The sequence below is a fragment of the Bacillus sp. BSL6 genome, assembly GCF_052928345.1.
On the sequence record NZ_JAVGCW010000001.1, the window covers coordinates 1,030,541 to 1,088,211 of the forward strand.

The 57,671-nt window shown below is 34.0% G+C and carries 50 protein-coding genes and 3 pseudogenes (2 of these 53 running past the window's edge); 42 read left to right on the forward strand and 11 right to left on the reverse strand.

The window, feature by feature from the left end; translation table 11 throughout:
* The 19 genes and pseudogenes from RCJ96_RS05655 to RCJ96_RS05745 form a co-directional block, all read left to right on the forward strand.
* Window positions 1–343 (forward strand): annotated as a pseudogene (locus tag RCJ96_RS05655) (topoisomerase I) (it extends 281 nt beyond the left edge of the window).
* A gap of 268 nt (window positions 344–611) precedes the next feature.
* Window positions 612–1,034 (forward strand): annotated as a pseudogene (locus RCJ96_RS05660) (recombinase RecA); the annotation flags it as partial.
* Between the two features lie 485 nt (window positions 1,035–1,519).
* Complete coding sequence (gene rny / locus RCJ96_RS05665) at window positions 1,520–3,082, forward strand: ribonuclease Y (protein ID WP_000099774.1); 1,563 nt, start codon at window positions 1,520–1,522, stop codon at window positions 3,080–3,082.
* A gap of 164 nt (window positions 3,083–3,246) precedes the next feature.
* Window positions 3,247–4,041, forward strand: coding sequence for a TIGR00282 family metallophosphoesterase (locus RCJ96_RS05670; protein WP_001221095.1), 795 nt, complete (start codon window positions 3,247–3,249; stop codon window positions 4,039–4,041).
* 148 nt (window positions 4,042–4,189) lie between these two features.
* Window positions 4,190–4,450: a stage V sporulation protein SpoVS gene (spoVS, locus tag RCJ96_RS05675; protein ID WP_000404341.1), complete on the forward strand. Its 261-nt coding sequence runs from the start codon at window positions 4,190–4,192 to the stop codon at window positions 4,448–4,450.
* A gap of 58 nt (window positions 4,451–4,508) precedes the next feature.
* The gene (locus RCJ96_RS05680) at window positions 4,509–5,432 is read left to right on the forward strand and encodes a dipeptidase (RefSeq protein ID WP_416503898.1); all 924 of its coding nucleotides are present in this window, start codon (window positions 4,509–4,511) and stop codon (window positions 5,430–5,432) included.
* A 227-nt stretch (window positions 5,433–5,659) separates the two neighbouring features.
* The gene (locus tag RCJ96_RS05685; RefSeq protein ID WP_074606234.1) at window positions 5,660–7,417 is read left to right on the forward strand and encodes a 2-oxoacid:acceptor oxidoreductase subunit alpha; all 1,758 of its coding nucleotides are present in this window, start codon (window positions 5,660–5,662) and stop codon (window positions 7,415–7,417) included.
* Entirely contained in the window at window positions 7,404–8,270 is an 867-nt protein-coding gene (locus RCJ96_RS05690; RefSeq protein ID WP_000190154.1) for a 2-oxoacid:ferredoxin oxidoreductase subunit beta, read from the forward strand. The genes RCJ96_RS05685 and RCJ96_RS05690 overlap by 14 nt, the downstream gene beginning before the upstream one ends.
* Before the next feature lie 429 nt (window positions 8,271–8,699).
* Window positions 8,700–10,229: a tRNA (N6-isopentenyl adenosine(37)-C2)-methylthiotransferase MiaB gene (miaB, locus tag RCJ96_RS05695; protein ID WP_242304488.1), complete on the forward strand. Its 1,530-nt coding sequence runs from the start codon at window positions 8,700–8,702 to the stop codon at window positions 10,227–10,229.
* Between the two features lie 3 nt (window positions 10,230–10,232).
* The gene (locus RCJ96_RS05700) at window positions 10,233–10,664 is read left to right on the forward strand and encodes a RicAFT regulatory complex protein RicA family protein (protein ID WP_446699727.1); all 432 of its coding nucleotides are present in this window, start codon (window positions 10,233–10,235) and stop codon (window positions 10,662–10,664) included.
* A 125-nt stretch (window positions 10,665–10,789) separates the two neighbouring features.
* Window positions 10,790–11,332 carry an outer spore coat protein CotE gene (gene cotE / locus RCJ96_RS05705; RefSeq protein WP_001288798.1) on the forward strand — a complete coding sequence of 181 codons (543 nt, stop codon included), beginning with the start codon at window positions 10,790–10,792 and terminating at the stop codon, window positions 11,330–11,332.
* A 181-nt stretch (window positions 11,333–11,513) separates the two neighbouring features.
* The gene (gene mutS / locus RCJ96_RS05710) at window positions 11,514–14,192 is read left to right on the forward strand and encodes a DNA mismatch repair protein MutS (protein ID WP_416503897.1); all 2,679 of its coding nucleotides are present in this window, start codon (window positions 11,514–11,516) and stop codon (window positions 14,190–14,192) included.
* 8 nt (window positions 14,193–14,200) lie between these two features.
* Complete coding sequence (gene mutL, locus RCJ96_RS05715; RefSeq protein ID WP_416503896.1) at window positions 14,201–16,144, forward strand: DNA mismatch repair endonuclease MutL; 1,944 nt, start codon at window positions 14,201–14,203, stop codon at window positions 16,142–16,144.
* 238 nt (window positions 16,145–16,382) lie between these two features.
* Window positions 16,383–17,087 carry a lantibiotic protection ABC transporter ATP-binding protein gene (locus RCJ96_RS05720; protein WP_001002802.1) on the forward strand — a complete coding sequence of 235 codons (705 nt, stop codon included), beginning with the start codon at window positions 16,383–16,385 and terminating at the stop codon, window positions 17,085–17,087.
* Window positions 17,088–17,090: 3 nt separating this feature from the next.
* Complete coding sequence (locus RCJ96_RS05725; RefSeq protein WP_416503895.1) at window positions 17,091–17,843, forward strand: lantibiotic immunity ABC transporter MutE/EpiE family permease subunit; 753 nt, start codon at window positions 17,091–17,093, stop codon at window positions 17,841–17,843.
* A 1-nt stretch (window position 17,844) separates the two neighbouring features.
* Complete coding sequence (locus RCJ96_RS05730; protein ID WP_416503894.1) at window positions 17,845–18,603, forward strand: lantibiotic immunity ABC transporter MutG family permease subunit; 759 nt, start codon at window positions 17,845–17,847, stop codon at window positions 18,601–18,603.
* Window positions 18,604–18,644: 41 nt separating this feature from the next.
* Complete coding sequence (locus tag RCJ96_RS05735; protein ID WP_000101079.1) at window positions 18,645–19,307, forward strand: response regulator transcription factor; 663 nt, start codon at window positions 18,645–18,647, stop codon at window positions 19,305–19,307.
* Window positions 19,295–20,656, forward strand: coding sequence for a HAMP domain-containing sensor histidine kinase (locus RCJ96_RS05740; protein ID WP_242304483.1), 1,362 nt, complete (start codon window positions 19,295–19,297; stop codon window positions 20,654–20,656). Before RCJ96_RS05735 ends, RCJ96_RS05740 begins: the two co-directional genes overlap by 13 nt.
* A gap of 214 nt (window positions 20,657–20,870) precedes the next feature.
* A complete protein-coding gene (locus tag RCJ96_RS05745) occupies window positions 20,871–21,857 on the forward strand; it encodes a choloylglycine hydrolase family protein (RefSeq protein WP_061131611.1) in 987 nt (328 codons plus the stop codon).
* 516 nt (window positions 21,858–22,373) lie between these two features.
* Here the strand turns inward: RCJ96_RS05745 and RCJ96_RS05750 are convergent.
* Window positions 22,374–22,559, reverse strand: coding sequence for a hypothetical protein (locus tag RCJ96_RS05750; protein ID WP_000461128.1), 186 nt, complete (start codon window positions 22,557–22,559; stop codon window positions 22,374–22,376).
* A gap of 529 nt (window positions 22,560–23,088) precedes the next feature.
* Between RCJ96_RS05750 and RCJ96_RS05755 the strand changes: the two genes are divergently transcribed.
* Complete coding sequence (locus RCJ96_RS05755; RefSeq protein ID WP_416503893.1) at window positions 23,089–25,884, forward strand: dynamin family protein; 2,796 nt, start codon at window positions 23,089–23,091, stop codon at window positions 25,882–25,884.
* 85 nt (window positions 25,885–25,969) lie between these two features.
* Here RCJ96_RS05755 and RCJ96_RS05760 read toward each other — a convergent pair whose 3' ends face one another.
* The 3 genes from RCJ96_RS05760 to RCJ96_RS05770 form a co-directional block, all read right to left on the reverse strand.
* The gene (locus RCJ96_RS05760) at window positions 25,970–27,889 is read right to left on the reverse strand and encodes an LTA synthase family protein (RefSeq protein WP_416503892.1); all 1,920 of its coding nucleotides are present in this window, start codon (window positions 27,887–27,889) and stop codon (window positions 25,970–25,972) included.
* A gap of 468 nt (window positions 27,890–28,357) precedes the next feature.
* A complete protein-coding gene (locus RCJ96_RS05765; protein WP_242304478.1) occupies window positions 28,358–29,695 on the reverse strand; it encodes an NAD(P)/FAD-dependent oxidoreductase in 1,338 nt (445 codons plus the stop codon).
* 265 nt (window positions 29,696–29,960) lie between these two features.
* A complete protein-coding gene (locus tag RCJ96_RS05770) occupies window positions 29,961–30,758 on the reverse strand; it encodes a cell wall hydrolase (RefSeq protein WP_416503891.1) in 798 nt (265 codons plus the stop codon).
* A 294-nt stretch (window positions 30,759–31,052) separates the two neighbouring features.
* Between RCJ96_RS05770 and RCJ96_RS05775 the strand changes: the two genes are divergently transcribed.
* From RCJ96_RS05775 to RCJ96_RS05805, 7 genes and pseudogenes are all read left to right on the forward strand, one after another.
* The gene (locus RCJ96_RS05775; protein ID WP_242304476.1) at window positions 31,053–32,894 is read left to right on the forward strand and encodes a S8 family peptidase; all 1,842 of its coding nucleotides are present in this window, start codon (window positions 31,053–31,055) and stop codon (window positions 32,892–32,894) included.
* A gap of 176 nt (window positions 32,895–33,070) precedes the next feature.
* Window positions 33,071–34,060, forward strand: coding sequence for a phosphatidylinositol diacylglycerol-lyase (gene plcA, locus RCJ96_RS05780; protein WP_242304474.1), 990 nt, complete (start codon window positions 33,071–33,073; stop codon window positions 34,058–34,060).
* 47 nt (window positions 34,061–34,107) lie between these two features.
* Window positions 34,108–34,203 (forward strand): annotated as a pseudogene (locus RCJ96_RS05785) (GntR family transcriptional regulator); the annotation flags it as partial.
* Between the two features lie 213 nt (window positions 34,204–34,416).
* Window positions 34,417–34,608: a hypothetical protein gene (locus RCJ96_RS05790; protein WP_000006450.1), complete on the forward strand. Its 192-nt coding sequence runs from the start codon at window positions 34,417–34,419 to the stop codon at window positions 34,606–34,608.
* Between the two features lie 186 nt (window positions 34,609–34,794).
* Window positions 34,795–36,228: a MocR-like pyridoxine biosynthesis transcription factor PdxR gene (gene pdxR / locus RCJ96_RS05795; RefSeq protein WP_242304472.1), complete on the forward strand. Its 1,434-nt coding sequence runs from the start codon at window positions 34,795–34,797 to the stop codon at window positions 36,226–36,228.
* A gap of 33 nt (window positions 36,229–36,261) precedes the next feature.
* The gene (locus RCJ96_RS05800; RefSeq protein ID WP_074608251.1) at window positions 36,262–36,516 is read left to right on the forward strand and encodes a CidA/LrgA family protein; all 255 of its coding nucleotides are present in this window, start codon (window positions 36,262–36,264) and stop codon (window positions 36,514–36,516) included.
* A gap of 21 nt (window positions 36,517–36,537) precedes the next feature.
* A complete protein-coding gene (locus tag RCJ96_RS05805; RefSeq protein ID WP_313897176.1) occupies window positions 36,538–36,963 on the forward strand; it encodes a YfmQ family protein in 426 nt (141 codons plus the stop codon).
* 22 nt (window positions 36,964–36,985) lie between these two features.
* Here RCJ96_RS05805 and RCJ96_RS05810 read toward each other — a convergent pair whose 3' ends face one another.
* From RCJ96_RS05810 to RCJ96_RS05820, 3 genes are all read right to left on the reverse strand, one after another.
* Entirely contained in the window at window positions 36,986–37,387 is a 402-nt protein-coding gene (locus RCJ96_RS05810) for a CBO0543 family protein (protein WP_242304527.1), read from the reverse strand.
* Complete coding sequence (locus RCJ96_RS05815; protein WP_074608247.1) at window positions 37,362–38,528, reverse strand: DUF2515 domain-containing protein; 1,167 nt, start codon at window positions 38,526–38,528, stop codon at window positions 37,362–37,364. The genes RCJ96_RS05810 and RCJ96_RS05815 overlap by 26 nt, the downstream gene beginning before the upstream one ends.
* Before the next feature lie 146 nt (window positions 38,529–38,674).
* Window positions 38,675–41,401, reverse strand: coding sequence for a putative bifunctional diguanylate cyclase/phosphodiesterase (locus RCJ96_RS05820; RefSeq protein WP_416503890.1), 2,727 nt, complete (start codon window positions 41,399–41,401; stop codon window positions 38,675–38,677).
* A 427-nt stretch (window positions 41,402–41,828) separates the two neighbouring features.
* On the opposite strand from RCJ96_RS05820, the gene RCJ96_RS05825 reads away from it, so the two are divergent.
* From RCJ96_RS05825 to RCJ96_RS05840, 4 genes are all read left to right on the forward strand, one after another.
* Window positions 41,829–42,218 carry a VOC family protein gene (locus RCJ96_RS05825; RefSeq protein ID WP_074608244.1) on the forward strand — a complete coding sequence of 130 codons (390 nt, stop codon included), beginning with the start codon at window positions 41,829–41,831 and terminating at the stop codon, window positions 42,216–42,218.
* Window positions 42,219–42,438: 220 nt separating this feature from the next.
* A complete protein-coding gene (locus RCJ96_RS05830) occupies window positions 42,439–43,245 on the forward strand; it encodes an alpha/beta fold hydrolase (RefSeq protein WP_074608243.1) in 807 nt (268 codons plus the stop codon).
* Between the two features lie 39 nt (window positions 43,246–43,284).
* On the forward strand, window positions 43,285–43,860 hold the full coding sequence (locus tag RCJ96_RS05835; RefSeq protein WP_074608241.1) for a histidine phosphatase family protein: 576 nt from the start codon (window positions 43,285–43,287) through the stop codon (window positions 43,858–43,860).
* 324 nt (window positions 43,861–44,184) lie between these two features.
* Window positions 44,185–44,502 carry a hypothetical protein gene (locus RCJ96_RS05840; protein WP_074608239.1) on the forward strand — a complete coding sequence of 106 codons (318 nt, stop codon included), beginning with the start codon at window positions 44,185–44,187 and terminating at the stop codon, window positions 44,500–44,502.
* Between the two features lie 91 nt (window positions 44,503–44,593).
* Here the strand turns inward: RCJ96_RS05840 and RCJ96_RS05845 are convergent, their stop codons facing one another.
* Window positions 44,594–45,232, reverse strand: coding sequence for a YczE/YyaS/YitT family protein (locus RCJ96_RS05845; RefSeq protein ID WP_001241263.1), 639 nt, complete (start codon window positions 45,230–45,232; stop codon window positions 44,594–44,596).
* 195 nt (window positions 45,233–45,427) lie between these two features.
* Here RCJ96_RS05845 and pepT point away from each other — a divergent pair, with 195 nt between their 5' ends.
* Window positions 45,428–46,660, forward strand: coding sequence for a peptidase T (gene pepT, locus RCJ96_RS05850; RefSeq protein WP_074608238.1), 1,233 nt, complete (start codon window positions 45,428–45,430; stop codon window positions 46,658–46,660).
* 37 nt (window positions 46,661–46,697) lie between these two features.
* On the opposite strand, the gene alkA is transcribed toward pepT, so the two are convergent.
* From alkA to adaA, 3 genes are read right to left on the reverse strand one after another with little or no spacing between them, the layout of a single operon-like run.
* Window positions 46,698–47,609, reverse strand: a complete 912-nt coding sequence (gene alkA, locus RCJ96_RS05855) for a DNA-3-methyladenine glycosidase II (RefSeq protein ID WP_074608236.1) — start codon at window positions 47,607–47,609, stop codon at window positions 46,698–46,700.
* A complete protein-coding gene (locus RCJ96_RS05860) occupies window positions 47,606–48,136 on the reverse strand; it encodes a methylated-DNA--[protein]-cysteine S-methyltransferase (protein ID WP_074608235.1) in 531 nt (176 codons plus the stop codon). Before RCJ96_RS05860 ends, alkA begins: the two co-directional genes overlap by 4 nt.
* Window positions 48,117–48,713 carry a bifunctional transcriptional activator/DNA repair enzyme AdaA gene (adaA, locus tag RCJ96_RS05865; RefSeq protein WP_074608233.1) on the reverse strand — a complete coding sequence of 199 codons (597 nt, stop codon included), beginning with the start codon at window positions 48,711–48,713 and terminating at the stop codon, window positions 48,117–48,119. The genes RCJ96_RS05860 and adaA overlap by 20 nt, the downstream gene beginning before the upstream one ends.
* Window positions 48,714–48,867: 154 nt before the next feature.
* On the opposite strand from adaA, the gene RCJ96_RS05870 reads away from it, so the two are divergent.
* From RCJ96_RS05870 to RCJ96_RS05915, 10 genes are all read left to right on the forward strand, one after another.
* Window positions 48,868–49,626 (forward strand): exodeoxyribonuclease III, encoded by a 759-nt coding sequence (locus RCJ96_RS05870; protein WP_074608231.1) that lies wholly within the window; start codon window positions 48,868–48,870, stop codon window positions 49,624–49,626.
* Window positions 49,627–49,925: 299 nt separating this feature from the next.
* Complete coding sequence (locus RCJ96_RS05875) at window positions 49,926–50,891, forward strand: iron-hydroxamate ABC transporter substrate-binding protein (RefSeq protein WP_001035495.1); 966 nt, start codon at window positions 49,926–49,928, stop codon at window positions 50,889–50,891.
* A 27-nt stretch (window positions 50,892–50,918) separates the two neighbouring features.
* Window positions 50,919–51,926, forward strand: a complete 1,008-nt coding sequence (locus RCJ96_RS05880) for a FecCD family ABC transporter permease (RefSeq protein ID WP_001173060.1) — start codon at window positions 50,919–50,921, stop codon at window positions 51,924–51,926.
* The gene (locus tag RCJ96_RS05885) at window positions 51,919–52,941 is read left to right on the forward strand and encodes a FecCD family ABC transporter permease (protein ID WP_416503889.1); all 1,023 of its coding nucleotides are present in this window, start codon (window positions 51,919–51,921) and stop codon (window positions 52,939–52,941) included. The genes RCJ96_RS05880 and RCJ96_RS05885 overlap by 8 nt, the downstream gene beginning before the upstream one ends.
* Window positions 52,942–52,955: 14 nt before the next feature.
* Window positions 52,956–53,777, forward strand: a complete 822-nt coding sequence (locus RCJ96_RS05890) for an ABC transporter ATP-binding protein (RefSeq protein ID WP_446699728.1) — start codon at window positions 52,956–52,958, stop codon at window positions 53,775–53,777.
* Between the two features lie 18 nt (window positions 53,778–53,795).
* A complete protein-coding gene (locus RCJ96_RS05895) occupies window positions 53,796–54,623 on the forward strand; it encodes an alpha/beta hydrolase (protein ID WP_074608226.1) in 828 nt (275 codons plus the stop codon).
* Window positions 54,624–54,954: 331 nt separating this feature from the next.
* Window positions 54,955–55,182, forward strand: coding sequence for a hypothetical protein (locus RCJ96_RS05900; RefSeq protein WP_000849103.1), 228 nt, complete (start codon window positions 54,955–54,957; stop codon window positions 55,180–55,182).
* A gap of 291 nt (window positions 55,183–55,473) precedes the next feature.
* Window positions 55,474–55,776 (forward strand): metal-sensing transcriptional repressor, encoded by a 303-nt coding sequence (locus RCJ96_RS05905; protein ID WP_000349636.1) that lies wholly within the window; start codon window positions 55,474–55,476, stop codon window positions 55,774–55,776.
* Window positions 55,777–55,964: 188 nt separating this feature from the next.
* Window positions 55,965–56,171 carry a copper chaperone CopZ gene (gene copZ / locus RCJ96_RS05910; protein ID WP_000436973.1) on the forward strand — a complete coding sequence of 69 codons (207 nt, stop codon included), beginning with the start codon at window positions 55,965–55,967 and terminating at the stop codon, window positions 56,169–56,171.
* Between the two features lie 95 nt (window positions 56,172–56,266).
* A protein-coding gene (locus tag RCJ96_RS05915; protein WP_074608224.1) for a heavy metal translocating P-type ATPase crosses the window boundary here: on the forward strand, window positions 56,267–57,671 show its 5' portion. 1,013 nt of this gene lie beyond the right edge of the window; only the first 1,405 of its 2,418 coding nucleotides appear in the window; the start codon lies at window positions 56,267–56,269; its stop codon lies off the right edge, out of view.

The window sequence follows — 57,671 nt, forward strand, 5'->3', positions numbered from 1 at the left end:
TAAAAGGAGAAAAGAGCTTAATGTAAAGGTCAGAAAGAAAAATTATGATACTTTACTGGAACAATAAATTGAAGAGATATTGTTAAGTTTAGATTTGGCGTTCATTAAGCAAAAAAGAATCGATAAGTGGTCTATTGATTTCTACTTAGGTAGAAAATATTGTTTAGATGTCCATGGGAAATGGGCACACTCACTCTCGAAAATAAAAGAACGAGATAAAAGAAAGCTTTTATTTATGGAAGAGCGCTGTTATAAATATCTTGTTATACACGAAGAAGAGCTAGTAAATAAAGAAAAAGTCTTGCAAAAGATTAAGGAGTTTACCATGGGTTTCCCTTGCTAGTGATAGCATGTTAAAAAACCTTGTGAACCTTATTGCCTAAGGGTGTAACTATTCATATAGTTGCTAACGGTGAAGCCCACCATTATTTAGGGTAATACCGTGCCAAGCTCCATAGTGATATGGGGAAGGTGTAGAGACTACCGAAAAGGACTTTTAGTTAACTGAGTAGGGTACGGCAGATGATAGGCTACTGCTGGAAGTGCAAGGCTCTCTGTAAAGAGATGAAGAGATAGTCCGGACTATAGAGATGGAAAATCTATAGATAGTGCCAGAAACAACTCCAGGTGGTCGTGCGTTGAAATTCTATTCAACTGTTCGTCTTGAAGTACGTCGTGCGGAGCAATTAAAACAAGGTAACGACATTGTTGGTAATAAAACAAAAGTAAAAGTAGTTAAAAATAAAGTGGCACCACCATTCCGTGTTGCGGAAGTTGATATTATGTACGGAGAAGGTATTTCAAGAGAAGGTGAAATCTTAGATATGGCTTCTGAACTTGATATCGTTCAAAAGAGCGGTGCTTGGTACTCTTATAATGAAGAACGCTTAGGGCAAGGTCGTGAAAATTCGAAGCAGTTCTTAAAAGAAAATACGGATTTAAGAGAAGAAATTGCCTTCTTTATTCGTGAGCATCACGGAATTAGCGAAGATTCAGGTGCTGAAGATATGGAAGATCCAAGTCTTCTTGATTAAAGTGGGATAAAAGACACGGCTTCGTGTCTTTTATTTTTGTATCATTATGAAAGCGTTGTATATCGTTGGAGATAAAATATTTAATCCATCTAAAACATTATGTGTACAGAGGGATATATGCGTGTTTTACATGAATAAACTAGAATTTACTAAGGTTTTCCAGGATAATATACTCTCTGCTTTTTAAATTCCTATATAAATTAGAGTTGAAGGTAAAGAAAGTAAAAGTAGACAACGCTTGACAATGAAAATTGCGATAGATACAATGAGAATGTATATTTTTTCTTATATACGAAACACTCTTCTCAAGAAGAGAAGTAATATTCGGAGTAAGACTTAAATCTTGCCGAAATAATAATATGACATTTTAATTGTGAAATGAAGAAAGTCCCTTAAAAAAGCGGGACGACGGTCTTTGCTGTATATTGGTATTCAATGTACATGCCGACAGTCTTTTTTCATTCATAGCAAGGGGAGGTGAAATCATGAGTAGTACAGTTTGGATACTCATCTCCATTTTGCTTGCAACAGTCGGTGCAGTTGTTGGCTTTTTTGTTCGAAAGTCTATTGCTGAAGCGAAGATTAATGGTGCAGCCAATGAAGCGAAACGTATTCTAGACGAAGCGAATCGTGAGGCTGAAGCACTTAAGAAAGAAGCGCTTTTAGAAGCAAAGGATGAAATTCATACACTTCGTACAGAAGCTGAATTAGAAATTCGTGACCGTAGAAGCGAATTACAAAAACAAGAAAATCGTTTAATGCAAAAAGAAGAGAACCTTGATCGTAAAGACGAAACGCTCGATAAACGCGAGCAACAGTTAGAAAAGAAAGAGGATTCTCTTGTAGCGAGACAACAACAGATTGAAGAGTTGGAAAGCAAAGTGGGAGAGTTAGTTCAAAAGCAACAAACAGAATTAGAGCGCATTTCCAATCTGACACGCGAACAAGCGAAAGCAATTATTCTTGGTAAAGTAGAAAGTGAAGTTTCTCATGAAATTGCCGTAATGGTAAAAGAAAGTGAAGTTCGTGCGAAAGAAGAAGCGGATAAGAAAGCGAAAGAGATTTTATCTCTTGCAATGCAGAGATGTGCAGCTGATCATGTTGCTGAAACAACCGTTTCGGTTGTAAATCTTCCAAATGACGAAATGAAGGGACGTATTATCGGACGTGAAGGTCGAAATATTCGTACGTTAGAAACGTTAACAGGTATTGACCTAATTATCGATGATACACCAGAAGCGGTTATCCTTTCTGGATTCGACCCAATTCGTCGTGAAACAGCTCGTATCGCTCTTGATAAACTGGTACAGGACGGACGTATTCACCCAGCGCGTATTGAAGAGATGGTCGAAAAATCAAGACGTGAAGTGGACGAGTATATTCGTGAAGTCGGAGAGCAAACAACGTTTGAAGTGGGTGTTCACGGTTTACATCCAGATTTAATTAAGATTTTAGGTCGTTTAAAATACCGTACAAGTTACGGGCAAAACGTCTTAAAACATTCTATGGAAGTTGCATATTTAACTGGACTTATGGCAGCAGAGCTTGGTGAGGATGAAAAACTAGCAAGACGTGCTGGTCTATTACATGATATCGGTAAAGCGATTGACCATGAAGTAGAAGGTAGCCACGTTGAAATTGGTGTTGAACTCGCAACGAAATATAAAGAGCATCCTGTAGTTATAAACAGTATTGCATCTCACCACGGAGACACAGAACCAACTTCTATCATTGCAGTTTTAGTTGCAGCAGCAGATGCATTATCAGCTGCAAGACCTGGAGCTCGTAGTGAAACACTTGAGAACTATATTCGTCGTCTTGAAAAGTTAGAAGAGATTTCAGAGTCTTATGAAGGCGTAGAAAAATCTTTCGCAATTCAAGCAGGACGAGAAGTTCGTATTTTGGTAAAACCAGATACAATTGATGATTTAGAAGCTCATCGTTTAGCTCGTGATATTCGAAAACGTATTGAAAATGAACTGGATTACCCAGGGCATATTAAAGTAACTGTTATTCGTGAAACACGTGCAGTGGAATACGCAAAATAAAGTGGTGAAACACCACTTTATTTTTTTGTGTTGGAATTGGTTAAAATAAAGGAAATTAGTTATACCTAGCATACAAGTGAAACAAACTTATAATAAATATATTGTAAGATAATTACTTGAAGCTATAGTAATAAAAAATGTAGTACATAGGAAGGGTAAGACATATGAGAATATTATTTGTTGGGGATGTAGTAGGATCTCCTGGTAGAGGTATGATTCAACAATACGTACCGGCATTAAAGAAGAAATATACACCTACAGTAACCATTATTAATGGGGAAAATGCAGCAGGTGGACGTGGAATTACGGAAAAAATATACCGAAACTTTTTAGAATGCGGAGCACAAGCGGTTACACTTGGAAATCACGCTTGGGATAACCGTGAAGTATTTGAATTTATTGATGATGCAAAATATCTTGCAAGACCAGCTAACTTCCCAGAAGGCACTCCAGGAAAAGGGCTTATTTTTGTGAACTGTAATGGAACAGAAGTTGCAGTTATTAACTTACAAGGACGTACATTCCTTCCTCCAATTGATTGTCCATTCCGTAAAGTGGATGAATTAATTAACATTGCGAAAAAACGTACGAATATTATTTTTGTTGATTTCCATGCGGAAACTACAAGCGAAAAACAAGCGTTAGGTTGGTATGTAGATGGTCGTGCTACAGCGGTAGTAGGTACACATACGCATGTTCCTACAGCAGATAATCGCATTTTACCAAGCGGAACGGCATATATCACAGATGTTGGTATGACAGGACCGTACGATGGAATTTTAGGTATGGACCGAGAAGCAGTATTGAAGAAGTTTTTAACAAACTTACCAGTACGATTTGAAGTGACAAATGGTAGAACACAATTAAGTGCGGTGCTAATTGATGTGGACCCTAATACGGGAAAAGCTAAGAAAATTGAGCGTATCTTAATTAATGATGATCAGCCATTTTTTGAGTAATTCCTATTAAAATTTAGATAAGTTATTATTTTTTAATTTTTTAGAAAAATTACAGAAATTTAGCAGGAATACGTGTCATTCCTCGTGAATATAAGTTAAAGTGAAATAATTGCTAATACTTTTTATAGAAACGAGGAGGAAACGCGGAATGGAAATATTAAAAGTTAAAGCAACGTCGGTCCCTAATTCTGTAGCTGGTGCACTTGCAGGTGTTATTCGCGAACGCGGAACAGCAGAAATTCAAGCCATTGGTGCAGGTGCATTGAACCAAGCGGTAAAGGCAGTAGCAATTGCAAGAGGATTTGTAGCGCCTAGTGGTTTGGACCTGATTTGTATCCCAGCGTTTACGGATATCATGATTGATGGGGAAGAACGTACAGCAATAAAATTAATTGTAGAACCTCGTTAAGTTTAAACAACCTGTTTGCAGTATGCAAACAGGTTGTTTTTATAATGGAGGAATGAAAATGAAAATTTTTGATGCTCATTGTGATGTGCTTCTTCAGTTATGGAGTGCACAAGGGAGAAAGGATTTTAAACATGATTCGCAATTACATATTACATTTGAACAGTTAAAGAACAGAAAAGGAAGTATACAATGTTTTGCTATATATGTGCCAGAAACAGTGGCATATGAAAACCGATTTGAAGTAGCATTGCAAATGGTAGATATTTTTTATAATGAAATTTTATCCCTACCAGGTGTGAAGTTTATTCAGACAAAAGATGATATTAACATGTTAAAACAGGACGAGATTGGAGCGATATTAACACTAGAAGGATGTGAAGCAATTGGAAAAGATGCAATGAAAATACGGTTGTTGTATCGCCTAGGAGTACGTTCTTTTGGACTAACATGGAATTATGCCAATCTATTAGCTGATGGTGCGCTAGAGACGCGTGGGGCAGGTTTAACGACTTTTGGTAAACATGTTGTACAAGAACTGAATGCGTTACATGTATGGACTGATGTGTCTCATTTGAATGAAAGAAGTTTTTGGGATGTTATAGAAATTGCAAAAAATCCTATTGCTTCCCACTCAAATTGTATGAAACTTTGCCAGCACCCACGTAATTTAAACGATGAACAACTTAAAGCTCTTATAAAGCGAAATGGCATGATCGGTGTCACTTTTGTACCGCAGTTTCTAACAAATGAAAAACAAGCGAATGTAGCAGATATAGTAAGACATATCGAATATATTTGTTCATTAGGTGGAGAGAACAATATAGGGTTTGGTTCGGATTTTGATGGGATAGTAGAAACAGTTGTAAATGTATCAGCGTATCGAGATTATGAAAATGTAATTAACGAGCTTTGTAAACACTATGCTGCATCTACTGTAGAGCGATTTTTATATGATAATTTTGTTGAACATATAAGCTTTTAAAATTTTTGTTTTAAAAATCCAGAAAAATTAGAATTAATTCATTTGATATTATTGCTTTTTTTAAGACCTAATACTAGAATGAAAAACAAAATAGCTTTATACTAAAGATTCAGGGAAATCAGAAGAGGCATAATTTGCGTCCATTGTAGTTTATTTGCATAAAAAATGCTAAACTATTACTGTAAAAAAATACACTACAATGAATGCAGCCAAAAGGGGTGTAGGAGATGATTAGTCAACTTTCATGGAAAGTTGGAGGCCAACAAGGTGAAGGAATTGAAAGTACAGGAGAAATCTTCTGTATTGCATTAAACCGATTAGGATATTACCTATACGGTTACCGCCACTTCTCATCACGTATAAAAGGCGGCCATACAAATAATAAAATTCGTGTAAGTACAACAGAAGTACGCGCGATCTCAGATGATTTAGATATTTTAATTGCTTTTGATCAAGAAACAATTGATTTTAACTTCCACGAACTACGTCCGGGCGGGATTGTAGTTGCAGATGCGAAATTTAATCCGACAATACCTGACAATACAGATGTAAATCTATATGTGATACCGTTTACAGATATTGCTTCAGAATTAGGCACATCATTAATGAAAAACATGGTTGCTGTTGGAGCATCAAGTGCGGTATTAGGATTAGATGAAACAGCTTATTTAGATGTTGTTGAAGAGATCTTTGGTCGTAAAGGAGAGCAAGTCGTTCAAAAGAACATGGACGCAATTAAGCGCGGCTCTCAATATATGAAAGAGTTACTAGGTGAGAAAGTAAACATGATGCAGCTTGAAAAAGCTGATGGTCAGAAGCGCATGTTTATGATTGGGAACGATGCGATCGCATTTGGTGCAGTAGCTGGTGGTGCTCGCTTTATGTCTGCATATCCAATTACACCTGCATCTGAAATTATGGAATACTTAATTAAAAAATTGCCAAAAGTCGGCGGAACAGTAATCCAAACTGAGGATGAAATTGCAGCTTGTACAATGGCAATCGGTGCAAACTATGCTGGTGTTCGTACATTAACTGCATCTGCTGGTCCAGGTCTATCTTTAATGATGGAAGCGATTGGTTTAGCAGGTATTACAGAAACGCCATTAGTAATTGTTGATACACAACGTGGTGGTCCAAGTACAGGATTACCAACGAAACAAGAGCAGTCTGATTTAATGGCAATGATTTACGGTACGCACGGTGAAATTCCAAAAATCGTAATGGCGCCAAGTACAGTGGAAGAAGCTTTCTATGATATTGTAGAAGCGTTTAACTTATCTGAAGAATATCAAGTACCTGTTATTTTCTTAACAGATTTACAGCTTTCTTTAGGGAAACAGACAGTAGAACCACTTAAGTTAGAGAAAGTGGAAATTCGTCGCGGTAAGCTTGATTTAGAAGCGGAATTACCAGAACGTGAAAATAAAGCATACTTCAAGCGTTATGAAGTAACAGAAGATGGCGTTTCACCACGTGTTTTACCTGGTATGAAAAATGGTGTTCACCATGTTACAGGTGTAGAACATGATGAAACTGGTAAACCATCTGAATCAGCATTAAACCGTAAAGATCAAATGGACAAACGTTTCCGTAAAATGGAGAACTTGAAGTTTAATACCCCTGTTTATAAAAATGTTAAGCATGAAGAAGCAGACGTATTGCTTGTTGGATTTAACTCAACTCGTGGTGCGATCGAAGAAGCAATGGAGCGCTTAGAACAAGAGGGTATGAAAGTAAACCATGCTCATGTGCGTTTAATTCACCCGTTCCCAACAGCTGAAATCGATCCACTTGTGAAAAATGCGAAGCGTGTTGTAGTGGTAGAAAACAATGCAACAGGTCAACTTGCTAACATTATGAAAATGAATCTTGGTAACGGTGAGAAAATTTCTAGTCTTTTAAAATATGATGGGAACCCATTCTTGCCGAAAGAGATTTACAACGAATGCAAAAAAGGGGTTGTATTAAATGGCAACATTTAAGGACTTTCGTAACAGTGTAAAACCAAACTGGTGCCCAGGTTGCGGAGACTTCTCGGTGCAAGCTGCAATTCAACGTGCGGCAGCTAACGTTGGCTTAAATCCAGATGAACTTGCTGTTATTTCTGGTATCGGCTGTTCAGGTCGTATTTCAGGTTATATTAATTCATATGGTGTGCATAGTATTCATGGTCGTGCCCTTCCAATTGCACAAGGTGTAAAAATGGCAAACCGTGATTTAACAGTTATCGCATCAGGTGGTGACGGTGATGGATTTGCGATTGGTATGGGACATACGATCCATTCTATTCGTCGTAACATTGACATTACGTACATCGTAATGGATAACCAAATTTACGGATTAACAAAAGGGCAAACTTCACCACGTAGTGAAGCTGGATTTAAAACGAAAAGTACACCACAAGGTTCAATTGAACCGTCACTAAATGTTATGGAAATGGCTTTAACAGCTGGTGCAACATTTGTGGCGCAAAGCTTTTCAAGTGATTTAAAAGAATTAACACAAATTATTGAAGCTGGTATTAACCATAAAGGATTTTCATTAATTAACGTATTCAGCCCATGTGTTACTTACAATAAAGTAAATACTTACGATTGGTTTAAAGAGAATTTAACAAAACTAAGTACAGTAGAGGGATATGATCCGTCTAATCGCATGATGGCTATGCAAACATTAATGGAAAACAACGGATTAGTAACAGGGTTAATTTATCAAAATACAGCGCAGCCTTCATACCAAGAACTAGTAAAAGGCTATAGTGAGAAGCCTTTAGTGCAATCTGATTTAAACATGGATCAGAAAATGTTTGATGAGCTTGTTGCTGAATTTATGTAATGTAAGAAGAGGAGGTTGCCATTTGGCAGCCTTTTTTAATGAGTAAAAATATAAAGCAGTCTTATTTACTTGGAAAATTCAGAATGGTAAAATAATATATAAATCGTTGTATGAAAATTGCATGTTCATTAACTAGGAAATGTAATAATAGGATAAGCCTTCTTCTTTGTAAAAATTGGCGAAACGCTTCATACTATGGTAATGTGTATAGGGATAAAGCAATATGCTTTTTAGTAGGACAAAAAGAAATATAAAAAGGGAATGTCTATTTGTGTGGGGAAGACTTCATTCTTATAGATGATTAGATTGGTTACTCAAGTTTCAAAGGACAAGTTATCTCTCAAGCTATCTAACCATTTTTGAGATGGGTCTAAGCGCATTAAAATGGACTATAAAGTGTGTATAGTTAAGGGTGAAAGGAGATTACCGATGAACGAGCAACAACGATTAGCAAGTCAACAAGTGAATTCCTCTACGAAAAAAGAAGAGAAAGATTATAGCAAATACTTTGAAAGTGTATACCAACCACCTTCCTTAAAAGACGCGAAAAAGCGAGGGAAAGAAGAAGTTAAAATTGAACGGGATTTTGGCTTACCTGAAGAGTTTCGCAATTTCGGTACAGGAAGAAAGTTTTATATTCGTACATATGGTTGTCAAATGAATGAGCACGATACAGAAGTAATGGCGGGTATTTTCACTGCACTTGGATATGAACCAACCTTTTCAACTGAAGAAGCAGATGTAGTATTATTAAATACTTGTGCTATTCGTGAAAATGCTGAAAATAAAGTGTTCGGTGAACTAGGGCATTTAAAGGCACTAAAACGAAGAAATCCTGATCTTTTAATTGGTGTATGTGGTTGTATGTCCCAAGAGGAATCTGTTGTAAATAAAATTATGCAAAAAAATCAGCATGTAGATATGGTGTTTGGAACGCATAATATTCATAGATTACCGTACATTCTAAAAGATGCAATGTTCTCGAAGGAGACGGTAGTTGAAGTTTGGTCCAAAGAAGGAGACGTAATTGAAAATCTTCCGAAAGTACGTCGTGGTGATATTAAAGCTTGGGTAAATATTATGTATGGCTGTGATAAGTTCTGTACATATTGTATCGTACCGTATACACGCGGAAAAGAGCGAAGCAGACGTCCAGAAGACATTATCCAAGAGATTCGTCATTTAGCTGCGAATGGTTATAAAGAAATTACGTTACTTGGACAGAACGTAAATGCATATGGTAAAGACTTTGAAGATATAGAATACGGTCTTGGCGATTTAATGGACGAGCTCCGTAAAGTTGATATTGCCCGTATTCGTTTTACAACGAGCCATCCACGCGATTTCGATGATCACTTAATTGAAGTGCTTGGAAAAGGTGGCAACTTAGTAGAACATATTCACTTACCAGTTCAATCTGGAAGCACAGAAATGTTAAAAATTATGGCGCGTAAATATTCACGTGAGCATTATTTAGAGCTTGTAAGAAAAATTAAAGAAGCAATTCCAAACGCGGTATTAACAACTGATATTATCGTCGGTTTCCCGAATGAAACAGATGAGCAATTTGAAGAAACGATGTCGTTATATCGTGAAGTAGGGTTTGATACTGCCTTTACCTTTATTTATTCTCCGCGTGAAGGTACACCAGCTGCAAAAATGAAAGACAATGTACCGATGGAAGTAAAGAAAGAACGTCTTCAACGCTTAAATGCATTAGTAAATAAATTGGCAATTGAAAAGAATAATCTTTATAAAGGTCAAATTGTAGAAGTGTTAGTTGATGGAGAGAGTAAAAATAATCCAGAAGTACTTGCAGGTTATACTCGTACAAATAAACTTGTAAACTTTGTTGCTCCAAAGTCTTTAATTGGTCAGCTTGTGAAAGTAAAAGTAACGGATGCAAAAACTTGGTCTCTTAACGGAGAATTAGTTGAAGAGCCGATTGAGGTGGAATAATAGATGAAAGTATATTCGAAAGATGAAATTGTTGAGCAAGCGAAAGAATTAGCAAAAATGATTTCTGAAACAGAAGAAGTTGATTTCTTTAAGAAAGCAGAGGCACAAATTCATAAAAATGAAAATGTGAAGCGCGCAATTGATGAAATTAAAGCACTGCAAAAACAAGCAGTAAACTTGCAACATTACGGGAAATGGGAAGCTTTGAAAAAAGTAGAAGCTGAAATTGATGCCCTGCAAGATAAGTTAGATAGCATCCCAGTTGTACAAGAATTTAAATCTTCACAAACATATGTAAATGACTTACTACAGCTAGTTGCAAGTACGATTTCTAACAACGTAACAGATGAAATATTAATTTCAACTAATGGTGATGTATTGAAGGGTGAAACGGGCGCAGCGGTAGAAAATAAAAAAGGAAATTGTGGTTGTTAAAGAGATGTCGAATTGACATCTCTTTTTTTAGTGGATTAAACGTAAGTTCTTCTCAAAAAAAGAATGACACATTCCGCTATTGTCACGCATATGATTAAGTGAATAGTGATTGAGGAGGGTTACGAATGTCCGAATTTAGAGAGATTATTACAAAAGCAGTGGTTGGAAAAGGACGTAAGTATACAAAGTCAACGCATACATGTGAATCGAATAATGAGCCAACAAGTATTTTAGGGTGCTGGGTAATTAACCACTCGTACGAAGCAAGAAAGAATGGAAAACATGTGGAAATTGAAGGTTTCTATGATGTGAACACTTGGTATTCATTCGATGGCAATACAAAGACAGAAGTTGTAACAGAACGTGTAAACTACACAGATGAAGTAAGTATTGGATATCGTGATAAAAACTTTTCTGGTGATGATTTAGAAATTATTGCTCGTGTCATTCAGCCACCAAATTGTTTAGAAGCTCTTGTATCACCAAATGGTAATAAAATTGTTGTAACGGTAGAACGTGAATTTGTAACAGAAGTAGTTGGCGAAACGAAAATTTGTGTAAGTGTAAACCCTGAAGGTTGCGTGGAATCAGATGATGCTTTCCAAATTGAAGATGATGAGTTTGAAGAGTTAGATCCGAACTTTATCGTTGATGCAGAAGAAGAGTAATAGAAAGCTAGGGAGAAGTTCTTCCTAGCTTTTTACTTTACATAAGTGGTGCTTAGATGAACATGATTGCTAATGAAATGTGCTATAATGAAGAAAGACTCCTGAAATAGGAGATAAGAGTGTCCGTGAAATGTGACATATATGAATATAGATTATTATGTAAGAATTATGGAGGATAAGTATGACGCAATATACGCCTATGATACAGCAATATTTAAAAGTTAAGGCAGACTATCAAGATGCCTTTTTATTTTTCCGCTTAGGTGATTTTTATGAAATGTTCTTTGAGGATGCGGTTAAAGCAGCCCACGAACTTGAAATTACATTAACGAGCCGAGACGGTGGTAGTAGTGAACGTATACCGATGTGCGGTGTACCGTATCATGCGGCTAAAAACTATATTGAACAACTTGTTGAAAAAGGATATAAAGTAGCGGTTTGTGAGCAAGTAGAAGATCCAAAAACAGCTAAAGGTGTAGTGCGCCGTGAAGTCGTACAATTAATTACGCCAGGAACGATGATGGAAGGGCGTACGATTGATGAGAAAGAAAATAACTTCTTAGCCGCATTAACACATTTTGAAGATGGGTCATATGCGTTAGCTTATAACGATTTAACGACTGGACAAAATACAGTAACGTTATTGACTGGTTCAGTAGAAGATATTTTATTAGAAGTGTATGCAACTGGTTCGAAAGAAATTGTTGTAGATTCTTCCTTTTCTAAAGATGAACTAAACAAGTTAACGGAAACGTTAAAAATGACGATTTCATATGAAGATGCAACGGCAATTCCTGAAGGGCTAGAACATCTTGTGAAAAATGTTTCACAAGCAAAGTTAATTAAAGCAGTTGGGCGCTTATTTAACTATGTAATAAGAACGCAAAAACGTTCATTAGATCATTTGCAGCCTGTGGAAATTTATTATACGAATCAATTTATGAAGATTGATGTGCATTCAAAGCGAAATTTAGAGCTGACAGAAACACTTCGAACGAAAGAAAAAACAGGATCATTATTATGGCTATTAGATAAGACGAAGACTGCTATGGGTGGTCGTATGTTAAAACAGTGGATGGAACGTCCACTTATACAGAAGGAACGAATTGAAGAGCGTTTAGAAATGGTTGAAACGTTTGTAAATGATTACTTCTTGCGTGAAGATTTAAAAGAAAAGTTAAAAGAAGTATATGATTTAGAACGTTTAGCAGGGAAAGTTGCATTTGGTAATGTGAATGCACGGGACTTATTACAGTTAAGACGCTCGTTACTGCAAGTGCCAGCTATTTTAGAAGCGATTAGTTTGTTAGATAACGCGTATGCAGCGAGATTAATTCAAGGTGCAGATCCATGTGAGAGCTTAACAGAATTACTAGGAAGAAGTATTCAAGAAAATCCACCGCTTTCTATTAAAGATGGAGATATTATTAAAGATGGTTATAATGACAAGCTTGATCAATATCGTTACGTGAGTAAAAACGGAAAAACGTGGATTGCTGAGCTTGAAAAACGAGAGCGTGATATTACAGGAATTAAATCGTTAAAAATCGGATACAACCGTATTTTCGGGTACTACATTGAAGTAACGAAAGCGAACCTTGGAGCATTACCAGAAGGCCGCTATGAGCGTAAACAAACGCTTGCTAATGCGGAACGTTTCATTACAGATGAACTAAAAGAAAAAGAAACATTAATCTTAGAAGCAGAAGAAAAAATTGTACAACTAGAATATGATCTATTTACAGCACTTCGTGAAGAAGTAAAAGTATTTATTCCGAAATTACAGCATTTAGCGAAAGTAATCAGTGAATTAGACGTACTGCAAAGTTTTGCGACAGTGAGTGAAGAAGAACAGTTTGTAAAACCTGTACTAACAACGAAGCGCGAAATCTTTATTAAAGATGGTCGTCATCCTGTCGTAGAAAAAGTATTGAACGGGAAATTGTATGTACCGAATGATTGTATTATGCCAGAGAATATGGATGTATTTTTAATTACAGGGCCGAACATGTCTGGTAAAAGTACGTATATGAGACAATTAGCACTTGTAACAGTTATGTCGCAAATCGGTTGTTTCGTACCAGCAACAGAAGCAGTGTTACCTGTATTTGACCAAATCTTTACGAGAATTGGCGCGGCGGATGATTTAATTTCAGGTCAAAGTACATTTATGGTCGAAATGTTAGAAGCAAAAAATGCAATTGCAAACGCATCAGAAAGAAGTTTAATTTTATTTGATGAAATTGGACGCGGTACATCTACGTATGATGGTATGGCACTTGCGCAAGCAATCATTGAACATATTCATGACCAAATTGGTGCGAAAACGTTATTCTCTACGCATTATCATGAATTGACTGTGCTAGAAGACAGTTTAGATCAACTGAAAAATGTGCACGTTTCAGCTATTGAAGAGAACGGAAAAGTAGTATTCCTTCATAAAATTCAAGACGGGGCAGCTGATAAAAGTTACGGAATTCATGTTGCGCAACTTGCGGAGCTTCCAGATAGCTTAATCGCTCGAGCGAAAGAAGTGTTAGCGCAATTAGAAGGACAGGAAGAAATTATTATTCCGAAGCGTGTAGAAGTGAAAGCGCAAGAGCAAGAAGTAATTCCAGAACCTATAGTTGTAAAAGAGGAACCAATAGAAATAGAAGAAACGAAGGTAGACAATGAAGAAGAATCACAACTATCATTCTTTGGCGCAGAGCAATCTTCGAAAAAACAAGACAAACCAGTTCTAGATGCAAAAGAAACGTCAGTGCTGACGCAAATTAAAAAAATTGATTTACTTGATATGACACCTTTAGAAGCGATGAACGAACTGTATCGCTTACAGAAAAAGTTAAAGAAAGGATGAGTAAGTAGATGGGGAAAATTCGCAAACTCGATGACCAACTCTCTAACTTAATTGCGGCAGGGGAAGTAGTAGAGCGCCCTGCCTCAGTCGTAAAAGAACTTGTGGAAAATTCTATCGATGCGAATAGTACATCTATTGAAATCCACTTAGAAGAAGCTGGTTTATCGAAAATTCGCATCATTGATAACGGAGATGGCATTGCAGAAGAAGATTGTATTGTCGCTTTTGAACGACATGCGACGAGCAAAATTAAAGATGAAAACGATCTGTTTCGCATAAGAACACTCGGTTTCCGCGGTGAGGCATTGCCGAGTATTGCCTCAGTTAGTGAATTAGAATTAATCACTAGCACAGGTGATGCACCTGGTACGCACCTTATTATTAAAGGTGGAGACATTATAAAGCAGGAGAAAACAGCGAGCCGAAAAGGAACAGATATTACAGTACAAAACTTATTCTTTAATACACCAGCGCGTCTTAAATATATGAAAACTATTCATACAGAGCTTGGGAATATTACAGATATTGTGTATCGTATTGCAATGTCACACCCAGAAGTATCGTTAAAGCTATTTCATAATGAAAAGAAATTGCTTCATACATCAGGAAATGGTGATGTAAGACAAGTACTTGCATCGATTTATAGCATTCAAGTTGCAAAGAAGCTTGTTCCAATTGAAGCGGAATCTTTAGATTTCACAATTAAAGGCTATGTAACATTACCAGAAGTAACGAGAGCATCTCGAAATTATATGTCAACGATTGTAAATGGTCGTTACGTTCGAAATTTCGTATTAATGAAAGCTATTCAGCAAGGATACCATACATTATTGCCAGTCGGACGATATCCAATCGGCTTCTTATCGATTGAAATGGATCCAATGCTAGTTGACGTTAACGTACATCCTGCGAAATTAGAAGTTCGTTTTAGTAAAGAACAAGAATTGCTAAAGCTTATCGAAGAAACTTTGCAAGCAGCATTTAAAAAAATACAGCTCATCCCAGATGCAGGTGTAACAACAAAGAAAAAAGAAAAAGATGAAAGTGTGCAAGAACAGTTCCAGTTTGAGCATGCGAAGCCGAAAGAAACATCTATGCCGGACATCGTTTTACCGACGGACATGGATGAAAAACGAGAAGAACCACTGGCTGTGAAACAGCCAGCACAACTGTGGCAACCGCCGAAGCAAGAATGGCAACCGCCACAGTCGCTCGTAAGAGAAGAACAAAGTTGGCAACCATCTACTAAAGCGATAATGGAAGAACCGATTCGAGAAGAGAAATCGTGGAACAGTAACGATGAAGATTTTGAATTAGAGGAATTGGAAGAGGAAGTTCAGGAAATAGAAGAGATTGAAATGAACGGTAATGACTTGCCACCACTTTACCCAATTGGACAAATGCATGGAACATATATTTTCGCTCAAAATGATAAAGGCTTATATATGATTGACCAACATGCCGCACAGGAACGTATTAATTATGAATACTTCCGTGATAAAGTAGGAAGGGTAGCGCAAGAAGTACAAGAACTACTTGTACCGTACCGTATTGACTTGTCTCTTACTGAATTTTTACGTGTCGAGGAGCAGCTAGAAGAACTGAAAAAAGTTGGACTATTTTTAGAACAATTCGGCCATCAATCCTTTATCGTCCGCTCACATCCAACGTGGTTCCCGAAAGGGCAAGAAACAGAAATTATCGATGAAATGATGGAACAAGTCGTCAAACTAAAAAAAGTTGATATTAAAAAATTACGTGAAGAAGCAGCCATCATGATGAGCTGTAAAGCATCCATTAAAGCAAATCAATATTTAACGAACGATCAAATATTTGCTTTACTGGAAGAACTTCGTACAACAACAAACCCGTACACATGCCCGCACGGAAGACCAATTCTTGTGCATCATTCTACTTATGAGTTGGAAAAGATGTTTAAGAGGGTTATGTAGGGATAATATGATTTAATAAAAAGAAGCGATGAAATAAATCGCTTCTTTTTTGTTTAGATATTCTTTTTTTATAAATTCTTCATATGTAACCAATTATAGAAAAATTATATGAATCCATAGTTTTCATACAGGTTGCATGTAAAAACTTCTTTTTCTCTCTATGTTTTTTCTTTTCCTTATAGAATCCTTATAATTATCATTTATTCTAGAATTACAATATGCGAGGAGGAAGTTTAGGATGAATGAGATTATGTTAGAAACAAAAAATCTTTGTAAAACATTTAGAAAGCAAAGTGTGGTACAAAATATTTCGCTTTCTGTACCGAAATATTCAATCTATGGATTGTTAGGTCCTAATGGAGCGGGGAAATCGACCACTTTAAAAATGATAACAGGCATGCTTACACCTACTTCTGGTGAGATTTACTTTGATGGTCATAAATGGACGCGGCACGATCTACATTCTATTGGTGCTTTAATTGAGTCTCCTCCGCTTTATGAAAATTTAACAGCAAGAGAAAACCTGCAGGTTCGTACGACTGTTTTAGGTTTGCCTAAATCAAGGATTGATGAAGTATTGCATATTGTGGAGCTAGAGAATACAGATAAGAAAAAAGCGAAGGATTTTTCTATGGGGATGAAGCAACGATTGGGAATTGCGATTGCATTGCTAAACCATCCGAAATTTTTAATATTAGATGAGCCGATGAATGGACTGGATCCTTTTGGAATTCAGGAATTAAGAAAACTCATTTTATCCTTTCCTGGAAAAGGAATTACAGTCATTTTATCGAGTCATATTTTAAGCGAAGTAAGTCAAATTGCAGATCATGTTGGGATTATATCAGGTGGTGTATTGGGGTATCAGGGGAAATTGAATAAGAATGATGACTTGGAAGATTTATTTGTACAAGTGGCTGGAAAGTATAGAAGGGAGGCATAAGAAATGAATCTATATATTGCATCTGAAAAAATTAAAATTAGACATACTTTTTTGAATAAACTTATCTGGCTAGTTCCATTTGCTACAATACTAATTGCCTTTTTATTATCGGCGGATTATTTTCAATTATCTAGTTACAACTGGTGGTACATTACGATGCTTCCGGGAATGGTTTCTTTAAGTTGTGTACTTCTTGCGAAGAAAGATAAAAAAATGAATAATCGTTCCATTTTATCGTTACCAGTTTCATTAAAACGAGTGTGGATTTCTAAAGTATTACTAATTTTAGGGATTTTGAGTTTTTCATGCATACTGTTTTTCTGTGGAATCGAGTTATCTAGTTTACTAGTAAATAAAGAGAATTTCCGCATCATTCCTACGGTAAATGCACTATTAGGAAGCGTTCTTTTAATCGTTACTTTTATGTGGCAAATTCCAATCTGCTTGTTTTTAGGTAACAAAATAGGTCTATTTCCGACGCTTCTGTTGAATGTAGGGGCAAATGGAATTTTTGGAGTTGTATTGGCAACAAAAAATATTTGGATGATTAGTCCATACACATATCCAAGTAGACTGATGATCCCTATTTTGAAAATACTACCAAATGGTTTGTATGCAGAAACCGGAAGTGTAACGTTTAAACCAGAACTACTTTCCTACGATGTGATTTTGCTAGGCATAGTAATTTCTGTTGTGTTGTTCCTGTTATTCACTTATGTGACGGCAAAGTGGTTTGAAAAGCAGGAGGCAAAATAATATGGTGGTTTTGTCGAGGATATTAAGAGCTGATTTTATAAAAATGAAACACACGATTTTTTTCTGGATACATGTAGCGATGCCAATCATCGGTATTGCTCTTTTTTTTAGTTATTATTCCTTTTCAAAATTTGATTCTATAAATAAAGTTTCAGGCTATATACAAGTATTATCGATATCTTTTCCGTTGCTAATTAGCATAGTGTGTTCTTCTGTCGTGGAACAGGAAGCTTTGGCAGGAAATTTTAAAGAACTTTTATCAACGGAATACGGAAGACGTAAAGCGTTAATTAGTAAAGTATGTTTACTTTTAATATGTGGGTTTTGTTCCACTATGTTGGCAGTCGTTGGGTTTGCGACAGGTTTTCATTTTCTGTTAGGACAAAATGAAATTCCATTTGCTTTGTATGTTGAAATTTCATTCATTCTTTTTAGTTGTCAAATCTTTATGTATATATGGCATCTGTTCTTAAATTTTCGCTTTAGTAAAGGTGTTTCCATTGGGATTGGAATTATAGAAAGCTTGTTGGCAGCTTTAATGCTTACAGGGATGGGGGATGTGATTTGGAAATACATTCCATGTGCATGGGGCGCGAGATTATGCAATTATTTTTTGGGATACAAATTAAGTCCTAGTTCTATTCGTGTCTTACCAGTAGAGGCAGCAACTGGAGCAGTGATTTGTGTTTGTTTTACGATCATTGCATTTGTTATTTCCCTTATGTGGTTTTCCTTTTATGAAGGACGCAAAGAAATGTAAGTGTAATTGTATTATAATGGAAGAGTGGGGAGGGATTCTATATGGCAAGAATATTAGCAATTGATGATGAAGACGGCATCCTTTACATTATAAAAAGTGCTCTAGAGAAAGAAGGTCATGAGGTAACTGCTGTTAGTAATCCTCTTACTATACCAAAGGAAAAATTTTGTCATTTTGATTTAATTCTGTTAGATGTCATGATGCCAGAAATAGATGGTTTTACACTTTGTAAGGAAATACGGGATTTGGTTGATAGTCCAATTGTATTTCTAACAGCCAAAACAATGGAGAAGGATCTAATCACAGGGCTTAGTCTCGGTGGAGATGACTATATTACAAAACCTTTTGGAATTGGAGAACTGCGTGCAAGGGTATCCGCGCATGTAAGGCGTGAGCATAGAGAAAAGCAAAATGCATTTTTCCTGTCAGGTCTTACATTTCATCTGTCATGTAAAGAAATATGGCATGACGATACATCTATCGCATTTACGAAAAGTGAGTATGGAATTTGCGAATATTTAGCTTTGAATCATGGACAAGTATTTTCAAGAGAAAAGATTTACGAAAATGTTTTTGGTTATGAGGGAGAAAGTGATAACCAAGTAATTGTGGAACATATTAAAAATATCCGTCATAAATTATCTAAGTATGGCATGAATCCAATAGAAACAGTATGGGGAATTGGTTATAAATGGAGAAAATGAAAAAGCAAGTCAACCTTAGTAAGATTTTAATACAGTATATTTTTGCATTTTCAATAGGGACGATTGCTTTAGTGACTTTTTTTATGATTCTATTCCAAGTTGGAGTTAACGCAGAAATAATCTTACCAGCAAATTATTATGAAAAACAGATTGAGTCACAAAGAGATGCTATAGTTAAAGCGGAACAGGAAGATGATCGAATTTTAAAACAATATAAATATGCTCTGTATGATTTTTCAGGAAACGTTATACAAGGGAGTATTAATAAAGATTATGCCGGACAAATATGGAATAACATACATAATGATGAAAAAGGTGATAGTAAGTACTACTATGCAGTTATAGAACGTGATAAAGATATTTGTGTCATTCTATATACGTTACATGCTACTTTTAAAAATCCTTCTTTGCAGAAGTATTTACCGAGTCCGGAAGTTTGTGAAATTGTTCTTTTTATTCTACTATTTGTTGCCGAAGTGATATTTCTATCTCGCTCTTTTGGTAAATCATTGTCAAAGGAAATGATGATTTTGAGAAAGGTAACAGATAAAATTCAAAAGGAAGATTTAGATTTTCAAGTGGAACAATCTAAAATAAAAGAAGTGAATGAAGTATTAACTTCTTTAGTAAAAATGAAAGATGAATTAAATCATTCGTTACGTACACAGTGGAATATGGAAACAAATAGAAGAGAGCAGATTGCTGCTTTGGCACATGACATTAAAACGCCGTTAACGATATTGAGAGGGAATGCAGAGCTATTAAATGAATCAACGCTAGATTCAAATCAGAAGAAATGTAATAAGCATATTTTGAAAAGTATTGATGAGATGGAAATATATATGAAATCTTTACTCGATATTACGAAATGTGAGGAAGGCGCTCCACTTCAATTCAAGCAAACAGACCTCCACGACTTTATTCATAATATTATAGAAGAAAGTGCAATTTGTGTTTTAGGCAAACAGTTAAATCTAATTGAAAATGTTCAGGACATACCAAATTTTATTCCTATTGACGAGACCGCTTTGAAAAGAGCAATTATGAATATAATGATGAATGCAATTGAATATTCTCCAACAAAGGGTGACTTGATGTTCTCAGTGGAAATGATTAGTGAAAAACTGCAATTTATTGTAGAGGACTCGGGAAGAGGGTTTACAGAAGAGGAAATGCATTCAGCTACAGAGCAGTTTTATAGGGGAGATAAAAGTAGAAACTCCAAAGATCATCATGGAATGGGGTTATACATTGCTAAAAGCTTTGCAAAGCAACACGGTGGAAATCTTTACTTAAGTAATTCGGAAAAGCTGCATGGTGCAAAAGTTGTTTTGGAAATATCAGCGTAGTAGAGAGGGGGCAGATTATAACAATTCGCTCCTTTTTAATATAATTCTGTTACAACTATATGTTAAAAATTCATTTATAAACTAGAGATAACCTCAACCTATTTGTAATTTATATGTACGTTCTTAATTTGTTTGTAAGGAAAGAGGTTTTTAATTTACAGACTTATCGGAATTATGTAAAGTGTAGATAAAACCATAAAATGGGGTGTTCTTTATGTGTACTAGTTTGACATTAGAGACAAAAAACGGTCAGCATCTTTTTGCAAGAACGATGGACTTCACATTAGATATGAATCAAGAAGTAATAATCATTCCTCGACATTACCAGTGGAATAATATAACTGGTGAAATCATTAATACGAAACATGCTACGGTCGGAATGGGAATTAATCATCAAGGAAGGATCATTATGGCGGACGGAGTAAATGAAGCAGGTATGACATGTGCAACACTCTATTTTCCAGGATTCGCTACGTATAGTCAAAGCATAGATGACAATAAAACGAATTTAGCTCCATTTGATTTTGTGACTTGGAGTCTGACACAATTCAATTCTGTCAAAGAGTTAAAGAAATCTGTAGATAGCCTTACCTTTTTGGATATACCGTTACCGGATTTAGGACTTACGCCACCACTACATTGGATTTTGGCAGATAAATGGGGAGATTGTATTGTACTGGAGCCGACAAATGAAGGATTAAAAATGTATGACAACCCACTAGGAGTGATGACGAATAGTCCGGAGTTTAATTGGCATTTGCAAAATTTAAGACAATACATAGGTCTTAAATCGCAGCCATTCGCGCCAACAGAGTGGAGTAACTTACCATTAAGTGCTTTTGGTCAGGGATCGGGCTCAATGGGACTTCCAGGGGATTTCACTCCACCCTCAAGATTTGTGCGGGCAGCATATGGCAAACAAAACATTCAAGGTATAGATAGCGAAGAAGAGGGAGTATCAGCCCTTTTTCATATCTTATCAAATTGTGAGGTTCCTAAAGGTGGAGTAATAACAGAAGAAGGTGCATTAGATAATACCATATATACAAGCGTAATGTGTATGGAATCCGGAACATATTATTATCATACTTACGATTGTAGACAAATTATAGCTGTTCATTTATTTCATGAAAATTTAGATACAGATGAGATTAAAGCCTATCCGTTCCAACGGAAACAAAAAATATTTTATGAAAACTAAGTAGCTTTGAAACAACATTTGGTAATTTTTTAAATATATATAATAGGGCAATAATGACTTATATCATTCTTGGCTACTTCTTTAACTTTGTGATACATCATAAATCTACTCCTTTCTCCAATGACTCCAACGAGAAAAATTTTATTGGTAGGAGCATTGATGGTGGACTTTATTGCCTAATGTATTCGAATAGTATTATCCTGAATATGTCTGAAAACGCTAAGAAACTTATTTTTTAATTAAACTAGCTTTTATTTCTTCTAGAAGTGCTAATAAATTGCTACTAGGTAAAATAAATATGGGCGTACTTGATTTATAAATAGTTAAAGAACCAAAAAGGTATGGAAACTATCCATACCTTTTTGGTTCTTCTATTATTTATGTATAAAAAAGCGCTGTATATCAGCACTTTTTAAAAGTACATGAGTTGTATAAGAAAGACTTATATATTACCTATAACTATGCAAGGTCTAATATAGATTCTTATTTGATTAATTGTTATAAGAGCCTATACGCTTATTTATTTTTATTATTATTAATTTTTTCCGTATATAGCACCTGCTCTTTATAATGCTTCTTAATTGGGAAAGTATGTGTACCAGAGCCGTTTTTGAAATTTTTATTGATGGGGTTTTTTAGAGGGATTGTTGTAGTTTCGGTAAATTCATATGGGTAGTTTATTTTAGATTTATCTTCAAACATGAAAATGCCTCCTTTTAGGATTTCCTGAATTCTTTACTATAACATGATATGCATATAGATTTTTTTTGGACTAGTTATTTATAGAGGTTAATGGAATTTAATTACGTAACTACTGAAGTATTTTAAAGGAAAACAATTCGAGAAAGATATTGTATGAATAGCCGCTCACTATTATTGTTGTTTTTAGTTATTATGGTGTATTTGAAATTCACATAGCATATTGGTCTATTTAACAAGCTCTTTTATATAGTTTAAGTCAATTTTGCATATATATTCACCATAAATTGTTTTTATAATATGGTTTATATAGGCTTTTCCTGATAATATAATGCGGAATATTATAGTGTTATTATGTTATTAGGAACATTTAATGCTGTTTCATAACTGAAAGGGAATTGAAAAAAAACTGAAACTTTTCTCATAAAAATTCAATCTAACTTGAAAAATGAAAGGAAAATGAAATTTTCCAAAAGATATTCTTTGTTAAGATAAAAAGCATACATAAATAAAGTGTTGACATATCTTAAAAATGTATTTTCAAGATATAGTGGGGGAAAAGATGAGAATAGAAAAACAATTAATAAAAAAGATGTATTATGAAACATTTCTAATGGAGAATGTAACAAAACCACCTCTTGACGTGCTTGGAGAAGCTTATGTAAACGAAGAAAAAAATGAGATTTCTGATGGATCTTATATTCGTTTTGCGCAAGGTGAATTTTATTATCAGCATCAAGATTTTGAAGCAGCTATTTTTAAATGGGAGAAGGTTAGTAATGAATTAGCACCATGGGCACAAAAAAATATTGCGGATGCTTATTTCGAACTGAATCAATTAGCAGTTGCTGAAAATGTTTATACTTCCATTGCTACTGATAATATAATATTGATGACAGAAATTAGATTACAATTACTTTCTCTTTACATAGAGCAAAATAATTTTGACTCAGCTTTCGCTGTTATTAAAGAAGCGGTTTCTTTAAATCCGGATTATCCGAATGTCACAAAAATTGCCCGTTCCTTTTATGAGGAACAACAAGATTTTGATAGTGCAGTAGAGCTTGCTGTGAATGAGTTAATTCGAATAGAATCTTATCCATGGTTTGAGGTGTTAAAAGGATATATCGATAAAGGATGTACTAAACATATTTCACCAGATTATTTTTATGATGCATTAGTTACATTAAATAATGTAGATCAAGTACAATTTACGCAAATGGTTTCATCACTTTGGAACAGTTATAAAAATGAACAAAATTACTTATTGTGGCTTAACACAATAAATGAATTTTTCTTACATATTGAAATAGAGTCGTCCGATATATGGGACAAAATTTCTTCTCTTTACGAAGAAACGTACTTTGCATTAATTCAAGGGCAATATATGCTTAGACAATTACACGATATCATTCCAAGTCTTTTAACAAATTGGTTAAAAGTAGTCAATCCGTCTTATGCTGTATTTCCATCAGCAGCTGTATTGGCATGGGATGAAATTTTTCCTACCCAAATAGATTCATCCAATATAAAACGTGCAGAAAACCTACTGTCATATTCTATGAATCATGTGAATGCTTTAGAGTACAGTCTACATCTTTTTGAATCTATTACACAGTGGGCACAAAAGCACAATATAGAAATAGGTCAACGATTTAGATGGTTAGTTGACGAACTTGCAGATTTAAGAACAAATCGTATTTTAGTAACAGGAACTTCAGGGAACGGAAAAACTACATTTATCAACTCTATATTAGGAGAAAATATATTAGAAAAATCAATTTCAAATGTAGTAGTTTTAAAAAATGATGCTCATACAGAAATTAACGTCATAACAGATGCTGCAATTACAACAACGGAAGATATCTCTGATTATCATAATATGATGTCTCAGCACCATCAAACGTATAGAGATAGAGCATGTGTTGAATTTAAATTACCATGTAGATTTTTAAATGAAAATAAACTTACATTTGTAGTCACACCTGGATTTAATAGGAATAATGACACTAGGGATGAAGTATTTGAATATCTAAATTCTATGGATGAATTATTGTTTGTATTGAATGCGGATTCACCGTTTACTGATAAAGAGCGTGATATTTTATTAAGCATTCAAGAACATACACCAAATTTACAAATTCATTTCTTATTAAATAAAATCGATAACATTTACAGTGAAGCAGAAGTGAAAAGAGTATTACAAGATACGGCAGCGAGAATAAACACATATTTCCCGCAAGCGAGAATTTTTCCTTATTCTTCGTTATATACAAGTAGTCAACAATTAAATGAGTTAACTGAGTTTATTCATTTTAACTTTAATCATAAAAATATTGATGCAGAACGTACTGAAAAGCTATTGTTCTTCATCCGAAAAACAATTACATATCTTTTAAATAAACGTGTTGAAAAAGAAAACAATCTCGTGGATGCTATTAAGTGGAATGAAGATATGATAGTGAAACTAAACGGTAGCATGAATAATCTTACTGCATTTGAGAGGGAGAAAATTCATTTCATTACACAGTCATATCGTACAATGAAAACGGAAATTATAAATGATCTTACTGAAAATATACCGAAGATATTACAGAGCTGTTCTGATTTAATGAGTGAAGAAAGTGATTTCGGTCATATGGATAAGGAACTAAATAAAGCAATGAATGAAAGAGTGCATAAATATTTAGAACAAACTGTATTACCTTATCTTGCTCTTTCTATGCAAAATTGGATTGCAACTTCTCATAATGAGCTCCTTCAAAGTCAGTCTTACTTAGAAGAACTTAGTGAAGGACTTAATTCTTTATTTGGAGAAAATCGAATCCAGTTAGAATGTGACTTTAAAGTGCTTGACGATTGGCGCAGAGATACTGACAGAATGACGACTAGCATACAAATGGATGAAGTAAATATTTTACGTCGATTTACGCCAGCGCAATTTTTACTGAAAAGTGCCGGTAAATTATTTGGAGTTCTTCCTAAAAATAAAACTATGTTATATAACAAATACAAACAGTATGTAGAAAATGAAGATTATACCGAGGTAACGGATTCTATTATGAAGAAATTTTTCTTGCAATTTGAGCTATTTGAAAACACACAAGAGCGAGATATTCATATATTCTTTAGGAATCCATTTAACTGTTTGAAACAAACTGTAGAAAATATGCAACTAGAAATACAAGAAAAACAAGAGATGTTACATAAAATGAAATCAAATCCTGCAGTCTATCATGATTCTATCATGCTCTTTGAATTGAGATTACGTCAATGTGAAGTGATTCATACTTATACAGATGTAAGTTTAGAGACAAGCGTAGAATAAAAGTGAAATATATGAAACTGCATCATGTATTAGAAGAGAATAAAAGGGAGCAACTGTAATGAGTTGCTCCCTTTTCATATTTACATTATTTTTCAGTTTCTTTAATTTTAGTTTGTACTTCACCAGTTTTAATTTTATTACTTTCTGAGAAACGTAATAAATCGCCTTCAATAATTTTGTCAGACATTCGTAATTCATTTTGTGCACGGTTAATGAGTGCTTGAGCTTCTTTTTTTGGTAAATCTACAATTTCACCTGTTATGCGGTCATAGAAAGTGTTGTTTTTGTATGCGTATTTGTCTGTAATGAAGCTACCATCACGTAAAACGACAAAACCGGTATATTCATCTGAAAACATATCATGACCAAAACGAATATCGTTCGTAGTATCAATCCCTAATAAATTGAGAATAGTAGGTTTCATATCGATTTGTCCCGTAGGCTTTGAAATCGTTTCACCTTCTGTTTGGCCAGGCATATGAATATATAAAGGTGTGCGTTGTAAATTCAGAGTATCAAATTCTGTTATTTGATCTTTTTCTAAAAACTGTGCCATTGCACGATTATGTTTTTCAGAAATGCCATAATGATCACCATATAAAACAATAATAGAATCATCATACATTCCCTCAGCTTTTAAACGCTCAATAAATTTTTTTATGGATTCGTCTAAGTAACGTGCTGTTACGATATAACGATCAAACACGCCATTACCAGAGTCATATGGTTCAATGAATTTAGTATCTTCATCATACGTAAATGGATAATGGTTTGTTAAAGTAAGGAAACGAGCGTAAAATGGTTGATCAACAGTTTTTAATAGATCTACTGATTGATCAAAGTACTCGATATCTTTTAAGCCCCAATTTAAATTTGTTTCAGGCGTAATTTTGTAATCAAGTTCATTATAGTAACGATCATAACCGAGAGCAGAATACATAATGTTACGATTCCAAAATGTTGCATTATTCGCATGGAATACAGAAGTGAAATAACCTTGCTGACGTAAAATTTCTGGCGTCGCAGTATAATCATTGTTACCGTGTGTGAAAAATACAGCTCCTCGATTTAATGGATATAACGACGTATCGATTAGAAATTCAGAATCGGATGTTTTTCCTTGCCCAGTTTGGTGGAAAAAGTTATCAAAGTAATAGCTTTCATTTATGAATTCATTCAAAAATGGTGTAACTTCTTGTCCGTTAACTGTTGCGCCGATTAAAAAGGTTTGCAAGGATTCAAGAGTGACAACAATTACGTTTTTTCCTTTCGCTACACCAAACATGTTAGGATTTGGCTCACTTTCGTTTGCCTTCACGTAGTTTTCTGTTTCTTGTAATTTGCTACTATCAGCAAGTGCCTTTTGTGATCCTGCTTTTACTTGCAGTGTTAAATCATAAACTTGATGCGTGTATAGTCCTAAATTTTTAACAAGCATGACCCGGTCAAACGATCTCGTTAATAGTTCAGGTCGTTCTTTTTCTGCAAGATGTAGATTTGCAAAAAATACACCAACCGTTAAGAGAAAATATACGAAGCGTGCCGGATGCGTTACACGTCCTGTTTGAAAGACTAGTGCTTTCTTCTTTAATAAAATAAAGAAGAAAATAATGTCTACGAATGCGAGTATAATTTTGTAGTTCAATATTTCTATAATACTACCGCCTAGTTGGCCAAAGTTTGATGTTTGTCCAAGTACTGGTAACGTAACGAAATCACTATAAAAATCATAGAACATTACATTTCCAACAAGTATGATTGTTAATAAAAAATTAATACACAGCGCGATATAATTTCGCTTTTCACCGATTGCAAATAATGCTAATCCGACAAAAGCTAATGATGCAGCGAGCGGGCTAATAAACAAAATAAGCTCTTGTGTAGAAGATTCAATTTTTAAATCAAAACTGAATCTTGTAATAAGATATGTTTTTAACCATACTCCTAAAGCAATTATTAAAACAAAGCTTATATTTTGCATTTGTAAATTGATTTTATTTTTCATTTTTACTCCTTCTTTTTGTAATTTATTTAACTTGTGTTATATATTATGTTTTTATAACTATTAGAGTATGCTGAACCATTTAGCTAATGGTTTCTAAAGGTAATAATATAAAGTATTCACATACGTACAATGAGGAATTTTAAAGCGTAAATCTATTTTTTAGAACAGAGCAGAAAAAGTCATAGTTGTAGTAAAAAATACTTATAGACATCCTAACATATTAAACACTATGATGATGTTACAAAATATCGAACAAATGAAAGTGGAAATGAATAGAGGATTTTAAAACTGTTGACATTCAATTTGTTAGAATTGAATGTCAACAGTTTCACATACATAGTTATGTTACATATGTATCTCTTAAAATCCCGATTCTTTATGAGATAATCGTTAGCGGGGGAAGGATAAGGTACATAAATAAAGCGTTGTGAAATTTAAAATATTTAATTGGTGTCTTAATGAAAGAATTTAAACCATAGATAAATATTTTCCAACATACAACCCACTTGCAGCAGCTTGAGATAATGAATGAGTGACGCCTGAACAATCTCCGACTAAAAATAGCCCATGTATACTCGTTTCAAAATAGTTATTGAGTTTTATCGTAGGAGTATAAAACTTTCCGTCAATTCCATATAATAAAGTATCTGTATCGATCGGTTCTTGGATAAATTGTTCTAAGCGTAACAAAAATTCTTTAAGTCCTTCAATATATAATGGAGGAATTTCTGTATTCAAATCTCCATAATCTCCTTGTAGTGTAGGCTGTATACGGTTATGTTTCATGTTGTTCGCTGTTGTAGGTTCTTTTTTTAGTAAGTCCTCTAAGCGCTGTATAACAATTCGATCTCGTCCTTGGTTAATGTTTTTAATAATTGAGCTTGCATACAGATTTGCTTCTTTGAGAGTTGGAAAATAGCGTGGGATAAATAAAGTGAAATTTAAGTTAGGTGTGCCAGTTCCTTTCTCTCGAAAATTTTGACCATCAGGCATAACTAAACCTTCTTCGTACTTTCTAATGATGCGTCCTTTTGGATTCATACAGTACGTAGTTGCTGTGAAATCTTCCTGCTCATAAGAAAGTTTCGTCTCGAATGTATCTTTTAATATAGATCGTAATTGGTGTTCTTTCATCTCTACTCTAATACCTAAATCTACACGAGTTTGTTCTTGAGAAATATTTAGAGAAGTACACATTTTTTTTAACCAGTTTGCTCCGGAACGCCCAGTTGCAAATACTAGTTGTTTAGATTGAACTGTTTCTTCATTTGTCTCTATTGTAAAATGATCTTTCTGTTTCATAATATGTTGCACATCTATATGAAATTGTATATTTATTTTCGGAAGTAAAAATTCATAGAGTTGATGAAAAATGTCACTTGAAAGGGTAGTACCAAGATGCCGTACTTCTGTTGTTAGCATTTGCAAACCACAAGCTTCAGCTCTCTTATTGAGAGTTGGATTTTCTGTAGAATATTTTGAAACAGAGCTTCCTCCGAACTGACATAGAATTTCATCTACTTCAGCCATAAGTTGTTTAAAGCCTTCTTTACCGACTTTTTGCTCAAGTTCTCCGCCGAATCCATTTGTATAATTAAATTTCCCTTCAGATTTTCCCAGCCCGCCAAACCCGAAATATTTATCACATGTAGTACAAGTACACGCTTTTCCTTCCTCTAAAGGACAATGGCGATCTTCTAACGCTTTCCCTTTATCCAGAATTAAAACCTTTTTGTTACTTTTAGCTAGTAAATAAGCCATAAAAATGCTACTTACTCCAGCGCCGATAATTGTAACATCATACATATTCTTTCACCTGCTAACGAATAGTTTGTTTTTTATTTTTCTAGTGTATAACAATTTTATGAAGTTAAGAAATAGCTTTTATGAATAAAGAGGGAGTTTTTGAACTTGATGCTTTCTTAATTTTTCAGAGTGGTGGAGTAAATACAAATTTTTTATTTGAAAGAAGAGATAGTTTTAAAAGATCACTATGTCATATGATTAATAAAATCTTACATATAAAAAAACAGACCTTTTAAGTAAATAGGTCTGTTAATGAATTTAAATGTTATTTAGCGAAGACGTGGTTACCGATTACTGCTACTGTTTGACGTGTCGTAATCCATTTGTCTGTTGATGTTTTTGGATTGTAGAAATAAAGCCAATCAGAATGTATTCCATTTGTGGAGATAGCCTCTTCTACAGCCATTTTTGCTTCTGCGCTTGCAGGTTGATTAATTCTTCCATCTGTAACAGGAGTAAATGCATATCCGTATTTAATAGGTTCATAAATAACGCCTGTTATTGTATTTGGAAAACCTTTTGCGTTTACACGGTTTAGTATAACTTTCGCTACTGCTACTTTTCCTTTATACGATTCGCCACCTGCTTCAGCAGTAACTAAGCGTGCCATTAAGTCTTTTTCTTTTTCTGAAATGCTTGAGTTGATTTTCAAATGTTGTCCTGTATAAAGCTTGTTTCCGACTGTATTGTTAATTTGTTTTATAGATTGAACGGTAACATTGTAACGCTTTGCTATCGTTTCTAATGAGTCTCCCGATTGAACTTGATATATAATTTGGTCACTAATGTTTGCAGGTTTGACGTTTTGACGAACGGTAATTTTATTTGAGTTCGTGGCACCTGGAATATGTAACTGTTCGCCAATGAAAGTTTGATCGTTTCCTTTATGATTTGCCTGTTTAATGGATTGTATTGAAACGCCGTATTGTTTACTAATGCCCCAAAGTGTATCATTCTTTTTTACTGTATGAATGGTAGAAGCCTCAGCTGTACTTTGACTACATATGAATGTAATTGCAGCCGCAGATAAAGGGATTATATGTTTTATTTTTAATAATTTCATTGTAAATCCTCCTAAGAAAAAATTAAGGTGAAGCTGTTCAGTAATGTAGTTTTGGATATTTATATACTTAATATATTAATGTAAGTATATTAGCACATATAAAATAAATAATCATTATAAGTTTCTTATTCATGTATTGTAGAGTTCTAATATGAAATATTGCATATGAAAATACATTGAAGTTCATATTGCTGATTACTATAATCTATTTAGTAGAAAGGGAATATGTTATATAAATAAAATCATTATAAATTAATATAATGATTAATAGTTGTTAATAGGAGGATGGATGTAATGAAAATATTTCAAAAAATGTGTGCGTCAACTGTAATCATTACAACACTTTTAGGAATAGGAGGTACTGTCAATAGTGTACATGCTGATTCTATAGAACAGCAGAGTAAATTAGGAATAGACCAAGAAACAGATAAGCAAATCATTGTAAAATTTAAAGCGGATTTGAAATTTCCATATGAAGATGGTATTGAAAAACAAATACAATCTCAAACGAACGACAAAGTACTAGAAGATCTTTTGGTAGAATATCCAGATGTAACATTCACGCGTTTATTCACATCTGTAAGTCCAGAGGAAATAGAAGACCTTGAAGTGAAAGCACCCAATAATGTATCTACAAGTTTATTAAACTACTATATTCTTCAAACTCAAAATGGTGAGCAGAAAGAAGAACTAGTAGATAGGTTAAAGAAATCTTCTTTAATAGAAGATGTGTATATGAAGAAACAAGAAAAAATAACGCCACCAGAAGTGCAACCATCAAGTGTATCTCTTAGTCCTAATAACAATCCTAGATTTAAACAACAAGGTTATTTAGAAGCAGCACCATACGGTATTAATGCGCCCTTCGCCTGGGAAGTTCAAGGCGGTAAAGGAAATGGTATAACTTTTGTTGATATGGAATATGGATGGTTATTAAATCATGAGGATTTAGTACATCAAAATATTGAATTAATGTCTGGAATAAATATAGATCAACATGTCGGTCATGGGACGTCTGTACTAGGAATTGTATCCTCTGAGGACAATGAAGTTGGTAATATTGGGATTGCGCCAAAAGCGAAAGCAAAGGTTATCTCTCAAATAAGAGATAACGGACAGTATAATACAGCTGATGCAATATTAAGTGCTGTGAATCAGTTAGAAGCTGGGGATGTTTTATTATTAGAGGCACAAGCTTCCTTTGATGGATATGGTGATAAATATTTACCTGTTGAGGTACAACCAGATATCTTTGATGCAATTCGTGCCGGTACAGATAAAGGTGTTGTCATTATAGAAGCTGGAGCAAATGGTTGGAATGATTTAGACCAATTTAAAGATAGAAATGGTAAACAAATTTTAAATCGTAATAGTAAAGATTTTAAAGATTCAGGTGCAATTATGGTAGGAGCGGGTTCTTCATCTTTCCCTCATGAGCGTATGTGGTTTTCGAATTATGGCAGCCGTATTGATGTGTATGGATGGGGAGAAAACGTAGATACAACTACAGCAGAGCAAAGTCGAAGTGCTGTAAATCTTTATACATCTAGCTTTAGTGGCACGTCGAGTGCGTCACCTATTATTGCCGGAGCAGCGACTTTAGTACAAAGCATTGCGAAAGAAAATTTAGGACAACCATATAGACCGAGTGAACTAAGAGCAATATTAAGCAACCAGAGCACAGGAACAAAATCTAAAGATCCATATGCAGATAAAATTGGTGTTTTACCAGATTTGAAGTCTATACTAGTTAACTTAGGGTATGGACAAAGAAAACCAAACGGTGGGAATGAGTTACAAGTAACAGAAAATGAACCAAATAATGAACGTATACAGGCAAATAAAGTTAACTTTCATACACCGGTGAAAGGGACACTACATAATAGTGATAGAGTAGATGTATTTACTTTCCAAATTGACTCACCAGAAAATATTACTATTTCTCTACTAAATGAACAAAACATTGGGATGACATGGGTGCTTCATCATGAATCAGATTTAAATAACTATGTAGCATATGGTGAAAATGAAGGAAATGTAGTGAAAGGAACTTATAATGCAAAGCCAGGTAAATATTATTTATACGTCTATAAGTATGAGAATAAAGATGGTTCATATGTATTGAATATAAAGTAAACGAAAGGAGCTTCAGATGAAGTTCCTTTAAATTTTTCTAATTCAGGATATATGAATGTTTTTTAACTTTATTTCTATGCAATATTTCATACTTATGAAATGATATTTATTTTTTACTCACTAGATTATATTATATTCAATAAGTTTGATATAAAACAAAAAAAGGAGGAATAATAATGAGCAGTAAGAAATTTATTTTGAAATTATTCATATGTAGTACGATATTTATCACATTTGTATTTGCTTTACATGAGAAGAGAGTCGTTGCGGCTAGCTCTGTTAATGAGCTTGAAAATTGGTCAAAATGGATGCAACCTATACCTGATAATATCCCGTTAGCACGAATTTCAATTCCAGGAACACATGATAGTGGGACGTTCAAGTTGCAAAATCCGATTAAGCAAGTATGGGGAATGACGCAAGAACATAATTTTCGTTATCAAATGGAACATGGAGCTAGAATTTTTGATATAAGAGGCCGTTTAACAGATGATAATACGATAGTTCTTCATCATGGGCCATTATATCTTTATGTAACCCTACACGAATTCATAAACGAAGCGAAACAATTTTTAAAAGATAACCCGAGTGAAACAATTATTATGTCTTTAAAAAAAGAGTATGAGGATATGAAAGGAGCAGAAGGTTCCTTTAGTAATACGTTTGAAAAAAATTATTTTGTTGATCCTATCTTTTTAAAAACAGAAGGAAATATAAAACTTGGAGATGCTCGTGGGAAAATTGTACTACTAAAAAGATATGGCGGTAGTAATGAATCTGGAGGATATAATAATTTTTATTGGCCAGATAATGAGACGTTTACGACAACTGTAAATCACAACGTAAATGTAACGGTACAAGATAAATATAAAGTGGGTTATGATGAGAAAGTAAAATCTATTAAAGATACGATCAATGAAACGATGAATAATAGTGAGGATTTACATCATCTATATATTAATTTTGCAAGCTTGTCTTCTGGTGGTACAGCATGGAATAGTCCATATTACTATGCCTCTTATATAAATCCTGAAATTGCAAACTATATAAAACAAAAGAGTCCTACAAGAGTAGGTTGGATCATTCAAGACTACATAAATGAAAAGTGGTCACCATTGCTGTATCAAGAAGTTATAAGAGCGAATAAGTCATTAATAAGAGATTAAAGATGATGAGAGTAAGAAGCGATAAAATACGTCCTTCTTATTAAAAAACAGTGTATCTTGTAAATGGAACAATTTTTGAGTTATCTCAATCGATGTTTCATTATGAAAAGGCTAAACTTTTAAATCAAATTAATTTCAAATGAAAATTAGCATAAATAATCCTGCAAAAAAGCAACTGATCATAAGTGTTCAGTTGCTTTTTATTTTTAAAGTGGATGAGCAAAAAAACATAAAAGTGGTTGGTCCGTTTTTTGTAAACATCTATTATGATAAGAGAAGAAAGGTAGTATGTTATTAACGTTTTAAAGAGGAAATTCTTAATAAAAATAGACTGGCCTTAGAGAGGTGAAAATACTATGAGCTTTGCGATTTCACTAGTCGTTATTATTGTAATTGGATCACTGTTTGGAACCGTACTAGTTGCACGGAATGTGGAGGAGAATTACGGCAAGTCTACAAAAAGAAATGTGAAAAACTTATCAACTATTTATATTATCCTTCTTTTCGTACTACTTGTTGGGGTAACGTGGTATGCGGTAATAATTTGATAGTTTGTAACAGAACTGCAACGAGAGTATGAAGCTGGAATTTCAGAAGCTATCGAGTATTCAGAAACGGAGCTATTTTAATATATCCATTTTAGGATGAGAAAATGGGACTAATTAATACTATTTTTACGGTAAATACTGTTAGTAATAAATTGAGGATAGTTAGCTTTGAAAGGAGGCAACTATATGGAATGGAAACCAAATCGTGCAGATAAGACGCCTGTATATAAACAAATCGCAGATTATATTGAAAGGGGTATTTCTTCGGGTGAGTTTCCTTCTGATAGCAAGTTACCTTCTGAGCGTATGTTAGCAAAAGAATTACAAGTGAACCGGAGTACGATAGTTGCTGCATATGAAGAATTAAAATCACTTGGAGTAGTAGAACGGCAAAAAGGAAGCGGAACACGGGTGAATACAGACATATGGGGTGTGTCACATAAACGAATACCGAACTGGGGTAGGTACGTTGAGGATGGATCGTTCTTACCTAATGTACCACTCGTTCAACAAATTCGAACGGAAACGCAAAAAGACGACTTAATTAATTTAGCGAGTGGTGAATTATCACCAGAATTAATTCCAAGTGATAGATTCCGAACGATCTTGTCGGAGAAAACATTTATGGAAAACCTCGGTTATGACCATCCACTTGGAAATGAAATGTTGAGAAAAACAATTGTAGCACATGTTCAGCAATATAAACAAATTGAAGCAGATTCGAATTCTATTCTTATTACATCTGGAGCACAACAAGCACTTAATCTTATCGTTCAGTGCTTATTAAAACCTGGTGATGCGATTGCAATTGAGGACCCTTCGTATTGTTTCTCATTGCCGATGTTTAAATCTGCTGGTTTAAAAATATTTCATTTACCTGTTGATCAGCATGGAATGAATCCAGATGACCTAATTGATTTGCATAAAAAGCATCGTATTCGCATGGTATTTTTAAATCCAGATTATCAAAATCCAACGGGAACTGTGCTGTCATTAGCAAGACGTAAAAAGATTTTAGAACTGTCTTCTGAATTTGGTATACCGATTGTAGAAGATGATCCGTATAGTTTAACGTCCTTTAATGGAGAAGTGAATCCAACATTAAAATCAATGGATCAAAACGGCAATGTTCTTTATATAAGTTCATTATCAAAAATTGTTGCATCAGGATTACGTATTGGCTGGGTAATTGGCCCAATGCGTGTAATAGAACGTTTAGCGGATGCAAAGCAGCAAGTTGATTTTGGCCATAGCGTATTTACGCAGTGGGTGGCAAATCAATTTTTAGAATCAGAAGATTTTCATGCACATATTACAATGCTCCGCGGACAATTGAAGGAAAGAAGAGATGCGTTAATTAGAAAGCTTGAAGAAATATTAGGGGACCAGGTTGAATTTTTTGTTCCAGAGGGTGGAATACATTTATGGTGCAAAGTGCAAGGAACATTTGATGAATATCATTTATTAGGTGAATCTATACGACACGGTGTAGCGTTTGTCCCGGGGAGTGTTTTAGGTACTAAGAATGAATATATTCGTTTTACTTTTGGGAGAGTAAATGTCGAACAAATTCAACTGGGAATTACGAGGTTTGCAGAAACATTAAATGAGATTTCATAATAGTGATACGTAATATTGAAATGAGGGAAAGAAATGAAGTACGTGACGCTTTTACTTCAAGTAGGCGTGCTGTATGTATTTAGTTTAGTTGGTACGTGGATTCAAGGAGTATTCCATTTATCAATGCCAGGAAGTTTAATAGGAATGTTAATGCTGTTTCTGCTCCTTTCCACTCGTATTTTACCATTAAAGTGGTTTGAAGAAGCGACAATCGGTTCGGTGACTATGATTGTAACAGGAATACTCATCAGTATATTTGTACCATATGGAACGAAATTTATATTTTAAATTGTAATGGAGATGATGAAAGTGACAACATGGTTTATAGTTACATTATTTATTTTTGGTGCCCTTAAAGTACTCGTTTCTAGTATGCCAACTTCAGTTGTAGAATCTATTATTAGTAGATTTGAATTACATCAAAAACTTGATGAGGAGAATACCTCTATATCGATAGATGGAAAAAATATAGAGGGGGAAATGAAACTACAAGTTATTCATGAATTTAATGAAGCTTTATTTTTAGATAAACATTATTTTCCACCGCACGGAGAAGGAACACCAATCGTCATTGATACGAAAAAAGGGAATAAAGAGATTAGATTTTCTCTATACAGCTATGAGGAACACGTTGACGTAATAAAGCAATATAAGAAGAAAGTCGTTGCCTATCGTTTACGATCTAAAAGCCTTCAAACCCTTGCGCCATTAGCAATAACTAAAGATTATGCTTAAGAAGAGATCTATAATGATCTCTTTATTTTTGTATGAAATGATATACTTTCCAAATAAAAGAAAAGAATATCATATAGCCAAATAAAGAGTATGTATGATTCCAATCTCCGCTATGAATAAAGAAACCTAATCTTTCAGCAACCTGTTCAAAAATGCTAGCACAAATACCTATTGAAACAATAAATAGAATCCTAGAAAATACAGATAGGTTTTTTGAAATTTGTATGAAAATTATTGTTAAAATCGGTAGTACAAACAAAGTAAAGCCTATGTTAACTGAAAATATGGATGAGAATGGTCTAACCGGAAAGGAATATATTTGTTTCGTAACAAAGAAAGCATCTAAGCAAGTGCCGATAATAGAAGAGAGTAAGATTGTAACGACTAATGCGAAAAGGTTATTCTTCTTCTCGAAGGAGAACATTTTTCTTTGCAAGAATGGCCAGTTCAATCTTTTCGAGTGTTTTACAGTAGTCTTCTGTGATTTGTCCATGTATCCTTTCCTCCTTATCAGTTAAATAATGTATGACTTGCCAGTCGTTAAACCAATCTTCATATTCTGCTTCTTCATGTTTCATATTTTTCCATGCATACATAAGTGCAGGGCTATATATACGGTAGGCATCACTTTTTAATTGGCATTTCTTTATTCTTCGTTTATAAAACTCTCTTGAAAAGGATTCATTTACGCTTGAAAATAAATGTGGCCAATAATCTTTTCGTGATCCAGTGTGTGGATGAGTGTCAGCCCATTGTAGTATACGAGCTAAAACATACTCATCATGAAATAATAGTGCATATAATCTTTTTCCGAGCAAAATTCGTTCGTGTAAGGAAGTGAAGTGTTTCATTGTATCACCAATTAATTTTGTTTTCTGTATAGGCTTTTCTTCGCAGAAAGGGAAGAGGATATGATTAAATTGAAAGAAATCAAAAAGTTTGAATCCAATACTATTTAGTACATTTTTTTTGAAGTGTTTATTTTGAATTACTCTTTTTTCTAAGTAGTTTTGTTCATTAATAATAGTGGAAATAGCTAATATTTGTTTGTTTCCGGTTTTCCAAAAAAAGTTCCACATCGTTTCCATAAATGTTGACACATTGAGATGAGGGAGGAGATAAAAAAGATTTTTGGATTTTTTTACACTCTGTTCATATAACAAAAATTGTGGATACACATCTTGAAAGATAAGCCAATTCCCCCGTTCTAAAAAAGAAAAGAAAGTAAATTGATCTTTCTCAGATAACAACTTCGTATATAAATCCCCCTTTAAATCTGTCATGTTCCAACCGCCGTTACGTGAAACCATATGTCCAAGTAATGCCCAATGTATTTCAGGATATCTTTTGTAAAATTGATAGTAAGCGCGAGTTCTTGTCACATTATTTTGATTTAATAATTTTGTTCTTTCTTTAATTGTATGTATGAGTATTTCTTCTTCTTTTGAAAGGGGATAAAGAAAGCTATTTACGTTGGTGCATTTTTGTTTTAGCTCATTTTTTATTGAGAAGAGGGATAGAGGAATGTTCTTGTAAAGTTTATGATTTGGATTGTCGTGGTTCATGTAATTCCCTCCTATTCAAGTCTGTTATCATAAATGTATTAGTAACTACTTACATAAATGATATGTGAAGGAAATGAAAAGTTAAAAAGCACAAAAAAGGAAAGAGGAGACGGGCTCTTCTTTCCTTTTCCTTGTATGTATTTGCGCTAATGGTTATAACGAACACCTTTTTTGAGAAGAGTAGAAAATGAATCAGCATGAATAGGCTTGCTGTAATAGTAACCTTGAATAAACTGACATTTATTTTTTTGAAGGAAACTCACGTGTTCTTTCGTTTCTACACCTTCAGCGATAACTGACATTCCTAATGTATTTGCTAATGTGATGATCGTTTTAATAATTTCCATTCCATCGTCACATGTTTCAGACATTGTAATAAATTCTCTCGGGATTTTTAACGTATCAATTGGATATAAAGGTAAATAGGCTAGCGAAGAATAACCAGTACCAAAGTCGTCAATTGAAATGTGAACGCCTAAGCTCTTTAGTGTACGCAGTTTTATTAATGTTTCTCGCTCATCCATCATTGCAATTCGTTCTGTTAATTCAAGATCAAGAGAACTTGCTGGTAAACCTGTATTTGTTAATGTAGCAGAAATAGACTTTACAAAATCTTCTTGTTCAAATTCTTTAGCAGATAAATTTACACCTATTTTCAAATGTGAATATCCGCTTGTGTGCCAACGTTTCATTTGCTCACAAGCTTGTTGTAGTGTCCATTTTCCTATTGGAATGATTTGTAGCGTTTCTTCTGCAATCGGAATAAACTCGTATGGAGAAATAACACCTAATTCAGGATGATTCCACCTAATTAAAGCTTCAGCACCGATAATTTTGTTAGACTTGCTATCAACTTGAGGTTGATATAAAAGGAACAATTCTTCATTTTGAATTGCATTTGGTAAATCTTTTTCTAATCGCAATCGTCTTTCAATTTTTTTTGCAATTACATCATCATAAATAGAGACAGAATTAAGTTCTTTTGCTTTCGCATCATACATTGCAACATTAGCGTTTTTCAGAAGTGTAGCGGTATCGATTCCGGAATGTGGATAAATAGCGATGCCGATACTTAGTGATAAAGTTAATGTATGTTCATATATGACAAACGATTTTTCCATGCATTCAAATAACTGGTTGCATAACTCGAATAAGGAATCTTCGTCAGTATAGTTTTCAATTAAGATTGTAAATTCATCGCCACCGATTCTTGATAGATGAGTATGTGATGGAAGACATGATTGGAATCGCTTCGCTACTTCTTCTAATATGTGATCTCCTGCCGAATGTCCAAGTGTATCATTAATTGCTTTAAAGCGATCTAAGTCCAAATATAATAATGCAAACTCGCTTTCTGTCGTTTTACCATTTTTTATAATTCTTTTTAATTTCTTATGGAAAAAGGCACGGTTCCCAATTTTCGTTACAGTATCATGGAATGCTAAATATTTTATTTCTTCTTGCTGTTTTTTTAGCGCAGTAATATCTTTCATCATAATATAGCTTCCTGAAATTTGCCCGTCTATCATAATAGGGACGATGGTAACGTATAAAGAATAAGTAAATCCATCTTTATATTGAGAACTAAGTTGTAAGGATGCTGATTCTTGTTGTTTCACTTTTTCTAATGCAGATGCTAGTTTATATTTGTCTTCATCTAAAATAATCGAAAAACAAGTTTCACCAAGTAACTCATCCGTTGGTGCACCGAGTAGTATACTTCCAGCTTTATTTACATTTAAGAATACGCCATTTAAATCAATTGTAAAAATAGGGTCAGGATGATATTCATATAATGATTTGAATTTTTGTTGCTTTTGAGATAGAGCCTCAGATTTATGAACTAAATCTGAAGTCCGTAAAGTAACCTTTTCTTCTAGTTGAGCATTAAATGCCTGTAAACGTTTAGTTAGGGAATTGTTTTGCATACGTACAATAGAATGACGAATGAGTACGAAAATAAAAGTAATACAATTTCCCGTAATGAGAGTGGAAGATGATGTTTGTTCCTTTAATGTAAACCCGATTAGTATTGCAACAGCAAGATAGGGAAATACAACTAAAGCCTTTTTTCCTATTATAGGGTTTACAATGAAATAATTTTTATGACTATTACGATCTTCTGAAATAGATCCAGCTATTGCAATAAGTAATATAGGTATTCTATATAAAAGACGTAATAATGTTATCGTTTCAGTTGATAAATGGTTATGTAAGTAAAAATAAATATAGTTAAAAGTTGCAGAACTTATTAATACAAAAATAAAGATATAAATTTTCCGTTTAGAATTAAAAATTGTTGGACGGAAAAAGAGACTAACACCTAGTAGAAGGAATAATAAATCTGCAATTGGATATAGAAATGAAAGAAAAACATCTCCTAGTGAAAGAGAGAATATATTTAAATTTGGTTGATTAAATAAATACCACTCTAATGTGAATATGGAAGTAAGTACTATGCATATATCACAAATAAAGAATGCTTTTTCCCATTTATTGCATTCTTTTAGGATTTTATAGCAGAAAGCGATAAGACAGAAGAGTAGAAAAAGCATATAAAACACATCAGAAATAGTAAAACGATGTATTGGAATTTTGAAGAAGCTCTCTTGATATGTATATACTATTTTTCCTAATAAAAAACTACCAATTGCTATCGTGATACATATCCAAAATGGATTTGAACTAACTTTTTTAGAATATATAGAATAAATGAGTGATACAAATGTAATGGCTTCAACAATAAGTGAAGCGAAGCGTACATCCGAATTTGAAAAATGAGTGGGGAACAGATAAAAAAACATAAAATAGATTGAATAACATATTAATGTTCCAATTAATATACATAGTTGTAAATTTTTATTTAATTTCAATAAAATCACCTTCTTTAATTATGCACTATATTCGTAATATCTATACATAATAATATTATTTAAGAATTGTATCAGATTTCCTTATAAAAATCATGTTTATAAGGAAGTTTTGAAAAGTATAATTGCTCTAAAAAATGAGAAATATTGCATTTGATAGTATATACTGCATAAAGATTTTAAATAGAAATTGTATATTTAGTCATCTTTTGAATTGTAAAGGTTTTTTAGTGATTTGAAAGTAGAGATGCAAAATTGCATATAAAATGATAAAGGCTTTTTTGAATTTTAATTTTTGGCTAATAGAGGTTATTTTAAGTAAGACCTTTGTATGTATTTATTCTTATACTAATGAGTGATTTCAAAAATGTGTTATGTATGTACAATAATACGTAATCATGTATGAAATTTTTAGTATGGGAGGAAAATCATGAAAAATTTAGTAAAGTTTCGAATCGCACGTCCGACGGATAAGTTTGAAGAGGTTATAGCATTCTATGAAAAAGGATTAGGCTTAAAACGTATAGGTGAATTTTACGATCATGAAGGTTATGATGGGGTCATGTTTGGGCTCCCAGATGAAGAGTATCATTTAGAATTTACAAGACATATTGATGGGAGTCCTTGTCCAGCTCCGACAAAAGATAATTTACTTGTATTTTATATGAGTGAAGATAGTGAAATGAAGAAGGTGAGTAAAAGGCTGCATACATTGGGATACGATGAAGTGGAACCAGAAAATCCATATTGGAAAGATAAGGGGATAACGATAGAGGATCCAGATGGTTGGAGAATCGTGTTAATGAAAATAGAAAAATAAGGGGTAACGAAACTAATAAGAATAAGGTTTCAAATTATGATAGGGTAAAAATAGATCAGCTTCCTTCTAGGAAATAAAAATAGAAGGAAGCTGATCTGTTTTTAGTCTGAAGATTCAAATTTGACAATCAATTTTAGGGGGTGTAAATTGAGAGCGTGTATTCTTATAGGCTGGCTAGTGTTTCTATTCAAAAGGGATGTATAAATAGGGAGGGCTTTTTATGTTATGGCGAATTAAAGATGCGGAAATATACTATGAAGTTGTTGGAGAGGGGAAACCGGTTCTTATTATACATGGCTGTGCGCCCGATCATAGGTTAATGATGAAATGTATGGAATCAGTATTTCAAAAAGATGAAGGTTATAAGCGAATATATATTGATTTACCTGGAATGGGAAAGTCGAACGCTCCAGATTGGATAAATAGTTCAGATCATATATTAGAAGTGTTAACTATGTTTATTGAAGAAATCATTCCAAAGAAAGATTTTTTACTAGTAGGAGAGTCTTTCGGCGGATATTTAGCTAGAGGGATACTTTCAAAAATGTTTGAGAGAGTCAATGGACTATTATTAATATGTCCTGTGGTTGTTGCGATGCAAAAAGAAAGACGTTTACCGGATAAACAGATAATTGTACAAGATAAGGAGTTTTTAAATACGTTAACTTCTACCGAAAGAGAAGAATTTAGCGAGTTAGCAGTAATAGCAAATGAATATACATATAAGCGATTTCAAGAGGAAATTAAGCCGGGGTTAGATGTTGCTAATTATGAGTTTATTGAAAGGTTGCAAAAAAATTACTCTCTTACTATAGATTTTCACCGTAAGAAATATGAGAAACCTGTTCTGTTATTAGCCGGAAGACAAGATATATCGGTAGGTTATCAAGATATTATAGAAATTATTGATGGTTACCCAAGAGCGACATTAGCGGTGTTAGATATGGCAGGGCATAATTTGCAAATTGAACAGCCTGAATTATTTGAGAGTTTAGTAGGAGAATGGATTAGACGAACAAATCAGTAAAGTTTATAAAAAACAAATGAATATTTTCAAGGAGGAAGTATGAATACATATATTTATATGGTTAGGCACGGTGAATCACCAAAATTAGAAGAGGGTGAAAGAACACGTGGTTTAACCGAAAAGGGAAGTTTAGACGCTCATAGAGTAACAAATATATTAAAAACAGAGGGAATCGATACTTTCATTTCAAGTCCATATAAGAGAGCTGTATTAACGATAGAAAAAACAGCCGATTTCTATGAAAAAGAAATAATAATATATGAAAATCTTAAAGAATGTATGTTTTCCAGTGGTGATCAAGTTATATCAGATAAAGAAGTGTATCCGCTTGTACAGAAGATGTTCTCTAATCCTGACTTTGCACTAGCGGAAGGAGAGTCATATACGGATTGCCGGAGAAGAGTAGCGAAAGTATTAAAAGAAATCTTAATGGATTTTCAAGGACAAAAAATTGTAATTGGTACACATGGTCTTGTCATGACATTAATGATGAACTATTTTGATGAACAATATGATTTTGAATTTTTAATGAATACGTCAAAACCAGATATATATAAGATGGAGTTTAAAGAAGAACAATTAATGAATGTAGAGAGATTATGGAAAGCGGAATAAAGTTGGTTGTATGGATTTTGTTGTAAAAGTTACTTTTATAGCAAAATCTTTTTTATTTCAATAGAAAGTATTTTTATCAACTATTTTTAGAATGTTAAATCAATAAGTAATTATTCAGTTTCTGAATAATATAATTGAAAGTTGGTTTAAGTAAACAATTTTAAATGTGACAAAACTCCAAACGTTGGATTTATATTCAATAGGAGAAAAAGATGTAGAAGTTTGTCTTACTGTCCTCGTTTACTTTTTATTTCATTACATATAGGCTTTGTGGTGTAAGGGAGGACATCACCTTTACGCAAAATCTATAAGGAGGTCATTGTAATGAAACAAATTAAAAAGTTTGCGGGAGTTGCTTTAGCGGGGACGATTGGATTAAGTGGACTACTGTTTTTAGAACCAAGTGTAAGCGCTGCGGAAGTACAACAAGTGAAAAAGGAGAATTTCAATGCAATTGATGTATCGATGAATCTAAATGAATTATATGTATTAAGTGGCAGAAGCATTGATGTTCTTTCTGGAGATAAAGAAGCAATTCAGCTAAACAAATACACAATTCGTTTTAGTAAACCAGGGAAGTATGTGATTAAAGTAAATGGTTGTATTTATAACGATGTATATACTTTTATTGTGAATGATTAGTATATCTTCTTAAATTATGGAATAAAAAAGAAACACCCTATTTGCGGTGAGAATCGTAAATAGGGTGAATTTATTTGTATTAAATTGTACTTTAAACATGTTCACTAATTTTCTTTTTGTTATGTAGAGTATGTAAAAGTGTTTGAAATACCTTAAATGATTGCTGAAAGATTGGACTTTGAATAAAGGTATACAGAAAAGTTACGATAAAAACAGGACCCCCTAGCATAAATCCAATAACTAGTACAATGCATTCTACAATGATTCGAGCACGGCTAATAGATAGACCTGTTTTGTCGGAAATAGTAAGCATGAATCCATCACGAGGTCCAGCACCAATTCCAGCCGCAACATACATACCTCCACCGATACCTGTAATGGCAATACCAGAAAATAAAATGAGTAAGTTTATCCATAAATAATCACTAGCGTTTGGAAGAATATTTGATTGTAAGAAAAAGTCCATAATGGGACCGATAAGTAGTGCATTTAAAAATGTTCCCACATTTATATATTTTCGATCTACTAGTAAAGAAATGAGAACGAGACATAACCCACATATGACACTCCACGTACCAATCGTCCATCCAAACCTTTGGTAGAGAGCCATATTTAAAACTTCCCAAGGATGTAAACCGAGAAATTTTACTTTGACTGCAAGAGCATTTCCAAGCCCAAAGAAAATTAACCCTAAGAAAAAAAGAAAATAGCGAAAGAGAGTTAGCCTCATTTTTAAAACCTCCCATATTGTATAATTATGTATATTACATGTAAGGGTTTTAATGTACAAATTTTACGACTTTTCAGCCGGTATTTAAAATAGCTAAAATACAAATGAAATATATGTATTCACAGTCAAAAAAGTTAAAATATTTCGTCTCAAGGATTATAATAGAGAAAGAAGTATAAAAGGGAGTGAATGAATTTGAAACAAGAACTTATTGAAAGATTTACGAGATATGTAAAGATTGATACGCAATCAAATGAAGACAGTCATACAGTGCCAACAACACCTGGACAAATTGAATTTGGTAAGTTATTAGTGGAAGAGCTAAAAGAAATTGGGTTAACAGAAGTAACGATGGACGATAACGGGTATGTAATGGCAACACTTCCAGCTAATACGGATAAGGATGTTCCTGTAATCGGTTTTTTAGCCCATTTAGATACAGCAACAGATTTTACAGGAAAAAATGTAAAACCACAAATTCATGAAAACTTTGACGGGAACGCAATTACGTTAAATGAAGAGCTAAATGTTGTGTTAACACCAGAACAATTCCCAGAGTTACCATCTTATAAAGGCCATACGATTATTACAACTGATGGTACGACACTTCTTGGAGCAGATGATAAAGCCGGTCTTACAGAAATTATGGTTGCAATGAATTATTTAATACATAATCCGCAAATTAAACATGGGAAAATTAGAGTTGCGTTTACGCCGGATGAAGAAATTGGCCGCGGCCCAGCGCATTTTGATGTAGAAGCGTTTGGCGCTTCATTTGCTTATACGATGGATGGAGGTCCATTAGGTGGTTTAGAGTATGAAAGCTTTAATGCTGCAGGTGCTAAGTTAACGTTTAACGGAACGAATACACATCCTGGAACAGCGAAAAATAAAATGCGTAACGCAACTAAACTTGCTATGGAGTTTAATAGCTATTTACCAGTAGAAGAGGCACCAGAATATACAGAGGGTTATGAAGGATTCTATCATTTACTTTCTTTAAATGGTGATGTTGAGCAAAGTAAAGCGTATTATATTATTCGAGATTTTGATCGTGAAAATTTTGAAGTGCGTAAACATAACGTTGAAAATATTGTGAAGCAAATGCAAGAGAAGTATGGACGAGATGCAGTCGTTTTAGAAATGAATGATCAATACTATAACATGCTTGAAAAGATTGAACCAGTGAGAGAAATTGTTGATATTGCATATGAGGCAATGAAAAGTTTAAATATCGAACCAAATATTCATCCGATTCGCGGTGGAACAGATGGATCACAATTATCGTATATGGGATTACCAACCCCAAACATTTTCACAGGTGGTGAAAACTATCACGGTAAATTTGAGTATGTTTCGGTAGATGTTATGGAAAAAGCTGTTCAAGTTATTATAGAAATTGTAAGACGATTTGAAGAACAAGCTTAAAAAAGAACCAAGTAGTGCAAAAACGCTACTTGGTTTTTTAGTATAATACTCGCCACAAATAAAAAGTTGCGTAAGACTCCCAGTTGATCCAATTTGCCGCAAAATCTTTTATTTCCTGTTTAGTCGGTTTACTTTTAGAACCTGTTATATATTTAATTGCATTGTGCAAACCAACATCGTCAATTGGAAAAGCGGAAGGGAATCGTAAACAGCGCATTAAAACATAGTGAGCAGTCCACGGACCTATACCATGTATAGCAGTTAATTGTTTTTCAGCAATCTTTACATCTTGTGTTTGTAGTAAAGATTCTTTTGATAGTTTTCCTTCTGTAATAAGCTTTGCAATACCGATTAAATATTCACACTTACTAGTGGTCATTTTTAAGTTTTTGAGATCCTCTACGTGTAAATTGGCAATTGTTTCAGGAGAAGGGAATATCCAATGCTTTCTATCGTTCCATTCTACATAACTTCCAAATGTCTCGACTAATCTTCTTTTTAGTGTATAAGCATATGTGAGGTTAATTTGTTGCCCGATAATTCCCCAGGAAAGTGCCTCAAATAAGTCTGGAATACCTAAAGTACGAAGGCCATAATATTGTTCAATTGGTCTTTGAAGGAGTACATCATGTTTAGCTAATGTATAAAAGGGAGCTAAATCAGTAGTTAAATCAAACCATTCAGTTACATAGTTAGCTACAGCATCGTGTATCGGTTTTGCAGAGATATAGGCTTCTCCTAAAAAACGTATTTGAATAGTATCATCCGCATTCATACTAATTTCAACTAAAGGATTTACATCGTGAAAAGGGATAACTTTATAAATTTTGTTATCTTCAATGTGGAACATACATTCATTGTTAGAACGGGATAGATAGCGTAAATTTTCTTGAAAACTAAATTCTGTTGGAACTGTTAAAGTTAATGCGTTACTATATTCGGCTGTCATATGAATTCCACCTGTAATTTTTCTAATGCAAGCAATTCTTTCTTCATTTCTAATCCCCCTCTAAAACCAGTTAGTTTACCATTCTTTCCAATAACACGGTGGCAAGGAATCGTAATGAGAATTGGGTTGGCAGCAATAGCAGCCGCAACGGCACGTACCGCTGTAGGTTTTTGAATTCTATCTGCAATTTCTGTATAAGAATATGTTTTTCCATAAGGAATTTCACGTACCGTACTCCAAACAGATAATTGAAATGCAGTTCCGTAAGCATCGATAGGGGATGTAAAGGTTTCTCTCTTGTTTTCTAAATACTCGATAATTTCTTTTGTATATACTTGTAAGTAATCTGGACTATGGATCAATATATGTTGAGGCAGTTTTTTTCTAGCCCATATATTTACTTCTTCAAAGGTTTCGTTTTGTGATCCAATGAAACATAGTCCAGTTTCAGTTGCAGCAATATGAAACTTCCAATTTGCATGTGTAAGTAGCGTCCAATATATATAATTATTTTTGTAAGAATTCATTATTGTATCCCTCTTTCATTTCATTCTTTTTTCGATATTCAGTAGGGGTAAATCCAGTTTTCTTTTTAAATAAAGTTGCGAAATATTCTGGGTTTTCTATCCCGACGGCAGTACTAATTTCTTTAATGGGTTGATTTGTGTGTAAAAGGTGTTCTGCTGCTTTAACAATTCTGAACTGCTGTATATATTCTATCGGACTTATTCCTGTCATTTTTTTGAAAGTGCGTTGTAAATGAAAGGGGCTACCATGGCACATTTCCGCAAGTATGTCTAGAGTTAATAATTCATCAAAGTGTTTTTCGATATACTCTTTAATTTGTTCTACCCACTCTTCATTAGGTAAAGTGAGCCCATTTGGTTTACAACGTTTGCACGGGCGAAAGTTTTCACTTAATGCTTGCTCTGCATGATGAAAAATTCGTACATTGTTTTTATTCGGTATTCTTGATTTGCATGACGGTCGGCAAAAAACCCCGGTTGATTTCACGGCATAAAAGAATTTGCTATCATAGGAAGAATCATTATGAATAATTGCTTGCCAATGCTCATTTGTTAACGTAACTCTTTCATTGTGCAAAGAACATCACCTCTGAAATTAGTATAACCTGAATAAAGTGTGTATGTATGTATTCATAAATGTAAGAGCAAGATTACAAAGGTGAAAATATGCTTGTTTTTCTATTTTGTGGTAGCATGAAATTTGGAAAGAAACATCAAGAGGAGGACTATAAGTGAAGTTCATTTCGTGGAATGTAAATGGTTTACGTGCCGTTATCGCAAAAGGTGGATTTTTAGAATATCTAGAGGAATCAAATGCTGATATATTTTGTTTACAAGAGATTAAATTACAAGAGGGGCAAATTGATTTAAATGTAGAGGACTATTATACATACTGGAATTATGCTGTGAAAAAAGGATATTCAGGGACAGCTATTTTTTCGAAAAAAGAACCGCTTTCTGTTACATACGGTTTAGGCATTGAAGAGCATGATCAAGAAGGACGAGTTATTACTTTAGAGTTCGAAGATTTTTACATCATTACGTTATATACACCAAACTCCAAACGAGGATTAGAGCGTTTAGAGTACAGAATGAAATGGGAAGATGATTTCAGGTCCTATATTAAACGATTGGATGAGAAGAAATCAGTTGTTTTTTGCGGCGACTTAAACGTTGCCCATAAAGAAATCGATTTAAAAAATCCAAAAAGTAATCGTAAAAACCCTGGATTCTCTGATGAGGAACGAGAGAAGTTTACATGTATTTTAGAAGAAGGATTTATTGATACGTATCGTTATCTATATCCTGATCAGGAAGGTGCATATTCGTGGTGGTCGTATCGAATGGGAGCAAGAGCAAAAAATATTGGATGGCGTTTAGATTATTTTGTTGTTTCCGAGAGAATGAAAGACCAAATAATAGCGGCGAAAATTAATAGTGAAGTAATGGGGTCAGACCATTGCCCAGTTGAATTACATATAAATTTCTAAAAAAAGAAGTATCTACCTAACATTAGGCGGATACTTCTTTTTTAATTCAGTTTGTTAAAATTTTTCAAATCTTTCTTGAAATAATTGCATATTAAATATATACTTAGTAACGATAATCATTATCAATGAAAAAGATTATCAATGGGTGAGGTGTAAAAGAATTATAGCTTAGGGGAAGTGAACGAGAATGAGTTCTGGATAGAATTATTAATCTAATAAAATATATATGTAGGACAAGTTTTATATAGTTAAATTTTATTGAGAATATAGTTTGGAAATTCGAGAGGAGATATTTAAAGATGAATAAGAAGTTATTTACATTAGGTATGGTAACAGTTTTAAGTGTAGGACTAGCAGCATGTAATAGTGCGGATAAAACTTCAGGAGAAAAAACTCAACAGACAAAGGCTAGTGAGACGAAAAAAGACGAAAAACGAAAAATTACATATTTAGGTAAAGAATATACAGTGCCAGCAAAAGTAGATAAAATTGCAACAGCTAGTTTAGAGTCAATGGAAGATGCAGCAGTACTTGGAATTAAACCAGTTGGTGCGATTACGGTTGGTGGTAAATTACCAAAGTATCTGGAGAAAGATTTAGAAGGTGCGAAATCTGTTGGTGAGAAAATGCAACCAAATTTCGAAACATTACTTCAATTAAAACCAGACGTTATTACATCTAGTACGAAATTCCCAGCAGAAACAGCTGAAAAGTTTACGAAAGTAGCTCCTACATTCCCGGTATCACATGTTTCAACAAATTGGGAGGATAACTTAAAGTTAATGGGAGAATTAACTGGCAAAAAAGATAAAGCAGAAAAAATTATTAAAGATTACAATGCGGACGCTGAAAAAGCAAAAGCAAAACTAGGAGATAAGTTAAAAGACAAAAAAGTCCTTGTAATCAGACTAAGAGCAAACGAATTATTCCTATACCCAGAAGGAGTATACTTCAATCCTGTAATTTATAAAGATCTTGGATTAACTGTTCCAGAACAATTGAAAACTGTAAAAGCACAAGAGAAAATTTCATTTGAAAAACTTGCTGAACTAAACCCAGATTATATTTTCTTACAATATGAAACAACTGAAAATAAAAACCCGAAAGTGCTAGAAGAAATTGAAAGTAATCCAATTTGGCAAAGTATGAATGCTGCGAAAGAAAAGAAAGTATTTGTAAACGTTGTGGATCCAATGGCACAAGGTGGTACTGCTTGGAGTAAAACAGCATTCTTAAAAGAAGCAGTGAAAAATTTATCTAAATAATATATTAAGTAAGGTGCGTTGAATGATATGCAGAAAACGAATGCAGTACCAGTAACTATATTATGTATAGCACCCATACTCATCTTATTTACAGTTATACTTTCTATTTTGTATGGGGCGAAAAGTATTGATGCTGAAACGGTGTGGAACGCATTATTTCATTTTGATTCAAGCGATGTAAATCATAATATTATTATTACTTCACGTTTGCCAAGGGTAGTTGCAGCTCTTTTAGTTGGAGCATTTCTAGCCATATCAGGAGCACTTATGCAGGGGATGACAAGAAACTATCTTGCATCCCCTTCTATTATGGGTGTGACGGATGGGGCAGCCTTTGTTATTACACTTTGTATGATTTTTCTTCCGGGAATGTCATCAATTGGTATGGTTGTATGTTCAATGATTGGTTCTGCACTAGGAGCAGGTATCGTGTTTGGTTTTGGTTCACTCCTTCAAAATGGTTTATCGCCAGTTCGGTTAGCGATTATTGGGACAGTTATTGGAACATTTTTAAGCAGTGTGTCTGCTGCAATGGCTTCATACTTCCAAATTTCTCAAAATGTTAGTTTTTGGTTTAATGCAAAATTAGACCAAGTAGACCCTAATATCATTAAAATTACGATACCGTTTGGGATAATTGGAATAGTTTTAGCGCTGTTAATATCAAAATCTATTACGATTCTTTCTTTAGGAGAAGAAGTTTCTATTAACCTAGGGCAGCGTACAAAACTAGTTAAAGCGATGGCTATTTTATCAGTTATCTTTTTAACAGGAACGGCAGTTGCTTTAGTGGGGAAAGTTGGTTTTGTAGGTTTAATTATTCCGCACATTACTCGCTTTATAATTGGGGTAGATTATAAGTGGATTTTGCCATGCGCAGGCGTTATTGGCGGCGTTTTTCTAGCGTTATGTGATATTTTAAGTAGGTTTGTAAACTATCCATTTGAAACACCGATTGGAGTCGTTACCTCCTTAATTGGAATTCCTTTCTTCCTTTATTTAATCCGTACAAGAGGAGGAGAGAGACATGCTTAAAAGTTCAAGTCAACGTTTTGGAATGACGATGGGGATTAGTATATTTTTAATACTATGTGCTATTTATATTAGTTTAACGAATGGTACGTTTGATATTACGATTACAGATGTATGTAAAACACTCCTTAGAATAGATCCAGTACCAGACCATGATTTAGTTATTTTTGAGTTTCGTCTTCCGCGCATCATAATTGCTGGATTAGTAGGATTAGGTCTCGGTGTTGCAGGTGCTGTTATTCAAGGAATTACGAGAAATGGATTGGCAGACCCAGGTGTTTTAGGAGTTAATGCAGGAGCAGGAACAGCAATCGTCATTTTTATGTTTTTCTTCCAAGGGCAATTAAAAAGCACAGACTGGGTTTCTATTATGATGATGCCAATGTTTGGTTTAGTAGGCGGATTAGGTGCAGCTATTATCATTTATCTGTTTTCTTGGAAAAATGGTAAGTTAGATTCGCAGCGTCTTTTATTAACAGGGATTGCGATTGGATCAGGATTTGGAGCCTTTTCTATGTATTTATCACTCAAAATGAAGTCAACCGATTTCGAGATGGCTGCAGTTTGGGTGTCAGGCAGTATATATAGTGCAAACTGGAAGTATATTATTGCAATGTTACCGTGGCTTATCATACTGATTCCACTTATACAAAAGAAAGCTTATTTATTAGATTTATTTCAATTGGAAGAAACGAGTATTACAAGTTTAGGTGTTTCAGTAGAAAGAGAGAAATCAATTTTACTACTAAGTAGTATCGGACTTGTAAGCGCATGTGTTGCAGTTTCAGGAAGTATTGGTTTCATCGGATTAATGGCACCGCATATAGCGAAAAGACTTGTCGGTATTCAGCATAAGCATATCATTCCTACGTGCGGAGTAATTGGAATGTTTCTTGTAATTGCTTCAGACTTTATTGCAAAAACAGTTTTCACACCTGTAGAGTTAACAGTTGGAATCGTTATTTCTATTGTCGGTGTACCTTATTTCTTATATTTACTTTATAAGGCGAAAGCGTAAGAGGAGGAATAAAAGTGAGTATTTTAAGTGCGAAAAATTTAGAAACAAGTTATGAAAAGCTTACAGTGTTTCGCGATTTAAATGTGGAAATACAAGAAGGAAAAGTAACGACAATTATAGGACCAAACGGGTGCGGTAAATCGACACTGTTAAAAACAATGGGAAGAATTTTAAAGCAAAAGAGTGGTAAAGTATATTTGCAAGGACAGGATTTACATACAATTCCAACGAAAGAAATTGCGAAGCAGTTAGCGCTACTTCCGCAAACTCCAATTGCACCAGGAGAGCTTAAAGTAGAAGAATTAATTTCTTATGGACGTTATCCACATCGAAATAATGTAAATAAGTTAACTTCAAAAGATAAAGAGATGATTGACTGGGCATTAGATATAACGAAAACTTCTGCATTTCGAACGAGACAAATTGCAAATTTATCAGGTGGTCAACGACAAAAGGTATGGCTAGCGATGGCTTTGGCACAAGAGACAGAAGTATTGTTATTAGATGAGCCAACTACATATCTTGATATGTCTCATCAATTAGATGTATTACAAATTGTGGAGAAATTAAATAAAGACCATAATTGTACGGTCGTTATGGTATTACATGATATTAACCATGCAGCAAGGTTTTCAGATGAAATTATTGCAATGAAGGAAGGGGAAATCGTTACAACTGGTAGCCCAGAAGAAATCATTACAAATGAAGTGTTAAAAGAAATCTTTCATATTGATGCGCGTGTCATGATTGATCCGTATAATGGGTCTCCTGTTTGCTTCGGTTATGATAGCGTTGTATCTCAAGAAGAAAAAGTAGAAATATATGTAACAAGTTAAAAGGGGGGGGAATATAAAATGAACACTACTATTGAAAAACAGCAGATTGTAACATCTAATACTGAACAGTGGAACATGTATTCAAAATTAGATGGTAAGGAATATCAAATTCATATTTCAAAGCCGAGGCAACCAGCACCGGATTCAGGATATCCTGTCATTTACGTATTAGATGGTAATGCCTTTTTTCAAACATTCCATGAAGCGGTTAAAATACAATCAGTTAGAGCAGAAAAAACAGGTGTTTCACCAGCCATTATAGTAGGTATTGGTTATCCAATCGAAGGGGCATTTTCAGGTGAAGAAAGATGTTATGATTTTACGCCTAGCGTAATTTCAAAAGATGCGGCTTTAAAACCAGATGGTAAACCTTGGCCTAAAACAGGAGGAGCACATCATTTCTTTACTTTTATTGAAGAAGAATTAAAGCCGCAAATTGAAAAGAATTTTGAAATTGATAAAGGAAAACAAACATTATTTGGGCATTCACTAGGTGGTCTATTTGCTTTACATATATTATTTACAAACGTAAATGCCTTTCAAAATTATTTTATAAGTAGTCCATCTATTTGGTGGAATAACGAATCTGTGCTTGAAAAAGAAGGAAATCTTATAAATGAATTAAACAATGCAAAGGTTAAAACAAGAGTATTTCTTACAGTTGGTTCACTAGAACGAGAGCATATGGTTGTAGGTGCTAATGAATTGTCAGAGCGCCTTCTCCAAGTAAAACACGATCAGTTTCGGTTTACATTTTATGAGGCTGAAGGAGAGAATCATGCATCAGTTGTGCCGAGTTCTTTAAGTAAAGGATTAAGATTCATTAGTTACGTATCCATCGATTAAATGGTTAGTGATTTGAGTGAATCCACATTTTTCTATAATCTGTAGTAGGTTAGATAATAAAACGAGTGTTTAATAAAATGCAAACAAAAGGCTATGGAGAAATTCTCCATAGCCTTTTGTTTTGAGAAGTAGAATTGTCCTTTTTGAAAGTTTTGTTTCAACTTTTCGTCTAAAGAGACAAAAAGTTGTCACAATTCGGTCACAATTAGCATAAACATAAAATAGACGAAATGAACTTATTTCCAAAAAGGCTTAGTTTATTTTCATCATGATTCGTAGAGCTGAAAAGGATGGATGAAAAGTTCACTATATTCTCAAGGAGGTAGATCGTATGAAAACTATTCTCGCTATCGCTGGACTTATTTGGGTTTTATCGCATGGTATCCCAATTTATGAAGGAGAACAAATTCGCAGTGCTCTAAATAAAAATTTTAATGAATATCATATTATTGATCGGCAAGATAATGTTGTTACAGTTCGAGTAAATGATTGTTTTCATACGGTAACTGTTGAAGGAACTTCAGTAGTGAATGATACAAAAGTCTGTGATCAGCAATAATTATATATAGGAAGAAAAAAGTCTCGATTTACAAGTGTGAAGATTGAGACTTTTATATTTTGGGATGAATAATAAGCGGGGATGGACAATCCCCGCTTATTATTGTTTTTTGAAAAAAGGAAAGGGTATAATGAAAATTGAGACTGAGAAGCTAACAATGTGTTAAGAATAATCATAAAGCGGAAATATACTCATATGGGGTATCATGCATAGATATTTAATGCTATAATTGGTATACTCATAAAAACAGTTGTTTTATTGGATGAAGAGAAACTTTAAGAAGGTGATAATATGGATCATAAAGAGCATGAAGCAGTAACACATAGATCAGAAAAAGAAAAAGAACAAATTATAAATAGATTAAAGAGAATTGAAGGACAAGTCCGCGGTATTCAAAATATGATTGAAAATGATCGTTATTGCGTGGATATTTTAGTGCAAATTTCAGCGATTAATGCAGCGATGAAAAAAGTAGGAATGGGTGTATTAAAAAACCATACGAGTCATTGTGTTTCAGGTGCAATTAAAGATGGTAATGGTGACGAAGCAATTGAAGAATTAATGACAGTATTTGAACGTTTTTCAAAAGCGTAAAAACAAGCTAGTACGTAACTGGCTTGTTTTTTTCTTTATCCTTGTATGGGTGTGAAAAAGTGTGTGTAAAATAAACTTTTAGAAAAAAATTGAAAAATCATGACACAAAACCATTGATTACCTTAGGGGGGTATGGTAAGATGAAGTTGTGATTAACAAACAATGAAGAAACAAGAGGAGGATTTTAAATGGAACAGTTAACATTACAAGTTGAAGGTATGTCTTGTGGACATTGTGTAAATGCTATCGAAAGCAGTGTGAAAGAGCTAAACGGTGTTGAGCAAGTGAAAGTTCAATTAGCAGAAGGAACTGTTGAAGTTACTATCGACTCGTCTGCTGTAACATTAAAAGATATTGTTGCTGTAATCGAAGATCAAGGATACGATGTTCAATAATTATTTTTAAATATGGAAATAAATCGTACTTTATAGGAAGTACGATTTATTTTGCTAATAATTATACCTCATAAGGGTATATAGAGGTGAGAGACATGAATGAACAAAAAGAGGCCAATCTGCAAATATCAGGAATGACATGTGCGGCCTGTGCAAATAGAATTGAAAAAGGTCTGAAAAAAGTAGAAGGTGTTCATGATGCAAATGTAAATTTTGCACTTGAAAAGACCAAAATAATGTATGATCCCCAAAAAACAAATCCGCAACAATTTAAGGAAAAAGTTGAATCGTTAGGATATGGAATTGTAAGTGATAAAGCTGAATTTACTGTTTCAGGAATGACATGCGCAGCATGTGCCAATAGAGTAGAAAAGCGTTTAAATAAGTTAGAAGGTGTGAACGGGGCGACAGTAAATTTCGCTTTGGAATCAGCTACAGTAGATTTTAATCCTGATGAAATTAATGTAAATGAAATGAAGAGTGCAATTACGAAATTAGGATATAAATTGGAAGTAAAATCAGATGAGCAAGATGAATCAACTGATCATCGCTTACAAGAAATTGAGCGACAAAAGAAGAAGTTTATCATTTCGTTTATTTTATCATTCCCGTTACTGTGGGCAATGGTAAGTCACTTCTCATTTACATCGTTTATTTATTTACCTGATATGCTTATGAACCCTTGGGTGCAGCTAGCTCTTGCAACGCCAGTTCAATTTATCATTGGTGGACAGTTTTATGTTGGGGCTTATAAAGCGTTACGTAATAAAAGTGCTAACATGGATGTTCTTGTGGCACTTGGAACGTCGGCCGCCTATTTCTATAGTGTATATTTAAGCATTCAATCTATCGGTTCTTCGGAACACATGACAGATTTATATTTTGAAACGAGCGCGGTACTTATTACACTAATTATTTTAGGTAAATTATTTGAAGCAAAAGCAAAGGGACGTTCATCAGAAGCAATTAAAAAGTTGATGGGTTTACAAGCAAAGACAGCTACAGTTGTGCGAGATGGAACAGAAATGAAAATTTTAATCGAAGAAGTAGTAGCTGGTGATATCGTTTATGTAAAGCCTGGTGAAAAAATTCCGGTAGATGGTGAGATTGTAGAAGGAAAGTCAGCAATAGATGAATCGATGTTAACAGGTGAAAGTATTCCAGTTGATAAAACAATTGGGGATGTAGTAATCGGTTCTACAATGAATAAAAATGGATTTTTAAAAGTGAAAGCAACTAAGGTAGGAAGAGATACTGCATTAGCTCAAATTATTAAAGTAGTAGAAGAGGCTCAAGGTTCAAAAGCTCCTATTCAAAGGGTAGCAGATCAAATTTCAGGTATTTTCGTACCGGTTGTAGTTGTGATTGCTATTATTACATTTGCAGTGTGGATGATATTTGTTACACCAGGTGATTTTGGCGGAGCACTTGAGAAAATGATAGCAGTACTTGTTATCGCTTGTCCATGTGCATTAGGTCTTGCGACACCTACATCTATTA

What these genes read in the sequence shown, in the direction of transcription:
- rny (WP_000099774.1), top strand. Translation starts at nt 1,520, where the DNA reads ATGAGTAGTACAGTTTGGATACTCATCTCCATTTTGCTTGCAACAGTC.
- RCJ96_RS05670 (WP_001221095.1), top strand. Translation starts at nt 3,247, where the DNA reads ATGAGAATATTATTTGTTGGGGATGTAGTAGGATCTCCTGGTAGAGGT.
- spoVS (WP_000404341.1), top strand. Translation starts at nt 4,190, where the DNA reads ATGGAAATATTAAAAGTTAAAGCAACGTCGGTCCCTAATTCTGTAGCT.
- RCJ96_RS05680 (WP_416503898.1), top strand. Translation starts at nt 4,509, where the DNA reads ATGAAAATTTTTGATGCTCATTGTGATGTGCTTCTTCAGTTATGGAGT.
- RCJ96_RS05685 (WP_074606234.1), top strand. Translation starts at nt 5,660, where the DNA reads ATGATTAGTCAACTTTCATGGAAAGTTGGAGGCCAACAAGGTGAAGGA.
- RCJ96_RS05690 (WP_000190154.1), top strand. Translation starts at nt 7,404, where the DNA reads ATGGCAACATTTAAGGACTTTCGTAACAGTGTAAAACCAAACTGGTGC.
- miaB (WP_242304488.1), top strand. Translation starts at nt 8,700, where the DNA reads ATGAACGAGCAACAACGATTAGCAAGTCAACAAGTGAATTCCTCTACG.
- RCJ96_RS05700 (WP_446699727.1), top strand. Translation starts at nt 10,233, where the DNA reads ATGAAAGTATATTCGAAAGATGAAATTGTTGAGCAAGCGAAAGAATTA.
- cotE (WP_001288798.1), top strand. Translation starts at nt 10,790, where the DNA reads ATGTCCGAATTTAGAGAGATTATTACAAAAGCAGTGGTTGGAAAAGGA.
- mutS (WP_416503897.1), top strand. Translation starts at nt 11,514, where the DNA reads ATGACGCAATATACGCCTATGATACAGCAATATTTAAAAGTTAAGGCA.
- mutL (WP_416503896.1), top strand. Translation starts at nt 14,201, where the DNA reads ATGGGGAAAATTCGCAAACTCGATGACCAACTCTCTAACTTAATTGCG.
- RCJ96_RS05720 (WP_001002802.1), top strand. Translation starts at nt 16,383, where the DNA reads ATGAATGAGATTATGTTAGAAACAAAAAATCTTTGTAAAACATTTAGA.
- RCJ96_RS05725 (WP_416503895.1), top strand. Translation starts at nt 17,091, where the DNA reads ATGAATCTATATATTGCATCTGAAAAAATTAAAATTAGACATACTTTT.
- RCJ96_RS05730 (WP_416503894.1), top strand. Translation starts at nt 17,845, where the DNA reads ATGGTGGTTTTGTCGAGGATATTAAGAGCTGATTTTATAAAAATGAAA.
- RCJ96_RS05735 (WP_000101079.1), top strand. Translation starts at nt 18,645, where the DNA reads ATGGCAAGAATATTAGCAATTGATGATGAAGACGGCATCCTTTACATT.
- RCJ96_RS05740 (WP_242304483.1), top strand. Translation starts at nt 19,295, where the DNA reads ATGGAGAAAATGAAAAAGCAAGTCAACCTTAGTAAGATTTTAATACAG.
- RCJ96_RS05745 (WP_061131611.1), top strand. Translation starts at nt 20,871, where the DNA reads ATGTGTACTAGTTTGACATTAGAGACAAAAAACGGTCAGCATCTTTTT.
- RCJ96_RS05750 (WP_000461128.1), bottom strand. Translation starts at nt 22,559, where the DNA reads ATGTTTGAAGATAAATCTAAAATAAACTACCCATATGAATTTACCGAA.
- RCJ96_RS05755 (WP_416503893.1), top strand. Translation starts at nt 23,089, where the DNA reads ATGTATTTTCAAGATATAGTGGGGGAAAAGATGAGAATAGAAAAACAA.
- RCJ96_RS05760 (WP_416503892.1), bottom strand. Translation starts at nt 27,889, where the DNA reads ATGAAAAATAAAATCAATTTACAAATGCAAAATATAAGCTTTGTTTTA.
- RCJ96_RS05765 (WP_242304478.1), bottom strand. Translation starts at nt 29,695, where the DNA reads ATGTATGATGTTACAATTATCGGCGCTGGAGTAAGTAGCATTTTTATG.
- RCJ96_RS05770 (WP_416503891.1), bottom strand. Translation starts at nt 30,758, where the DNA reads ATGAAATTATTAAAAATAAAACATATAATCCCTTTATCTGCGGCTGCA.
- RCJ96_RS05775 (WP_242304476.1), top strand. Translation starts at nt 31,053, where the DNA reads ATGAAAATATTTCAAAAAATGTGTGCGTCAACTGTAATCATTACAACA.
- plcA (WP_242304474.1), top strand. Translation starts at nt 33,071, where the DNA reads ATGAGCAGTAAGAAATTTATTTTGAAATTATTCATATGTAGTACGATA.
- RCJ96_RS05790 (WP_000006450.1), top strand. Translation starts at nt 34,417, where the DNA reads ATGAGCTTTGCGATTTCACTAGTCGTTATTATTGTAATTGGATCACTG.
- pdxR (WP_242304472.1), top strand. Translation starts at nt 34,795, where the DNA reads ATGGAATGGAAACCAAATCGTGCAGATAAGACGCCTGTATATAAACAA.
- RCJ96_RS05800 (WP_074608251.1), top strand. Translation starts at nt 36,262, where the DNA reads ATGAAGTACGTGACGCTTTTACTTCAAGTAGGCGTGCTGTATGTATTT.
- RCJ96_RS05810 (WP_242304527.1), bottom strand. Translation starts at nt 37,387, where the DNA reads ATGTTCTCCTTCGAGAAGAAGAATAACCTTTTCGCATTAGTCGTTACA.
- RCJ96_RS05815 (WP_074608247.1), bottom strand. Translation starts at nt 38,528, where the DNA reads ATGAACCACGACAATCCAAATCATAAACTTTACAAGAACATTCCTCTA.
- RCJ96_RS05825 (WP_074608244.1), top strand. Translation starts at nt 41,829, where the DNA reads ATGAAAAATTTAGTAAAGTTTCGAATCGCACGTCCGACGGATAAGTTT.
- RCJ96_RS05830 (WP_074608243.1), top strand. Translation starts at nt 42,439, where the DNA reads ATGTTATGGCGAATTAAAGATGCGGAAATATACTATGAAGTTGTTGGA.
- RCJ96_RS05835 (WP_074608241.1), top strand. Translation starts at nt 43,285, where the DNA reads ATGAATACATATATTTATATGGTTAGGCACGGTGAATCACCAAAATTA.
- RCJ96_RS05840 (WP_074608239.1), top strand. Translation starts at nt 44,185, where the DNA reads ATGAAACAAATTAAAAAGTTTGCGGGAGTTGCTTTAGCGGGGACGATT.
- RCJ96_RS05845 (WP_001241263.1), bottom strand. Translation starts at nt 45,232, where the DNA reads ATGAGGCTAACTCTCTTTCGCTATTTTCTTTTTTTCTTAGGGTTAATT.
- alkA (WP_074608236.1), bottom strand. Translation starts at nt 47,609, where the DNA reads ATGACAGCCGAATATAGTAACGCATTAACTTTAACAGTTCCAACAGAA.
- RCJ96_RS05860 (WP_074608235.1), bottom strand. Translation starts at nt 48,136, where the DNA reads ATGAATTCTTACAAAAATAATTATATATATTGGACGCTACTTACACAT.
- RCJ96_RS05875 (WP_001035495.1), top strand. Translation starts at nt 49,926, where the DNA reads ATGAATAAGAAGTTATTTACATTAGGTATGGTAACAGTTTTAAGTGTA.
- RCJ96_RS05880 (WP_001173060.1), top strand. Translation starts at nt 50,919, where the DNA reads ATGCAGAAAACGAATGCAGTACCAGTAACTATATTATGTATAGCACCC.
- RCJ96_RS05885 (WP_416503889.1), top strand. Translation starts at nt 51,919, where the DNA reads ATGCTTAAAAGTTCAAGTCAACGTTTTGGAATGACGATGGGGATTAGT.
- RCJ96_RS05895 (WP_074608226.1), top strand. Translation starts at nt 53,796, where the DNA reads ATGAACACTACTATTGAAAAACAGCAGATTGTAACATCTAATACTGAA.
- RCJ96_RS05900 (WP_000849103.1), top strand. Translation starts at nt 54,955, where the DNA reads ATGAAAACTATTCTCGCTATCGCTGGACTTATTTGGGTTTTATCGCAT.
- RCJ96_RS05905 (WP_000349636.1), top strand. Translation starts at nt 55,474, where the DNA reads ATGGATCATAAAGAGCATGAAGCAGTAACACATAGATCAGAAAAAGAA.
- copZ (WP_000436973.1), top strand. Translation starts at nt 55,965, where the DNA reads ATGGAACAGTTAACATTACAAGTTGAAGGTATGTCTTGTGGACATTGT.